At 55.4% G+C, this 55,772-nt stretch carries 57 protein-coding genes and 1 pseudogene (2 of these 58 cut by a window edge); 33 read left to right on the forward strand and 25 right to left on the reverse strand.

What is annotated here, in order from left to right; genetic code table 11:
- From lolC to pepT, 5 genes are all read left to right on the forward strand, one after another.
- Positions 1-916: the 3' portion of a lipoprotein-releasing ABC transporter permease subunit LolC gene (gene lolC, locus Q7C21_RS15765; protein WP_033743171.1), read on the forward strand. 284 nt of this gene lie to the left of the window's left edge; the window shows 916 of its 1,200 coding nt (coding positions 285-1,200); its start codon lies off the left edge, out of view; the stop codon is at positions 914-916.
- A complete protein-coding gene (gene lolD / locus Q7C21_RS15770; RefSeq protein WP_078804282.1) occupies positions 909-1,613 on the forward strand; it encodes a lipoprotein-releasing ABC transporter ATP-binding protein LolD in 705 nt (234 codons plus the stop codon). Before lolC ends, lolD begins: the two co-directional genes overlap by 8 nt.
- Positions 1,613-2,857, forward strand: a complete 1,245-nt coding sequence (gene lolE / locus Q7C21_RS15775) for a lipoprotein-releasing ABC transporter permease subunit LolE (RefSeq protein ID WP_375150870.1) — start codon at positions 1,613-1,615, stop codon at positions 2,855-2,857. The genes lolD and lolE overlap by 1 nt, the downstream gene beginning before the upstream one ends.
- Positions 2,858-3,003: 146 nt before the next feature.
- On the forward strand, positions 3,004-3,837 hold the full coding sequence (cobB, locus tag Q7C21_RS15780) for a Sir2 family NAD+-dependent deacetylase (protein WP_078804283.1): 834 nt from the start codon (positions 3,004-3,006) through the stop codon (positions 3,835-3,837).
- A 479-nt stretch (positions 3,838-4,316) separates the two neighbouring features.
- Positions 4,317-5,546, forward strand: coding sequence for a peptidase T (gene pepT / locus Q7C21_RS15785; RefSeq protein WP_003849839.1), 1,230 nt, complete (start codon positions 4,317-4,319; stop codon positions 5,544-5,546).
- 70 nt (positions 5,547-5,616) lie between these two features.
- Here the strand turns inward: pepT and Q7C21_RS15790 are convergent, their stop codons facing one another.
- The 8 genes from Q7C21_RS15790 to rluE form a co-directional block, all read right to left on the reverse strand.
- The gene (locus Q7C21_RS15790; RefSeq protein WP_003849838.1) at positions 5,617-6,744 is read right to left on the reverse strand and encodes a cupin domain-containing protein; all 1,128 of its coding nucleotides are present in this window, start codon (positions 6,742-6,744) and stop codon (positions 5,617-5,619) included.
- Between the two features lie 57 nt (positions 6,745-6,801).
- Entirely contained in the window at positions 6,802-8,262 is a 1,461-nt protein-coding gene (gene phoQ, locus Q7C21_RS15795; protein WP_003849837.1) for a two-component system sensor histidine kinase PhoQ, read from the reverse strand.
- Between the two features lie 2 nt (positions 8,263-8,264).
- Positions 8,265-8,933 carry a two-component system response regulator PhoP gene (gene phoP, locus Q7C21_RS15800; protein WP_003849836.1) on the reverse strand — a complete coding sequence of 223 codons (669 nt, stop codon included), beginning with the start codon at positions 8,931-8,933 and terminating at the stop codon, positions 8,265-8,267.
- Between the two features lie 104 nt (positions 8,934-9,037).
- A complete protein-coding gene (gene purB / locus Q7C21_RS15805) occupies positions 9,038-10,408 on the reverse strand; it encodes an adenylosuccinate lyase (protein WP_003849835.1) in 1,371 nt (456 codons plus the stop codon).
- Between the two features lie 43 nt (positions 10,409-10,451).
- Positions 10,452-11,093 carry a high frequency lysogenization protein HflD gene (gene hflD / locus Q7C21_RS15810; RefSeq protein WP_008925946.1) on the reverse strand — a complete coding sequence of 214 codons (642 nt, stop codon included), beginning with the start codon at positions 11,091-11,093 and terminating at the stop codon, positions 10,452-10,454.
- Positions 11,094-11,135: 42 nt separating this feature from the next.
- Positions 11,136-12,248, reverse strand: coding sequence for a tRNA 2-thiouridine(34) synthase MnmA (gene mnmA / locus Q7C21_RS15815; RefSeq protein ID WP_003849832.1), 1,113 nt, complete (start codon positions 12,246-12,248; stop codon positions 11,136-11,138).
- Positions 12,249-12,290: 42 nt separating this feature from the next.
- Positions 12,291-12,764, reverse strand: coding sequence for an NUDIX domain-containing protein (locus tag Q7C21_RS15820; RefSeq protein WP_003849831.1), 474 nt, complete (start codon positions 12,762-12,764; stop codon positions 12,291-12,293).
- Between the two features lie 44 nt (positions 12,765-12,808).
- Complete coding sequence (gene rluE, locus Q7C21_RS15825) at positions 12,809-13,471, reverse strand: 23S rRNA pseudouridine(2457) synthase RluE (protein WP_219848843.1); 663 nt, start codon at positions 13,469-13,471, stop codon at positions 12,809-12,811.
- Positions 13,472-13,575: 104 nt separating this feature from the next.
- Between rluE and icd the strand changes: the two genes are divergently transcribed.
- Together icd and Q7C21_RS15835 are read left to right on the forward strand one after the other, a co-directional pair.
- Positions 13,576-14,826 carry an NADP-dependent isocitrate dehydrogenase gene (gene icd / locus Q7C21_RS15830; RefSeq protein ID WP_008925947.1) on the forward strand — a complete coding sequence of 417 codons (1,251 nt, stop codon included), beginning with the start codon at positions 13,576-13,578 and terminating at the stop codon, positions 14,824-14,826.
- 720 nt (positions 14,827-15,546) lie between these two features.
- Positions 15,547-16,557: a glycosyltransferase family 9 protein gene (locus Q7C21_RS15835; RefSeq protein ID WP_008925948.1), complete on the forward strand. Its 1,011-nt coding sequence runs from the start codon at positions 15,547-15,549 to the stop codon at positions 16,555-16,557.
- Here Q7C21_RS15835 and Q7C21_RS15840 read toward each other — a convergent pair.
- The 4 genes from Q7C21_RS15840 to Q7C21_RS15855 form a co-directional block, all read right to left on the reverse strand.
- Positions 16,554-16,880 (reverse strand): DUF1493 family protein, encoded by a 327-nt coding sequence (locus Q7C21_RS15840; protein ID WP_003851424.1) that lies wholly within the window; start codon positions 16,878-16,880, stop codon positions 16,554-16,556. The genes Q7C21_RS15835 and Q7C21_RS15840 overlap by 4 nt on opposite strands.
- Positions 16,880-17,941 (reverse strand): glycosyltransferase family 9 protein, encoded by a 1,062-nt coding sequence (locus tag Q7C21_RS15845; RefSeq protein ID WP_003851422.1) that lies wholly within the window; start codon positions 17,939-17,941, stop codon positions 16,880-16,882. The genes Q7C21_RS15840 and Q7C21_RS15845 overlap by 1 nt, the downstream gene beginning before the upstream one ends.
- Positions 17,942-18,276: 335 nt before the next feature.
- Complete coding sequence (locus Q7C21_RS15850) at positions 18,277-18,447, reverse strand: hypothetical protein (RefSeq protein ID WP_003851420.1); 171 nt, start codon at positions 18,445-18,447, stop codon at positions 18,277-18,279.
- Positions 18,448-18,611: 164 nt separating this feature from the next.
- Entirely contained in the window at positions 18,612-18,860 is a 249-nt protein-coding gene (locus Q7C21_RS15855; protein ID WP_003851418.1) for a YqjD family protein, read from the reverse strand.
- Positions 18,861-19,047: 187 nt separating this feature from the next.
- On the opposite strand from Q7C21_RS15855, the gene Q7C21_RS15860 reads away from it, so the two are divergent.
- Entirely contained in the window at positions 19,048-19,260 is a 213-nt protein-coding gene (locus Q7C21_RS15860) for a DUF2767 family protein (protein ID WP_008925950.1), read from the forward strand.
- Positions 19,261-19,275: 15 nt separating this feature from the next.
- Here the strand turns inward: Q7C21_RS15860 and Q7C21_RS15865 are convergent, their stop codons facing one another.
- The 3 genes from Q7C21_RS15865 to Q7C21_RS15875 form a co-directional block, all read right to left on the reverse strand.
- Positions 19,276-20,286, reverse strand: a complete 1,011-nt coding sequence (locus tag Q7C21_RS15865) for a Ppx/GppA phosphatase family protein (protein WP_003851414.1) — start codon at positions 20,284-20,286, stop codon at positions 19,276-19,278.
- Positions 20,287-20,309: 23 nt separating this feature from the next.
- Positions 20,310-20,867, reverse strand: a complete 558-nt coding sequence (locus Q7C21_RS15870) for a hypothetical protein (RefSeq protein WP_003851412.1) — start codon at positions 20,865-20,867, stop codon at positions 20,310-20,312.
- A 61-nt stretch (positions 20,868-20,928) separates the two neighbouring features.
- Positions 20,929-21,258 carry a hypothetical protein gene (locus tag Q7C21_RS15875; RefSeq protein ID WP_033762441.1) on the reverse strand — a complete coding sequence of 110 codons (330 nt, stop codon included), beginning with the start codon at positions 21,256-21,258 and terminating at the stop codon, positions 20,929-20,931.
- Between the two features lie 214 nt (positions 21,259-21,472).
- On the opposite strand from Q7C21_RS15875, the gene Q7C21_RS15880 reads away from it, so the two are divergent.
- The 3 genes from Q7C21_RS15880 to Q7C21_RS15890 all read left to right on the forward strand — a co-directional run bounded on the left by Q7C21_RS15880 (position 21,473) and on the right by Q7C21_RS15890 (position 22,650).
- A complete protein-coding gene (locus Q7C21_RS15880) occupies positions 21,473-21,652 on the forward strand; it encodes a hypothetical protein (protein ID WP_003851407.1) in 180 nt (59 codons plus the stop codon).
- Positions 21,653-21,836: 184 nt separating this feature from the next.
- Positions 21,837-22,220, forward strand: a complete 384-nt coding sequence (locus tag Q7C21_RS15885) for a hypothetical protein (RefSeq protein WP_003851405.1) — start codon at positions 21,837-21,839, stop codon at positions 22,218-22,220.
- A gap of 16 nt (positions 22,221-22,236) precedes the next feature.
- Positions 22,237-22,650: an N-acetyltransferase gene (locus Q7C21_RS15890; RefSeq protein ID WP_003851403.1), complete on the forward strand. Its 414-nt coding sequence runs from the start codon at positions 22,237-22,239 to the stop codon at positions 22,648-22,650.
- Here the strand turns inward: Q7C21_RS15890 and Q7C21_RS15895 are convergent, their stop codons facing one another.
- Together Q7C21_RS15895 and ldcA are read right to left on the reverse strand one after the other, a co-directional pair.
- The gene (locus Q7C21_RS15895; RefSeq protein WP_003851401.1) at positions 22,651-23,313 is read right to left on the reverse strand and encodes an MBL fold metallo-hydrolase; all 663 of its coding nucleotides are present in this window, start codon (positions 23,311-23,313) and stop codon (positions 22,651-22,653) included.
- Positions 23,314-23,335: 22 nt separating this feature from the next.
- Positions 23,336-24,259, reverse strand: coding sequence for a muramoyltetrapeptide carboxypeptidase (gene ldcA / locus Q7C21_RS15900; RefSeq protein ID WP_375150891.1), 924 nt, complete (start codon positions 24,257-24,259; stop codon positions 23,336-23,338).
- Positions 24,260-24,423: 164 nt separating this feature from the next.
- Between ldcA and emtA the strand changes: the two genes are divergently transcribed.
- Positions 24,424-25,053 (forward strand): membrane-bound lytic murein transglycosylase EmtA, encoded by a 630-nt coding sequence (gene emtA / locus Q7C21_RS15905; RefSeq protein ID WP_003851398.1) that lies wholly within the window; start codon positions 24,424-24,426, stop codon positions 25,051-25,053.
- 10 nt (positions 25,054-25,063) lie between these two features.
- On the opposite strand, the gene Q7C21_RS15910 is transcribed toward emtA, so the two are convergent.
- Positions 25,064-26,020 (reverse strand): sugar-binding transcriptional regulator, encoded by a 957-nt coding sequence (locus Q7C21_RS15910; RefSeq protein ID WP_375150871.1) that lies wholly within the window; start codon positions 26,018-26,020, stop codon positions 25,064-25,066.
- A gap of 182 nt (positions 26,021-26,202) precedes the next feature.
- Here Q7C21_RS15910 and Q7C21_RS15915 point away from each other — a divergent pair, with 182 nt between their 5' ends.
- The 8 genes from Q7C21_RS15915 to Q7C21_RS15950 all read left to right on the forward strand — a co-directional run bounded on the left by Q7C21_RS15915 (position 26,203) and on the right by Q7C21_RS15950 (position 35,258).
- Positions 26,203-27,144, forward strand: coding sequence for a D-ribose ABC transporter substrate-binding protein (locus Q7C21_RS15915; RefSeq protein WP_003851394.1), 942 nt, complete (start codon positions 26,203-26,205; stop codon positions 27,142-27,144).
- 2 nt (positions 27,145-27,146) lie between these two features.
- Positions 27,147-27,746, forward strand: coding sequence for a DUF2291 family protein (locus Q7C21_RS15920; protein WP_375150872.1), 600 nt, complete (start codon positions 27,147-27,149; stop codon positions 27,744-27,746).
- On the forward strand, positions 27,746-29,260 hold the full coding sequence (locus tag Q7C21_RS15925; protein ID WP_140033522.1) for a sugar ABC transporter ATP-binding protein: 1,515 nt from the start codon (positions 27,746-27,748) through the stop codon (positions 29,258-29,260). The genes Q7C21_RS15920 and Q7C21_RS15925 overlap by 1 nt, the downstream gene beginning before the upstream one ends.
- 2 nt (positions 29,261-29,262) lie before the next feature.
- A complete protein-coding gene (locus Q7C21_RS15930) occupies positions 29,263-30,369 on the forward strand; it encodes an ABC transporter permease (protein ID WP_375150873.1) in 1,107 nt (368 codons plus the stop codon).
- A gap of 192 nt (positions 30,370-30,561) precedes the next feature.
- Positions 30,562-31,392, forward strand: coding sequence for a transketolase (locus Q7C21_RS15935; RefSeq protein WP_033762432.1), 831 nt, complete (start codon positions 30,562-30,564; stop codon positions 31,390-31,392).
- On the forward strand, positions 31,385-32,329 hold the full coding sequence (locus tag Q7C21_RS15940; protein WP_033762428.1) for a transketolase family protein: 945 nt from the start codon (positions 31,385-31,387) through the stop codon (positions 32,327-32,329). Before Q7C21_RS15935 ends, Q7C21_RS15940 begins: the two co-directional genes overlap by 8 nt.
- A 2-nt stretch (positions 32,330-32,331) precedes the next feature.
- A complete protein-coding gene (locus Q7C21_RS15945; RefSeq protein WP_003851386.1) occupies positions 32,332-33,819 on the forward strand; it encodes an FGGY family carbohydrate kinase in 1,488 nt (495 codons plus the stop codon).
- Positions 33,820-33,839: 20 nt separating this feature from the next.
- Complete coding sequence (locus Q7C21_RS15950; protein WP_375150874.1) at positions 33,840-35,258, forward strand: L-fucose/L-arabinose isomerase family protein; 1,419 nt, start codon at positions 33,840-33,842, stop codon at positions 35,256-35,258.
- Between the two features lie 117 nt (positions 35,259-35,375).
- Here Q7C21_RS15950 and Q7C21_RS15955 read toward each other — a convergent pair whose 3' ends face one another.
- Positions 35,376-36,506 (reverse strand): mechanosensitive ion channel family protein, encoded by a 1,131-nt coding sequence (locus Q7C21_RS15955; RefSeq protein ID WP_375150875.1) that lies wholly within the window; start codon positions 36,504-36,506, stop codon positions 35,376-35,378.
- Positions 36,507-36,602: 96 nt separating this feature from the next.
- The gene (locus Q7C21_RS15960) at positions 36,603-37,337 is read right to left on the reverse strand and encodes a flagellar brake protein (RefSeq protein ID WP_008925965.1); all 735 of its coding nucleotides are present in this window, start codon (positions 37,335-37,337) and stop codon (positions 36,603-36,605) included.
- 209 nt (positions 37,338-37,546) lie between these two features.
- On the opposite strand from Q7C21_RS15960, the gene Q7C21_RS15965 reads away from it, so the two are divergent.
- Positions 37,547-37,795, forward strand: coding sequence for a GlsB/YeaQ/YmgE family stress response membrane protein (locus tag Q7C21_RS15965; RefSeq protein ID WP_003851381.1), 249 nt, complete (start codon positions 37,547-37,549; stop codon positions 37,793-37,795).
- Positions 37,796-37,862: 67 nt separating this feature from the next.
- Here the strand turns inward: Q7C21_RS15965 and Q7C21_RS15970 are convergent, their stop codons facing one another.
- Entirely contained in the window at positions 37,863-39,962 is a 2,100-nt protein-coding gene (locus Q7C21_RS15970; RefSeq protein WP_039661054.1) for a TonB-dependent siderophore receptor, read from the reverse strand.
- A gap of 191 nt (positions 39,963-40,153) precedes the next feature.
- On the reverse strand, positions 40,154-41,839 hold the full coding sequence (treA, locus tag Q7C21_RS15975) for an alpha,alpha-trehalase TreA (RefSeq protein WP_375150876.1): 1,686 nt from the start codon (positions 41,837-41,839) through the stop codon (positions 40,154-40,156).
- 209 nt (positions 41,840-42,048) lie between these two features.
- Here treA and ghrA point away from each other — a divergent pair, with 209 nt between their 5' ends.
- The 6 genes and pseudogenes from ghrA (at position 42,049) to Q7C21_RS16005 (ending at position 45,680) form a co-directional block, all read left to right on the forward strand.
- Complete coding sequence (ghrA, locus tag Q7C21_RS15980) at positions 42,049-42,990, forward strand: glyoxylate/hydroxypyruvate reductase GhrA (RefSeq protein ID WP_375150877.1); 942 nt, start codon at positions 42,049-42,051, stop codon at positions 42,988-42,990.
- Between the two features lie 39 nt (positions 42,991-43,029).
- Positions 43,030-43,767 carry a phosphatase gene (locus Q7C21_RS15985; protein ID WP_140033520.1) on the forward strand — a complete coding sequence of 246 codons (738 nt, stop codon included), beginning with the start codon at positions 43,030-43,032 and terminating at the stop codon, positions 43,765-43,767.
- Positions 43,745-44,179 carry a hypothetical protein gene (locus tag Q7C21_RS15990; RefSeq protein WP_375150878.1) on the forward strand — a complete coding sequence of 145 codons (435 nt, stop codon included), beginning with the start codon at positions 43,745-43,747 and terminating at the stop codon, positions 44,177-44,179. The genes Q7C21_RS15985 and Q7C21_RS15990 overlap by 23 nt, the downstream gene beginning before the upstream one ends.
- A 335-nt stretch (positions 44,180-44,514) precedes the next feature.
- A complete protein-coding gene (locus tag Q7C21_RS15995; protein ID WP_003851370.1) occupies positions 44,515-44,757 on the forward strand; it encodes a hypothetical protein in 243 nt (80 codons plus the stop codon).
- Between the two features lie 141 nt (positions 44,758-44,898).
- Positions 44,899-45,085: pseudogene (locus Q7C21_RS16000) on the forward strand (phosphatase); the annotation flags it as partial.
- 28 nt (positions 45,086-45,113) lie between these two features.
- A complete protein-coding gene (locus Q7C21_RS16005) occupies positions 45,114-45,680 on the forward strand; it encodes a molecular chaperone (RefSeq protein ID WP_003853337.1) in 567 nt (188 codons plus the stop codon).
- Position 45,681: 1 nt separating this feature from the next.
- Here Q7C21_RS16005 and Q7C21_RS16010 read toward each other — a convergent pair whose 3' ends face one another.
- A complete protein-coding gene (locus Q7C21_RS16010) occupies positions 45,682-47,061 on the reverse strand; it encodes a CoA transferase (RefSeq protein ID WP_008925974.1) in 1,380 nt (459 codons plus the stop codon).
- A 45-nt stretch (positions 47,062-47,106) separates the two neighbouring features.
- Positions 47,107-47,991, reverse strand: coding sequence for a DMT family transporter (locus tag Q7C21_RS16015; protein ID WP_140033519.1), 885 nt, complete (start codon positions 47,989-47,991; stop codon positions 47,107-47,109).
- A gap of 170 nt (positions 47,992-48,161) precedes the next feature.
- Here Q7C21_RS16015 and Q7C21_RS16020 point away from each other — a divergent pair, with 170 nt between their 5' ends.
- On the forward strand, positions 48,162-48,887 hold the full coding sequence (locus Q7C21_RS16020; protein WP_110411546.1) for a glutamine amidotransferase: 726 nt from the start codon (positions 48,162-48,164) through the stop codon (positions 48,885-48,887).
- Here Q7C21_RS16020 and Q7C21_RS16025 read toward each other — a convergent pair.
- Positions 48,875-49,438 carry a class I SAM-dependent methyltransferase gene (locus Q7C21_RS16025; protein WP_003853330.1) on the reverse strand — a complete coding sequence of 188 codons (564 nt, stop codon included), beginning with the start codon at positions 49,436-49,438 and terminating at the stop codon, positions 48,875-48,877. The genes Q7C21_RS16020 and Q7C21_RS16025 overlap by 13 nt on opposite strands.
- A 233-nt stretch (positions 49,439-49,671) precedes the next feature.
- On the opposite strand from Q7C21_RS16025, the gene Q7C21_RS16030 reads away from it, so the two are divergent.
- From Q7C21_RS16030 to Q7C21_RS16050, 5 genes are all read left to right on the forward strand, one after another.
- Complete coding sequence (locus Q7C21_RS16030) at positions 49,672-51,192, forward strand: aldehyde dehydrogenase family protein (protein ID WP_375150879.1); 1,521 nt, start codon at positions 49,672-49,674, stop codon at positions 51,190-51,192.
- 1,057 nt (positions 51,193-52,249) lie between these two features.
- Entirely contained in the window at positions 52,250-52,846 is a 597-nt protein-coding gene (locus Q7C21_RS16035; protein WP_003853326.1) for a hypothetical protein, read from the forward strand.
- A gap of 23 nt (positions 52,847-52,869) precedes the next feature.
- Positions 52,870-53,364, forward strand: a complete 495-nt coding sequence (gene tssJ, locus Q7C21_RS16040) for a type VI secretion system lipoprotein TssJ (protein WP_003853323.1) — start codon at positions 52,870-52,872, stop codon at positions 53,362-53,364.
- A 5-nt stretch (positions 53,365-53,369) separates the two neighbouring features.
- A complete protein-coding gene (tssK, locus tag Q7C21_RS16045) occupies positions 53,370-54,710 on the forward strand; it encodes a type VI secretion system baseplate subunit TssK (RefSeq protein WP_140033690.1) in 1,341 nt (446 codons plus the stop codon).
- A 17-nt stretch (positions 54,711-54,727) separates the two neighbouring features.
- Positions 54,728-55,772, forward strand: the 5' portion of a protein-coding gene (locus Q7C21_RS16050) for a DotU family type VI secretion system protein (protein WP_003853319.1). Its footprint extends 194 nt past the window's final position; the window shows 1,045 of its 1,239 coding nt (coding positions 1-1,045); its start codon is at positions 54,728-54,730; the stop codon falls past the right edge of the window.

Raw genomic sequence — 55,772 nt, forward strand, 5'->3', positions numbered from 1 at the left:
GCTGACCACCGCCAATGTGGTGCTGCAAAGCCCGCGCAGCGTCTCCGTTGGCGTAATGCTGGGCATTAATCCGGATGAAAAAGATCCGCTGACGCCGTTCCTGGTGAATACCCAGCAGAGCGTGCTGCAGCCCGGACAGTACAATGTCATTCTCGGCGAACAGCTGGCATCACAACTTGGCGTAAAACGTGGCGATCAGCTGCGTCTGATGGTGCCGTCTGTCAGCCAGTTCACGCCAATGGGGCGGGTGCCGAGTCAGCGTCTGTTTACGGTAGCGGGCACCTATGCTGCCAATAGCGAAGTCGACGGGTATCAGATTCTGGTCAATCTGCAGGATGCGTCGCGCGTCATGCGTTATCCGGCCGGGAATATTACTGGCTGGCGACTGTGGCTGGATAAACCGCTATCAGTCGACAGTCTGAGTCAGCAGACATTGCCTGCGGGCCTTATCTGGAAAGACTGGCGTGAGCGCAAAGGCGATCTTTTCCAGGCCGTGCGCATGGAGAAAAACATGATGGGCCTGCTGCTGAGCCTGATCATCGCCGTGGCCGCCTTTAACATCATCACGTCATTAGGCCTGCTGATCATGGAGAAGCAGGGCGAAGTGGCGATCCTCCAGACCCAGGGCCTGACACGCCGGCAAATCGTGGCGGTGTTTATGGTTCAGGGTGCCAGCGCCGGGATTATCGGCACGCTGCTCGGCACGCTGCTCGGCGTCCTGCTCGCCAGCCAGCTCAACAACTTAATGCCGGTAATTGGCCTGTTCCTTGATGGGGCCGCGTTGCCGGTTGATATTAATGTGTGGCAGGTGGTCACTATCGCCCTCAGCGCGATGATTGTGGCGCTGTTGTCTACGCTCTATCCTTCGTGGCGCGCTGCCGCCGTTCAACCTGCTGAGGCTTTACGTTATGAGTAACACTCCTTTGTTGCAGTGCCGCGACCTGTGCAAACGCTATCAGGAAGGCAGCGTGCAGACCGATGTGCTGCGCAATGTGGCTTTCAGCCTCCAGCCCGGTGAACTGACGGCTATTGTCGGCAGCTCCGGCTCGGGTAAAAGTACGCTGCTGCATCTGCTGGGCGGACTGGATGCGCCGACCTCGGGTGACGTGGTGTTTGATGGTCAGTCACTGAATGCCATGTCCTCATCGGCCAAAGCCGAACTGCGTAATCGCGAGCTGGGCTTTATTTATCAGTTTCACCATCTGTTGCCGGACTTCAGTGCGCTGGAGAACGTGGCGATGCCGCTGCTCATAGGCAAAACTGCGAAAGCGGAAGCGCAGGATCGCGCCCGTGAGATGCTGGCGGCAGTCGGTCTGGACCATCGCGCCGCGCACCGGCCTTCTGAATTGTCAGGCGGCGAACGCCAGCGCGTGGCGATTGCCCGTGCGCTGGTCAACCGTCCTCGTCTGGTGATGGCGGATGAGCCAACCGGCAACCTGGATGCGCGCAACGCTGACGCTATTTTTGAACTGCTGGGCGAACTGAACGTGCGTCAGGGCACCGCGTTTCTGGTGGTCACGCACGATCTGATGCTGGCAAAACGCATGACGCGAAAGATGGAGATGCGTGACGGTCAGTTAAGCGAGCAGCTTACTATGGCAGGAGCGCTGTAATGGGCTCGTCGTTATCCCTGTTGCTGGGCCTGCGCTTTAGCCGCGGCCGCCGTCGTGGCGGCATGGTCTCGCTGATTTCGGTGATCTCTACTATCGGGATTGCGCTGGGCGTGGCGGTGCTGATTATCGGTCTGAGCGCCATGAACGGTTTTGAGCGTGAGCTGAACAATCGCATTCTGGCGGTGGTGCCGCACGGTGAGATCGAGGCGGTCAATCAGCCGTTTCAGCACTGGCAGTCGATGATTGCCCCGATTGAAAAGGTGCCCGGCATTGCAGCGGCAGCGCCCTATGTGAACTTCACTGGCCTGATTGAGAGCGGTGCCCGGCTGGAAGCGCTGCAGGTTAAAGGCGTTGATCCCGCACAAGAGCCGCGTCTCAGCGCACTGCCACAGTTTGTCGCCAATAACGCCTGGTCCACTTTTGCCGCCGGTAAGCAGCAAATCATTCTGGGCGGCGGCATCGCGAAATCGCTGAATGTGAAGCAGGGCGACTGGATCACCATTATGATCCCCAATAACGATGGTGATAACAAACTGCTGCAGCCAAAACGTATCCGGCTTCAGGTCAGCGGTATCCTGCAATTGAGCGGCATGCTCGATCACAGTCTGGCGCTGATGCCGCTGGCCGATGCGCAGCACTATCTGGAGATGGGTGACAGCGTGTCGGGCATCGCCCTGAAGATGACCGACCCCTTCCAGGCGGTCAAACTGGTGCGCGATGCGGGTGAGGCGACCCGCTCTTACGTCTACATCAAGAGCTGGATTGGCACTTACGGCTATATGTATCGCGACATTCAGATGATCCGCGCGATCATGTATCTGGCGATGGTGCTGGTGATTGGCGTTGCCTGTTTTAACATCGTTTCCACGCTGGTAATGGCGGTAAAAGACAAAAGCAGTGACATTGCAGTGCTGCGCACACTCGGCGCTAAAGATCGGCTGATCCGCGCCATCTTTATCTGGTACGGTTTGCTGGCGGGTCTGCTGGGCAGCGTCAGCGGCGTGGTCGTGGGCGTGCTGGTGGCGCTTAACCTGACCTCGCTGGTGCGCGGACTGGAGTCGATTACCGGCCATCATCTGCTGGCGGGGGATATTTACTTCATTGATTTCCTGCCGTCGGAACTGCACTGGATTGATGTGTTCTCAGTACTGATTACGGCGATTCTGCTGAGCCTGCTGGCGAGCTGGTATCCCGCCAGACGTGCCAGCCGCATTGACCCGGCTCGGGTATTAAGCGGTCAGTGAAAAAATGCGGCGCGAGAGGTTTTCGCGCCGCATCTGTTTAAGACCTTTGCTGTTGGGTTGTGCCCTCAGCAACCGTTACTATCGGGTGATGTTGACCCGGAATCTGTTTAGAGCGGCTCACCGCAGCCGCTACGCCAGGAGATTTTATGCGTACACCACGTCGCCGCATACGACTTGCCCGCCTGAAGAAAACCCGGAGAAAAGTGCATCAGCGCTTTCGCCAGCGCATTTTTGAGCGCGATCGTCAGGCCGAACTTGCCGCCCATCCTCAGCCGCATGTTGTGGTGCTGACCGGCGCAGGCATTTCAGCGGAGTCCGGCATCCGGACCTTCCGCGCGGCTGACGGCCTGTGGGAAGAGCACCACGTGGAAGATGTTGCAACGCCTGAAGGCTTCAGGCGCGATCCCGCGCTGGTGCAGCGCTTCTATAATGCGCGCCGCCAGCAGTTACAGGAGGCGGAGATTCAGCCCAATGCCGCTCATCTGGCGCTGGCAGAACTGGAGCAGGTATTAGGCGAAAATTTCCTGCTGGTTACGCAAAACATCGACAATCTGCATGAGCGAGCCGGAAACAGTCGGGTGCTGCACATGCACGGTGAGCTGTTAAAAGTGCGCTGTGTCACCAGCGGTCAGGTGATTGAGTGGACCGGTGATATCACGCCGGACGATCGCTGCACCTGTTGCCAGTTCCCCTCTGCACTGCGGCCGCATGTGGTGTGGTTTGGCGAAATGCCGCTGGGCATGGAGCAGATTTATCAGGCGCTGGAACAGGCGGACTACTTTATTGCTATCGGCACTTCAGGCCACGTTTATCCGGCCGCAGGCTTTGTCCATGAAGCCAAAATTCAGGGCGCGCATACCGTTGAGCTGAATCTGGAACCGAGCCAGGTAGGCAATGAATTTGCTGAGCGTCACTATGGTCTGGCGAGCGAAGTGGTGCCGGAGTTTGTGCATAAGCTGCTGCGCGGGCTTTATAAGTAAGTGGGGCGGCTATGACCGGTCCCGAGGTTACAGACAAAATCTGGCCCGATTAGCGGTGAGATCCAGCCTGCATCGGGAACACGGTCAGATCGGAACGCTGTAAAACCGTCATCCATGACTGCCTGGCCCGCACGATGACGCACCTCATCCCTGAGGTGCGCCTGTAAACAGGCCAACGCTTACGTTATTCAAAACGCGCCCGGCTTTTTGGCTCAGCCACGGGACGCTTTTCTCCTCTGACCCTGTAACTGTTGTATTGAGTCTGCACGCTGCGGTGATTTTCTCGCCGGGTCAAACCGCCTCTTTGTTATTAACATTGCGAGGTTTGCTGCAACAATCTTGTAATAAGGCGTTTATTTCGGGCTTATTGCTTTCCCAAAGGTTATCGACAGCGCTAACCTGTCTCCAGATGATTTTACGCAACGTTATAACCGCCGGGTCTGTGAATAATATCGGACGGCACTTTTAAAGGATGGGCTATGGAACAGTTACTTGAGCGCTTTTTAAGTTATGTGGCAGTTGAGACGCAGGCTAAGCCGCAGGCTCGTCAGGTCCCCAGCAGTGAAGGGCAGTGGACGCTGGCGCGTCAGCTTCAGGAAGAGCTGCTGGCGCTGGGTTTTGTCGATGTCACCCTAAGCGATCACTGCTGCGTCATGGGCACACTGCCCGCCAATGTCGACTGGCCGACGCCGGTCATCGGTTTTATCTCACACATGGATACATCGCCTGACTTTACGGCAAAACATGTGAACCCCCAGATTATCGAAAATTATCGCGGCGGAGACATTGCCCTGGGTAATGGCAACGAGATTCTCTCGCCGGTGATGTTCCCGGTGCTGCACAAGCTGATTGGACACACGCTCGTTACCACCGATGGCAAAACCCTGCTGGGTGCGGACGATAAAGCGGGTATTGCCGAGATCATGACGGCGATGGCGCACCTGGCAAAAAGCGACACGCCGCACGGTGCGATCCGCGTCGCCTTTACGCCCGATGAAGAGATTGGTCGTGGCACCTCACATTTTGATGTGGACGCGTTCGCGGCTGACTGGGCCTACACCATTGATGGCAGCGATCTGGGCGAGTTCGAGTATGAGAACTTCAATGCCGCCTCCGCCACCGTCAAAATTGTCGGTAATAACGTGCACCCGGGCTCCGCAAAAGGCGTGATGGTCAATGCGCTGGAGCTGGCAAATCAGTTCCATGCTGCCGTTCCGGCCAGTGAAAAACCGCAATATACCGACGGCTATGAGGGCTTCTATCATCTGCATCAGATCAAAGGCAGTGTAGAACACGCTGAGATGCTCTATATCATTCGTGACTTCGAAACAGAGAGTTTTGAACAGCGTAAACAGACGCTGCTGCAGATTGCAGCGGAGATTAACAAAACGTTGCACCCGGACTGCTCCGTCACGGTTGAGATCACTAACAGCTATCGCAACATGCGTGAAAAGGTCGAGCCGTTCCCGCACATTATCGACCTGGCTTTACAGGCGATGCGTGACTGTGACATTGAACCGGTGGTGAAACCGATTCGCGGTGGTACAGATGGCTCGTCACTGTCGTGGAAAGGGTTGCCTTGCCCGAATATTTTTACCGGCGGCTATAACTATCACGGCAAGCATGAATTCGCCTCGCTGAATATCATGGCGAAGTCGGTGGAAGTGATTGTGCGTCTGTCAGAGCTGGCAGCGCAGAAGAAGAGTTAAATAAAAAGGCTCTCTGCCACAAGGGTCAGAGAGCCTGATTCAGCAGCAGCGCCCGATAGCGCTGTGTTGATTATTCGTCGTCGCCAAAGAACCAGTAACCGGCATTCACCAGACCGGCGATCTGCGCCAGTACGGCGGGATCATCCAGCGCATCACCCAGATCGTCGAGTGTGATGCGATAGTGATTCGCCAGCACTGCCATCACATCGGGGCGTGAACACTCAACCCGCTCGCCGTTGATATAAACCGAGTCGCCAAGGGTCAGAACACGCAGGCCACCTAACCGACTCAGGGTATCACCCTGTTGCAGCGCATCATAAATTTCGTCAGGCTGATAAGGCGGTTCCGGCGGCGCGACGTCGAGTTCGTGACGCGACTGCGAAATAAATTCGCCAAACCACTGCTCAAAATGCTCTGGCTGATTGACCACATCCAGCATCAGCTGACGAACGCCTTCAATCTCCTGCGGCAGGATCTGTGATGGACAGTCGCGAGAAGGCACATCCGGATCGCTAAAGCGCAGGCTGCCCAGCTCATTGGCCAGCGCGTAATCAGCAAAGCCGCTAATTAACTCCCGGCCGCTTGGAGCGCGGAAACCCACGGAGTAGTTCAGGGCGTTTTCCAGTGAGTAACCTTCGTGCGGGAATCCTGGCGGGATGTAGAGAATATCGCCCGGCTCCATTTCTTCATCAATGATGGCATCGAACGGTTCAACCTGCAGCAGATCCGGGTGCGGGCAGTGCTGCTTCATCGGCACTTTCTCACCAACGCGCCAGCGACGGCGACCGGTACCCTGAATGATAAATACATCATACTGATCGAAATGCGGGCCGACACCGCCGCCAGGCACGGCAAATGACACCATCAGGTCATCAACGCGCCAGTCAGGCAGGAAACGGAAAGGGCGCATCAGCGCGGCAGAAGGCTCATGCCAGTGATTGACCGCCTGGACCAGCAGCGACCAGTTATTCTCTCCCAGATGATCGTAGCTCTCGAACGGGCCGTGGCTGACCTGCCATTTGCCATCCTGATGACTGACGAGGCGGCTGTCCACCTCGTTTTCCATCGCCAGACCAGCAAGTTCATCCGGTGAAAGAGGATCGACAAAGTTTTTAAAACCACGCTTCAGCACTACCGGGCGTTTCTGCCAGTAGCGCTGAATAAAATCGGGCCAGTTAATATCGAGCTGATAGTCCATAAAAGGGTTCCGCTTAGGGCTGTAAATGCCAGCAAGTATAACAGCCCTGAGGGTTTTCTACTCGCGGCGATGTTCGACTTCCTGGCGCTGAAAGACTACTTCCATGCGTGTTCCGCCAAGTGCGCTGCTGGAGGCAATCACGTTGCCTTCATACTGCTCCAGAATGTCGCGCACCACCGCCAGACCCAGCCCCTGACCGGGACGCAGGGTATCGGCGCGCTGACCCCGGACGAAGACTAAATCACGCTTGCTTTCAGGAATGCCCGGACCATCATCGTCGATATAGAGATGCAGTGCATTTTCGCTCTGATAAGCGCTGACTTCGATAAACTCCAGGCAGTACTTGCAGGCGTTATCCAGCACGTTGCCCAGCACTTCCATAAAATCATTCTGGTCGCCCACAAAGGTCAGCTCCGGGGATATATCCAGCGAAATCGCCACACCCTTGCGCTGATAGACTTTATTCAGTGCCGAACAGAGGCTGTCGAGCAAACCGGACACGGAATGGATGTCGCGCTGCAAGGGGTTGTGGTCGGCCTGCATACTGGCGCGATGCAGATAATATCCGACCTGCTGCGAGATACGGCTGATCTGCTCCAGCATGACCGGCTCAGCCTGCTCTATTGTCAGCTCTTTGCCGTTTCGCAGCGACCGCAGGGTGCTCTGTAAGACGGCCAGCGGGGTTTTCAGGCTGTGGGTCAGATCCGAAAGCGTTGTGCGATAGCGGGTATAACGCTGCCGCTCATTCGTCAGTAACAGATTGAGGTTGCGCACCAGACTGCGCAGCTCCTGCGGTGGATTATCTGCCAGGTTCTCGCGCTGACTGGTCTCCAGTTCACGCACCTGCTGTGTCAGCGCGCCAATCGGTCGCAGACTCCAGTGCGCCGCCAGCCATAACAGCGGAATAATCAGTATCAGGTTGGCCGCCAGCACATAGCTGAACCATGACCAGACCACATCAGAATGCTGCAGCTCCTGCGGGATCGAATCGACGACCACGATGGTGAGCGCAGGGAGATTGGTGGTGGCATCGTAACGGTTAACGGCAACTGAGTGGGTAAAGGTGTCGTTGCTGTCCGTGTCCCAGTCGTTGAGCCGCTGCTTAGCATTCACGTTATTGCCCATCGCCACCATGCTGGTGCGGTTGCTGGTATCAATCTCGTAAAAGTCGGGCTTCAGCAGCCATTCACGACGGATTTTTTTGCGGATCTCAGGCACATCGCGTTGCTGCCACAGCAGCTTACCGTGCTCATCGTAAATGAACACCAGTGTCGGGAAATTGAGTGTCATCCGTTCCGGCTGGGCGATGGTGAGCGTGTTGTCATGCCATTGCGCCAGCGTAAAGAACAGATTGCTCTCGCCGCGCATGACGCGGTAGGTGTTTTTATCGAAACTCACCACATAGCCAATCACGGCGACCATGCCGTAAGAGAGCGAGAGGAAGAGAACTATTGCTGCAGACGCCAGCAGAAAGCGGGCGCGCAGCGAGATAGGGCGATAACGGTTAAACCAGGACATGGTCAGAGATCAAAGCGGTAACCCTGGCCACGGACAGTGGCGATGACGTCGGTTGGGTGCAACGCCAGAATTTTTTTGCGCAGACGCCCCATCAGAACATCGATGGTGTGGCTTTCACGCAGTTCAGCGTCAGGATAAAGCTGCAGCATCAGCGAGTCTTTACTGACCACTTTGCCCGCGTTACGGATCAGCGTCTCGACAATGGTGTATTCAAAGGCGGTAAGCTTCACCGGCTCTTCATTGACCGTGAGTTCACGGCGCGAGAGATCCACCTGAAACGGTGCCATATCGATGATCTGCGACGCATGCCCACTGTTACGGCGCATCAGCGCCTGCAGACGTGCCGCGACCTCTTCAATGTGAAACGGCTTGGTGACGTAGTCATCCGCTCCGGCTTCCAGCGCTTCCACTTTCGCCTGCCAGCCTTCGCGGGCGGTTAGCACCAGAATCGGCTGACGCACGGCATCACTGCGCCAGCGGCGAATCAGCGACATGCCATCTTCATCCGGCAGGCCGAGATCGACCAGGGCGATATCGGGCAGATGTTCGCGAAGAAAATAGTCGGCTTCTTTGGCGTCTTCGGCGGCATCGACCTGATGGCCCATGTCACGTAACTGGACGGCGAGATGATGGCGCAGCAGGGCATTGTCTTCAACAACCAGAACACGCATAGAAATTCCTTACACTCTGTTTGAGTCAACCTGCAGAAAGTATACGCGAAATGTATTAAACAAGATGTTAACGCAGACCGGACGGGGCCGGTCTGCGGCGGGTATTATTTCAGATCGTCAACCATCTGAATAGCGCGGCCAATATAGTTTGCTGGCGTCATCTGCTTAAGACGGACTTTTTCTTCTTCTGGCAACGCCAGACTGTCGATAAACGCCTGCATACCAGCGGCATCCACGCGTTTACCACGCGTCAGCTCTTTCAACTTCTCATAAGGTTTTTCAATACCGTAACGGCGCATCACCGTCTGAATCGGTTCTGCCAGCACTTCCCAGTTGTGGTCCAGCTCATCCAGCAGGCGGTCACGGTTCACTTCCAGCTTCGAGATGCCTTTCAGGGTGGCCTGATAGGCGATCAGCGCATAACCGACGCCCACACCGAGGTTACGCAGCACGGTGGAGTCGGTCAGATCGCGCTGCCAGCGTGAAACCGGCAGCTTGCTGGCCAGATGCTGCATTACGGCATTCGCCAGACCCAGATTGCCTTCCGAGTTTTCGAAGTCGATAGGGTTCACTTTATGCGGCATGGTGGATGAACCAATCTCGCCCGCAATGGTTTTCTGTTTAAAATGGTTCAGTGCCACATAGCCCCAGATATCGCGATCGAAATCGATCAGGATGGTGTTAAAGCGGGCGATACAGTCGAACATCTCAGCGATATAGTCGTGCGGCTCAATCTGCGTGGTGTAGGGGTTCCACGTGATCCCCAGCGAGGTGACAAAGTTCTCGCTCAGTTCATGCCAGTCCACTTCCGGATAGGCGGCAATGTGGGCATTGTAGTTACCGACCGCGCCGTTGATTTTGCCCAGCACCTCGATCTGCTTCAGCTGACGTAACTGACGCTCCAGACGGTAAGCCACGTTAGCCATCTCTTTACCCATGGTCGACGGCGTGGCTGGCTGGCCGTGGGTGCGGGAGAGCAGCGGGATATCACGGTATTCGCTGGCAAGGCCTTTGACAGCGCTGATCAGCTGCTGCCAGTAGGGCAGGATGACGTCACGACGGGCGGTTTCCAGCATCAGCGCGTGCGACAGATTGTTAATATCTTCTGAAGTGCAGGCGAAGTGGATAAATTCAGAAACGGCGTGCAGGGCAGGCAGATCGGCGACTTTCTCTTTCAGGAAATACTCTACCGCTTTCACATCGTGGTTAGTGGTGCGCTCGATAGCTTTAATGCGTGCCGCATCATCTTCAGAAAAACCGGCGACAATCGCATCAAGGAAAGCGTTTGCGTCGGCATCAAATGCAGGAACTTCCTTGATCTCTGCGGTCCCGGCCAGTTTTTGTAACCAGCGAACTTCAACCTCAACGCGGAATTTCAGCAAACCGTATTCGCTGAAAATCGCACGCAGCGGGCTGACTTTATCGCCGTAACGACCATCGACAGGTGAAACGGCGGTCAGAGAGGATAATTCCATCAGTGCAACTCCTGAATCATTTAGCGTGTTTTGCCGCACCGACTTAGTAAGTCAGTGGCAGCCGGGATAAGAGGGTTTTTGCTTCACGCAGCAAACGCTGACGCGAGAACATCAGTTGCAGTCGGCCACCACCGACCTGCTGCCACAAGACAGCCGCACGGATACCGGCTAACAGCGTGGCGCGCACTTTACTCTGCACCTGCGTATTCTGCAGCACCGCAGGCGAACCGGTAACCTGAATACGTGGGCCAAGCGGGCTGATCACATCTACATAGATGGCCGCCATCGCGCTCAGTATGGTGTCGGACTCAAGTTCATAATGCGCCAGCTGGCGATCCAGCTGAGTAATGCGCTGTGCCAGTGTGGCCATGGCGGATTTACTGGCGCTAAGCTTGCGCTCCAGCACCATCATGCTCAGGGTATAACGCGTCAGTTCTGCGCCTGCACCCTGGCGACTGCTGCTGTTCAGCACCGCCATCAGGGTTTCGAGCCCGAGGCGCAGGTTGGCTTCATTGTTGCCAAACACCGCCAGCGTGGAGCCAGGATTAAGGTCCAGCACGCTGCGCAGCGACACGGTCAGCGCCTCTGGCTGGCAGTGACCCTGCTGAGCCAGCTGCTGCACCAGATGGGCGGACTGACAGATGCCCGCCAGCGCCAGCGTAATTTCCTGATAATTTTTCGCCACGGTTACTCCTGTTTACGCGTCATCAACGCGGGCTGTTCCCGCTTACTCCGCCACTAACGGCAGGCGCTGTTCGATAATACCGCCACCGAGGCAAACGTCACCAAGGTAAAACACCGCAGACTGACCCGGCGTGACCGCAGCGACGGGTTCATCGAAACGCACTTCAATGCGATCGTCGCCGTGTGGAATAATCTCACAGGGAATATCGGTCTGACGATAGCGGGTTTTCACGGTGCAGCGAAGCGGGGCGGTAATCGGCTGGCGATCAACCCAGTGCAACTGCTGTGCAATCAGGCCTACGGACATCAGCCGCGGATGATCGCCGCCCTGGGCGACAATCAGGCGGTTACGTGCCACATCTTTGTCGACAACATACCAGGGATCATCTTTGCTCTCTTTCAGGCCGCCAATCCCCAGGCCTTTACGCTGTCCCAGAGTATGGTACATCAGCCCCTGATGTTCACCGACAATCTGGCCTTCCGTGGTTTCAATCTCGCCAGGCTGAGCGGGGAGATAGCGCGCCAGGAAGTCGCGGAATTTGCGTTCGCCGATAAAGCAGATGCCGGTAGAATCTTTCTTCTTCGCGGTGATCAGGTCCAGCTGTTCGGCAATGCGGCGCACTTCCGGTTTTTCCAGCTCGCCGACCGGGAACAGACTCTGGGCGATCTGCTGGTGGCTCAGCGTATAGAGGAAATAGCTCTGGTCTTTGTTGCCATCCAGACCGCGTAACAGCTGGCTCTGGCCGTCCACGTCATGGCGGCGCACGTAGTGACCTGTGGCGATGAAATCTGCGCCCAGGTCCTCTGCGGCGAACTCCAGGAACGCTTTGAATTTGATCTCTTTGTTGCAGAGAATATCGGGGTTAGGCGTGCGGCCCGCTTTGTACTCTTCGAGGAAATGCTCAAAGACGTTATCCCAGTATTCAGCCGCAAAGTTAACTTTGTGCAGCTTCATACCCAGCTTGTCGCAGACCGCTTGCGCATCCGCCAGATCGTCCGCGGCGGTACAATACTCCTCGCCATCGTCCTCCTCCCAGTTCTTCATGAACAGGCCTTCAACCTGGTAACCCTGCTGCTGCAGTAACCAGGCGGAAACGGAAGAATCGACGCCGCCGGACATACCGACGATCACTTTTTTCTGGCTGTTGTCAGACATGACACGCTCGCATTACGATAAAAAAACAGGCGGCGCATTCTATCATGCAGAAGGCAGGCGCGCACCCTCGTGAAACGGCCACTGGAACGGGCTGACCAGATGTAGCGGGTATCGCGTGCCCTGTTGCCACAGCCGTACGCTTTCCGCAACCAGCGGCGAACGCAGGTTGGAGGCAGTGAGAATCTGCGCTGGCGGCAGCCACCAGCAACAATCGATGTCGCTGTCCTGCGGCTGGGTTGGTGCTTTCTCCGCCAGATCGACGCCAAATAAAAAACGCACAAAAGGCGTACTGTCGGGCGCGATCCACTGGTTTATTCCGATGAAATAGTGCATCGAAGCGGCGATGCCGGTCTCTTCATAGAGTTCACGTTCGGCAGCTTCCAGCAGCGTTTCATCCGCTTCGAGATGTCCGGCTGGCTGGTTCCAGGTGGCACGACCGTTAATCGTCTCTTCTACCACCAGCAGTTCACCTTCAGCCTGAACCAGACAGGCGACAGTAACATGAGGTTTAAACATCTCTTCTCCGCAATTGTTAACCTGAGGTTATAAAAGATAGAAGCTCAAGGTGCAATATTGCTGAGTTCGCGCCATGCACCGGGAGCCAGATCGTCGAGTGAATACTGTCCCATCGCGTAGCGAATTAACCGTAAGGTGGGGAAACCAATATGGGCTGTCATCCGGCGTACCTGACGATTACGGCCTTCATACAGTGTGACTTTCAGCCACTGCGTCGGGATATTTTTACGTTCGCGGATCGGCGGCTGACGTGGCCAAAGCCACTGAGGCTCAGGCACTTTCTCTATGCCAGCGGGCAGGGTCATGCCATCTTTAAGATTAACCCCATCCCGCAGCGGCTGCAGATCCGCCTCCTGTGGCTCGCCTTCTACCTGCACATAATAGACCTTGCCGGTCCGTTTACCAGGCTGCGTCAGCGCGGCCTGCAGCGCGCCGTCGTTGGTCAGCACCATCAAACCTTCACTGTCGCGATCGAGGCGGCCTGCGGCATAGACTTCTGCGACGCTGACAAAATCTTTCAGGGTGCGGCGACCTGCTTCATCGGTGAATTGTGGCAGCACGTCGAACGGTTTGTTAAACAAAATCACACGGCGCGGCATCGCAGGGCGAGCAGGGGGGCGTCGCGCATCACGCGTCGGGCGGCTGAATCGTTTATCCTGGTGAATTCGTTGAGTTGTTTTTCGCATGGGCTTTGCAGTCAGAGACAATCGGCGCATTATAACGTGAAATTGCGGTGATTGGCGTGGCCGAAATATTCAAGTAGTATTGACGCGCATCTTACAAATCATTAACAAACGCCCAGGAGAGGTTAATGGAAAGCAAAGTAGTTGTTCCGGCGGAAGGTCAGAAAATCACCCTGAATCAGGGCAAGCTTACCGTGCCAAACAATCCAGTCATTCCTTACATTGAGGGTGACGGTATCGGTGTTGATGTTTCCCCGGTCATGCTGAAAGTCGTCGACGCGGCGGTGAAGAAAGCCTACAACGGCGAGCGTAAAATCTCCTGGATGGAGATTTACACCGGTGAGAAGTCAGTTGAACTCTACGGCCAGGACGTCTGGCTGCCACAGGAAACGCTCGACTTAATCAAAGAATATCGCGTGGCCATCAAAGGCCCACTGACCACCCCGGTCGGCGGCGGTATTCGTTCACTGAACGTGGCACTGCGTCAGGAGCTTGACCTCTACGTCTGCCTGCGTCCTGTACGTTACTACAAAGGCACGCCAAGCCCGGTTAAACGCCCTGAAGAGACCGACATGGTGATCTTCCGTGAAAACTCCGAAGATATCTATGCGGGTATCGAGTGGAAAGCGGGCTCTGCCGAAGCGGACAAAGTGATCAAGTTCCTGCGCGAAGAGATGGGCGTGAAGAAAATTCGCTTCCCTGAGCAGTGCGGTATCGGCGTTAAGCCGTGTTCAGAAGCGGGTACCAAACGTCTGGTACGCGCGGCAGTAGAATACACCATCACCAACGATCGTGATTCACTGACCCTGGTTCACAAAGGCAACATCATGAAGTTCACCGAAGGCTCTTTCAAAGACTGGGGATACCAGTTAGTGAAAGAAGAGTTCGGCGGCGAACTGATCGACGGCGGCCCGTGGATGAAGTTTAAGAACCCGAACACCGGCAAAGAGATCATCGTTAAAGATGTGATTGCTGATGCGTTCCTGCAACAGATCCTGCTGCGTCCGGCAGAATATGATGTTATCGCCTGTATGAACCTGAACGGTGACTACATCTCTGACGCCCTGGCGGCGCAGGTTGGCGGTATCGGTATCGCCCCAGGCGCGAACATCGGTGACGAATGTGCACTGTTCGAAGCAACCCACGGTACAGCACCTAAGTATGCTGGTCAGGATAAAGTGAACCCAGGTTCAGTCATTCTGTCAGCGGAAATGATGCTGCGTCACATGGAGTGGTTCGAAGCGGCTGACCTGATTGTTAAAGGTGTTGAAGGCGCTATCGCTAACAAGACCGTGACTTACGATTTCGAACGCCTGATGGATGGCGCTAAGCTGCTGAAATGTTCAGAGTTTGGTGACGCGATCATCGAAAATATGTAATGTCTGCCTGAGCCAGCATAGCGTTCAACGCTGTGCTGGTTTTTTTGTTTCTGCTTTCACCCCTCGCGCTTTCTTCCGCATCATTTTTAGTCATAACAGATTCAGCAGACGCACGCTTTAAAGACGCAGAAAACCCACCGGCATTTATTGCTTTCGCACCGCATGCTGCAGGTGTCTTTTCAGGTAAGTGTGTGGATGAATCATTTATCGCTGCGTATCACGGTAATATTTCTATACGTTCCTCTGCCTGATTACACGGTAAAAGAAACACCGCGATCGTCAATCTTCCCTCCAGCATCATCTGAATAATGATTAATGAAATAGCGTACTCAGAGAAAAGTTTTCAGAACGTTAAATAGTTAATGACGCTGAATATCTTTCGCCTTTTTTCTGCTCAGGTTTTGCCGGCGTTATAAGTGGGTAATTAATTCATAGTCATGAAGTCATGTCTGAAAAAATTCATTGCGTGTTTGTTGGCATTGAGTTTTGAAGTGTTATTTACTTTTTCAATCAACAGTCCGGCTAATGAATCAGTCAGAGAACGGGATTTTAAAATGGCCAATGTCTTTCCAGAATATCGTGACTATTGAACCAACCTCAATCTGCGCTGACTAATTTGCTGACTTGTGCCGTTACGTTAACGCGTTCAGAACGTTGAATGGGCAAGTCTTACTTTAATTCAGCCAGTACGGCGTAGCCTGTGCGCAGAGGATGTCAGATATGCGGGTTTTAATTATTTGTCGGGATAATATTGGCGACACGTTACTGACCACGCCGCTCATTAGTGCGCTGGCGCAATCTGGCCAGCATCAGGTCGATGTGCTGACCAACAATTACGCTGCGCCCGTGTTGCAGCATAATCCCGATATCCGGCAGCTCTTCTTTTACACCAAGCTGCATCACCGCGAGGCAGGGCAGAGCCGGCTGGCTTGTGTTTTACAGCGACTGAAGCTGATGCTGACCCTGAAAAAGCAACGTTATGACGCTGTGATTCTGGCAAAAAGCCGCTGGGATCAGCACGGTATGAAGTGGGTTAAAACGGTGCGGCCCACCAGAGTGATTGCTTTAGGTGAACAGTCGCATCCGCTAATTACCGATCTGTTGCCCCCGCCGGGCAAGTCTCCGTGTCATATCAGCGAAACCCTGTTCAGTCTGGGGCGGCCCTTCAGTCTCAGCGCCATAGCGCCGGGCAAACTGACGCTGTTGCCGGATACGGCAATTGCCGCCAGCCTGCGTGATACCTGTGCGATTGATTCCACTGTGCCGGTCTATGCCTTACAGATCAGCGCCCGTAAGCCGAGCCAGCAGTGGGAAGCCACCCGATTTGCCGAACTGGCTGAAAAGATTGCAACGCGGCATGCCTGTCAGATTATGCTGCTGTGGTCACCCGGCAGTCGCGATAATCCGCGTCATCCAGGTGATGACGAAAAAGCGCATGAAATTATGGCGCTCTGCCCGCACCTGCCGATCAAGGCGGTGTCAACCACCAGCCTGCCGCAGCTGATTGCAGCCATGTCGTTGTGTCAGGGGCTGGTGAGCAGTGATGGTGGGGCAATGCACATTGGTGCCGCGCTGGGATTACCGGTGGTGGCGCTGTTTGGCGACAGCGATCCGGCGTGCTGGCATCCGTGGCAGGTTAACTATCAGGTTCTGCAACCAGCGTCACGTGAGGTCAACGCGCTGAGCAGTCGCGAAGTTTATGACGCCTTCGTCCAGACCATTATTCCCTAATCATTTTCAGGCCAGTGTCCCTGTCTGGCCGCTTCACACAGCATGGCAACGGTTAATGGACAATATGTGCCTGCGCTGAACCACCGGTCAGGCAGGAAGCGCCGCGGGGCAGAGGCCGGAAAATAGCGCGCTTCATTGTAGTGCTCTGCGCTGACGCCAAAAGTGCTAAAGAAATCGCTCATCAGAAGGGCAAACTCTACCTCATTCAGCGGTAATTGCTGCAGATGAAAATTTCTCCGATCCACTTTCCGGAACCAGCCCAGCGCGGTTGGCTGATTGTGATACTCAATCAGCGCAACAATGGCTTGAGAAAAATCGTTCATTAACCCACCAGCTTAGCCACGGCCTGCCCGACCTCTTCGACCCTGATATTTGCCATCGGATGCTGTGACGCCGTTTTATCCGGGCGATGAATGATAATGTGGCGATCGCTGTCCTGGCATGGGCCGGTATAGCGAGGATTGGCGGTTGAGAACAGGCTAACCGTTGGCGTCTGCGCTGCTACGGCGATGTGCAGTGGACCGGTATCACCGGTGACCAGCAGGTCCAGTGTGCGAATCAGGTTAATCAACCCACTGAGATTAGTTTTCCCAGCCATGGATGTAACATTCTTACGGTAGTCCAGCGGCAGGCTTTCGATAAATTTCCGCTCCAGCGGCTGTTCAGCGGCGGTACCCGTAATGATAATCTCAGTGTCGGGCCAGCGTTCCAGCAGGGTCATTGCCAGCTGCTGGAAAGAGGCCAGCGGCCAGCGGCGAATATCTTTCGATGCGCCCAACTGAAAACCAATACGGCGATGGTTAGCTTTAGGGGGCAGGCTGCTATTCGTCTCGGGCAGATGCATCCGGGTCTGCTCGGTCTCTGCACCCAGGGCTTCAATCAGTTTCAGCTTACGCTTGATGGTATGGTCGTCAAAATAGCCTGAATAGTGATTCAGATATTTATTTAACACAGGCGACTCGCTGCCATAATGGTCGCGCACAATGACCTTACTGCCCGTCAGTACTGAACTCATAATATCGTAGGGGAAATGGGCGTGTAATATGACTGAGAGGTCAGGTTTGTGGCGACGCAGTTTGAAAAACAGCGGCAGGAAATTCGCAATTTTGTTATCCCATATATAGATCCTGTCAAACCAATCATAACGGCTGACAAGGTCTTTATTTTTCTTGCTGGAGACCAGAACAAATTTGCTCTCAGGATAGTGCTTTTTCAGGCTACAGATAGCCGGGGTGTTCATCAGGAAATCCCCCAGCGCTGTCGTGGAGTAGATCACCACCGTATCGGGCGTCAGCGTCTTAAGGTCCTGAGGTTTTTTTCTGGTGGAAAATCGAGAATAAAGCGTTAAAAGTCGGTCTATCAGATAAATCTTTTTTTTCTTCACGTCAGAATTCTCTTGAACTTAATAATGTTATTAAAATGAAAATATTATGGAGTGTTAGAGATTGACGCTACAGATAAAGTTCATTAATACGGAATGTTTTTCTGAGTCGTTGAATTTTCGTTTGAACTTTGGCCGATTTTTTTACTTAAATAAAAATGCAATTTAATTATTTGTGATCAAATTGAAATTTTCTGGGAAGTTTTATTAATGAATTAGGCAGGTTTTAATTTCAGGCAGGACTACTAGCAGATTAATCATTAGCGAAGATATTTTATGTGACTGAGGAATAATACAACGCCATGAATGAACCCCGGCATAGGTGCCGGGGCTGGGAATTATGACTGAGGCTGCCCCACGGGTCCGGCGCCCAGCGTACCGCCCGGTGAAGACTGACCGCTTGGCGCATGAGGACGGCCATCCGCTTTAATCGCGTCGCTCCTCTGTGAGCAGCCTGCCAGAGAGGTAAACGTCGCTGCAACCAGCAGCAGAGCAGAAAGTGTTTTCATAAGGTCACCTTGATGTTGTCAGAAACAGAACGTAACTCAACGCTGAGTCTCCCGGTACGCTGACCTGAAAAGGCTTATCTTTCAGATATATCTCAGCTGGCGAGACGCGTCGGAGCAAAAAAAACGGAAGCGCGCGGCTTCCGTTCTGTTGGCGTTCAGCGGGTTTACTTGCGGCCCAGCAGGAAGCCGATAAATACGCCAACGCCTGCAGCAACGGCCAGACCGGCGACAGGATTAGACTGAACCTGATCGCGGATAGTTTCAGCAGCGTCGCGGGCAGCATAGGTTGCCTGGTTGGTGTAACGGCGTGCTGCGCCTTTAGCCTGATGCTCAGATGAACCGGTTGCTGCACCCCATTGTTCCTGAACTGCGCCAGCGGCTTCTTTTACTTTATCTTCGATTTTTCCTGACATTTATTGCTCCTTGGTTATGAGTGAGACCCTCAAAGCGTAGCAAAGATAGTGAATTCTGCTCTTCCGGCGGGAGATTTAGGGCTAAGAAATCATTTCTGGCTGTTAATGGCGTGGTGTTTGCGGGCCAGCCATTTCCTGTCTGGCCTTTGAAAAGGCGGCACAGGAAGCCACAGTCGGAGGAGAAGCGATGAAACGTGATACACTGAATGATGATGACTATGAAGAAGTCTGCCGGGTGATTGGTGATGCGGTGATTGTGCTGATGGAGCGCGGTCATGACACCCGCCGTGGCGAAATCTATGACCTGCTAAAACGTACGCGCCAGCAGCGCGCCCATAGTGAACGGGATGAACAGCGGAGGCTGGATCATGCCATCCGGCTGGTCAAACCCGACGTATAGCGGGGGAGCGCCGCGCTACTGCAGCAGCACGCCCTGAATCAGGCTGGCCTCAACAAGGGTGACCTGATCTATTTTCAGCGCCTGCATAAACCCTTCCACCAGTAACAGATTGCTGACGTCGGTGGCGCGGTAGTCACCCGACAGTTCACTGTCGCCTTTCCAGACCTGTTGCTGCGAAAGCTGCTGTAATTCCGTCAGCGTATAGCGATGGGGTTTTCCCGGTAACTGATTGCGGATCGAAAAACCGTGTACGCCTCCAATGCCAATGACCCGACGACCCGTCACATCCTGTTTAATCTGCGGGCTGACCTCATTCGTCGCGTAAAACTGCACAAAGCGCAGCACCGACGGCCGCCATGAGCCAATCGGGTTAGGGGAGCTGACCTGCGGGCTATTCTTCAGCACCGTCAGAATAAAGTTCTTTAACGTTACCGAGGCCAGCTTACCCTGATAGATATCGGCTACCAGCTTGCCGGACTGCTGTCGCCAGGCGGTCATCTGCATCGACCCGCCGCCAATATCCCAGACCAGTAACTGCTCATCACGGATTGCCGGATCGTTAAGCGCGGCTTTAGCGGAAAGGAAACCGAGTTTCGCTTCCTGCTCTTGCGAGATGATGTTGATTTCCGCACCGGTCTGACGCTGCAACTGTTCAATGACTGCCTGACCGTTACTGGCGTTGCGGAACACCGCCGTGGCGACGCCGCTGATTCGCTGTGGATGAAAGCGCTTTGCGTGCGCAACAAGCTGCTGCAGTGCGGCTACGCCTTCCTGTGTTATCGCCGGATTGAGCTGGTTATCTGCTGAATGCGCTAATGCATCGTTCCAGGCCACGGCGCGCTGATCCTGATACAGCACTTTTTCAATGCGTAGCTGGCAGACGTTGACGCGTGCAACCGCAACTTTCGTGGTGCCAGAACCGATATCCAGGCCGGCGCGAATTTGCTGGCAACGATCGGCCTGGGCAGCGGCGGCAAAAAACAGCGAGCAGACGAGTGTAAAAGCAGACAGCGCAGCAGAACGCATAGCGACTCCGGAAGCAAAGGGGATCAGCGTGAACGAGCGGCAACGCAGGCCGGATAGACGCTCACCAGAAAATGACGAAGATGATCAAAACACCATTCGGCGTCATCCGCCTGAGGACAATAGAACTGAATAGTGATTTTTTCGTAATCGCGCTGACGCTGGCGCAGCGGTGACCAGCTCCAGTCGAGTACAGAACGGGCATAATTGACCAGGCTCTCTGCGGGCATCTGATGCTGCTTCTCCTGCCCGGCCAGATAACGGTAGAAGCTCGCCTCCAGCTGCAATGCCTCCTCGTGCCCGTGTTGCGGAAGATCGGGTCGAAAGGCCACATCGATAAAACCGCAGATAGCATCAGCCTGCTGCTGCCAGTCACAAGCCAGCGTCATAAACAGCCCTTCCTGCAGATTGATCTCTTCGACCAGCCGCCGAAGATTTACTGAGCGGTTCAGCACCGCGATCTCCTCAAGCCGACCGGTTTCCAGCGTCAGATCAAAACCACACGGATTCACTGAGCCATCTGCATTGCGGGTGGCGGGGAAGGGGAAGTCAATATAACCGTTGTTATCCAGACGCTTTTCCATCAGAGGGACCTGCTGCTTGACGTTTCCTGACAATAAACGATCTGGCAGCAGGATTCATCCCCTATGGACAGGTCCAGGTGATTTGGGTGTCCTGATAAGGATTAATCAGGCGGAACTGCTTATCTGACAAGCGTTGCGCATAGTAGCCTTCAGGCGTAATGGCGGAGGGAACATATTTAAATCGATCCAGCGACTGCAGCGGACCACTCTTCACGCTGACATTCTCACGGGTCACCGTGAAGCTGTTAACCAGGTCAAAAATCACGCCCTGAGTTTCCCCCATCGACTGACCATAAATTGTCGAGACCTCACCTGGGCACTCCACCCCTTTCGGGCCAGATGAACATCCAGTCATCATCGTGATGAGGATAAACATGCTTAGTCGCATCATGATTTTCTACCTGCTTCAATCCCTGGGCGTTTTATGACACCGCGTCTTTCCTGCGGCGCCACTAATGACTTAATCATAGCAGTTTCCACTACGCTTTCTGTTTGAGATTTGTTTAATCGTTAAGCAACAGGAATGTAAAGGGGTGACTTTGCTTATCAATAAACGTTATTCTTGGCTCCTTTGCGCACCACTTAGGCAAATCCAGGGATAAATGATGAAAGAAGAAGAAGCAAGTCTAATGATTATTCGCCATGCAGTTGACCAGCTTGAAGCCGATAAGAAGCAACAAGTGATCGCCTGCTCAGCGGATATTCGTGCAGCAATGCAGGCTTACGATAGCGAGAATGCGGGGCTGGCGCTGATGTTAGTGGCGGCCGAGGTGGCGGCTGAATAATCCTTATCCGGCCAGTATGGCTGCCTGTCTGACTAGCCGGATTACTTTATCTTTTCTCAACTTTCAGCTTTTTTCGCACACCGATTCCATTTTTTAATGGTCTTAGTGTCAATGCCTCACTACCCACCTGCGATCGTTAATATGTTAAGCTAAAAATTCTTAGTAAAATCAGCGGAGACACAGCATGAAGGCAGCGTTAATTGCCCTGGGCCTGCTGGCCTGTCACATTGCACCCGCCTGGAGCGAAACCGAATTTCAGCTTAACTGCCCTGGCAGGGCGACCATGACCGTTTCACGTGCTGAATATGGTTTAACCACCCTGATGTGGCCAGAAAATCATTTCCAGATTGCGGCCGGTCAGCAGCGTACCCGTCTGGAAGCGGGCGATAAGGTGGCGATTACCCGATTTCGCAACGGCGATCAGCTGATTGTAAACCAGCGCACTCAAGCCAGTTTCTTTGTCTATCACGACAGCGATAAACTGCTGCCCTGCAGCCGCACCGAAAAACGCGATGTGGATGCGCTGAGCCTGGAGCGCTATGACGATCGTCAGCGTTCCGACAGTTAACCGCCCTGGAGCCACTATGCAACCTGAGATTACCGATAACGTCACCGCGCAGGACCTGGATGAAGTCAGACTGGGTCTGACTGCGTTCAACAGCAAATATATTAATACTGATGAGATCAGGTCGATCGGCGTGTTTATTCGTGATGACCAGGGCAGAAAGCTGGCCGGGCTGACCGGATCAACCGCCGGAAACTGGCTGCGGATTGATATGCTGTGGGTGAGTGAGGCGCTACGCGGGCAGGGGGCGGGCAGCAAGCTGATGCAGGCGGCAGAGCAGGAGGCGCGGGATCGCGGCTGTCGTTTTGCGCAGGTGGATACCGCCAGTTTTCAGGCGCGACCGTTTTATGAAAAGCTCGGCTATACGCTGCGCTTCAGTCTGGATAACTATCCACGGCATCACCAGCGCCACTATCTGACGAAAGCCCTGTAATCAAAACAAGGGTTGCTGACGCAAATCCAGCGGATTCTGTTCAGCCTCATCAATCGCCGCCAGCCAGCTCTGCAGCGTGACCTTTTTCCAGGAGAGATGTCCACGCGTAGTGCTCATCAGCACCACGTCAGGACGCAGCGATCGATAAAACTCCAGCGTTTGACTCAGCTCAGCCAGATTACTGTCCGGCACCAGCACCGTGACCCACTGATCATGAGAACGTGTCACAGTGTCGCCGACAAACAGATAGGTCAGCCCCAGCGGCGAGGTATAGAGATAACTGCAACTGCCTGGTGTGTGTCCTGGCGTTGACAGTAATTGAACATCCCCGAAGTGCGTCTCGTGCTGTGAAAAGGTGTCGTCAGGTTCAGCAAAACGGCTTATCGCTCCCAGCGACCGGCTATGGCAGTAAAGCGCGCTACTAAAGCGTTGCTGAATCACCGCCGCGCCGGGCGCAGATTCGTGCCAGTGGGTCAGATAGTGGCGGATGACGCCGCCGCTATCGGCGATGACTTCATGATCAAGCGGGTTTTCTACACGGCCAATCAGCAGATTGCCGCGCGGGTGACGCAGCATAAAGCCATGCATCATCAGGTCGTTAACGGCATCTTCCACCGGAAATTCCGGGGTCGAGATCCACAAATCGTCATACAACGGCTTCAATGTCGATCTCCTGAAACGTACTTTATTCCCGCAGGACGGGGTGGCCGGTTGCCTGTAAATGGGCGTGGCCCTGACTGACCGCTAATCGTGCGCGGGTACCCAGCGGCAGTGTGACGGTGTCAGCAGCATGACCAAAATCTAATCCACTGATCACTGGCAAACCACTGATGTCACGCACGTGTTGCCAGACGGTCTCGAAATTAAACCCATTGTCATACTCTGACAGAGCCGTGCTGGTGAAGCTGCCTGTGACGATCGCCCGCTGGCGCGCCAGAATGCCGCTCTGCTGCAACTGAATGAGCATGCGCTCAATGCGGAACGGATGTTCATTCACATCTTCGATCACCAGAATGCCGTTCTCAATCTGTGGCATCCACGGCGTGCCAATCAGTGAGCAGAGCATCGCCAGATTTCCGCCCCACAGCGTACCCTGCCATTCGCCCTGATCTGGCGTTTCACTCTGCCATTTCACCTCTACTGTAGGCGATGTTAGTGCCTGCCAGAAGTGGTGGAGGGTAAATTCAGATAAGGTCGCGGCGCCGAAATTACCCGCCAGCATGGGGGCGCTGAAGGTAATCAGGCCGACCTGCGCCAGTAACGCCAGCTGAATCACGGTGAAGTCGCTGTGGCCACACAGCGCTACTGGCTGATTCATCAGACGGCGCTGCAGGCCGATGTAGTCGATGGATTCCAGTAACCGGCTGGCCCCATAACCGCCTCGCACTGCCAGCACGATATCGGGCAGGGTGCTCAGGCTGGCAAGCTGATTGATATCCGCCAGGCGTTCTGCATCTGTTCCCGCAAAGCGCTGAAAACGGCGGGTGATCACCTGTTCGTTCTCTATCTGATGGCCCGCCGCACGCAGGCGCGTAATAGCCTGCTGCGCCGCAGGTTGGTTGTGACAGTAACCGGAGGGGGAGATAAGACGAACTGAACGTGAAATCATCATACTTTCCTGCTGTTGGCGGCTGACTAACGGCGATGATGGCGAAAAGCCTCGCTGAAGTCACGGTACGCGCCGCATTTTAGTGCATTTAGGATAAACGGTAATTTTGCTCTCAGGCTGCCTGGGTATGATAGCATTCGCCACAACAGCTAAGAGACGAAAAATTGCTGAAAATCCGACACCTTATACTCCCGGCGTTACTCCTGACCGGCTGTGCCAGCGAGCCACCGCATCAGGTCGTTAAGCAACGCAACACGCCATTAACTCAGGCACCCCCGTCCAGCGTCAATGGGACCTGGGCAATGTTTACCGAAGATGCCGCCAGTCATTATGGCGTTGATGAGAAGTTGATCAGCGCCATTATCAGTGTCGAGTCGGGAGGAAATCCGGGCGTGGTGAGCCGTTCTAATGCGGTGGGTCTCATGCAGATTAAAGCGTCAACTGCCGGGCGCGAGGTCTATCGCACACTGGGCCGTCGTGGTCAGCCATCGAATGCTGAGTTGCGCGATCCGGCCAAAAATATTGATATCGGCACCGCCTACATCCGTATTCTGCAGAATTCAGCACTGTCAGGCATTCGTGATCCGCTGACACTGCGTTATGCCACCATCGTCTCTTATGCCAACGGTGCAGGGGCGTTGCTGAGGACGTTTTCCAGCGATCGCGATCGGGCCATTGCGATGATTAATTCCATGTCCCCGGATGAGTTTTATCAGCACGTACAGAAAAAGCATCCGGCGGCGCAGGCACCGCGCTATCTCTGGAAAGTGACCACAGCCTACCGCACAATCTGATGGGGTGTGATTACTCCTGCGGCGTGAGCAGTAGTCGCGCCGTGGGATAATCGATAATCAGCACCTTAATGTAACCTCCCAGCAACGCGCCCCGAATCGCCTGCGCTTTTTCCCGTCCGCCTGCCAGCCCCACGACCTGCGGGCACTGTTTAACCTGCACCAGTTCCATCCCAATCACCGGATCTTCCTCGGCTTTCAGCACCGGCTGACCACAGGCATCAAAGTAGTGCAGGCAGATATCGCCTACTGCGCCGCGCGCTGCCAGCGTCTGCAGCATGTTGCCATCGTAGTAGTTGCCGGAGTTGCGCAGCAGTGCTGACGGCTCCAGGTCGCCAATACCGACAATCGCCAGGTCTACCTGATCAAATTTACTCAGGACTTCGGCGACCTCTGCGTTGGCTGATAGTCGCTGACGATCGGTGACCGAATGCTCAATTGACTGCGACGGCAACAGCCAGGCGGGACAGTTCAGCAGCGCCGCCAGATTCTGCGTCAGAATAGTGGCCTGCACGTTGCCGTTAGCCCCAACGCCGCCCAGCAGCTGAATCACCCCTTTACAGGCGCTGTTAAGCGGATGCAGCGCATCTACCATCGCCCGGATAGTGCCGCTCCATGACGAAATGCCAATCAGTTCATCATTACGCAGCCGGGTCTCCAGATAGTGAGCAGCCGCCGATCCAATCGCCTGTTTAATCTGTAGCGACGACGCCTGCTCGGGCACATCCACCACAATCGCCTGCGGCAGGTTATAGGTCTGTTCAATGGCCTTTTCCAGCTCCGGATAGACGTTGGCCGGTGGCACCACACTGATCTTGACCACACCTTCTTTCACGCTGCGATTAAGTATGCGTGAGACAAACGACTGCGATAAGGTCAGTGACTGCGCAATGTCGGACTGCTTCATCCCTTCGACATAGTAAAGCGTGGCAATCTTCACCATCAGTCGTTGTTCATCCTGTTTTGCCATCGGTTTTCCCTCTCTGAATCTGCCCGGTATTGTTAACCAGGATGATCAAAATCACAACGCAGGCTAATTTGTGATCGTTTTCGCTTTTTAAAGATCGCGCATTGGACGGCGTGTCCGCGCAGGCGCATAGTCATTATGCATATAAAATCGCATGTGAATATATATTCAAGCGGAGAATAATAATGACTCGTCCTCTGATTAAACTGACCCTGCTGGCTTCGATGATCGCTTTTTCTGCAACGGCGCTGGCGGCGGAGCAAGGCCTGCTGGCGATTATCACCCCATCCCATGACAACCCTTTCTTTAAAGCCGAGGCGGAAGGCGCTCTGGCCAAAGCCAAAGAGCTGGGTTACGCCACGCTGGTGGCGTCGCATGACGATGATGTTAATAAGCAAAACCAGCTGATTGAGACCGCAATTGCACGAAAAGCCAAAGCGATCATTCTGGACAACGCCGGTGCGGACGCCACCGTCGGACCGGTGCAGAAAGCCAAAGATGCCGGCATCCCGGTTTTCCTGATTGACCGTGAAATTAATAAAACCGGCATCGCCGTGGCGCAGATCGTCTCCAATAACTATCAGGGCGCGCAGCTGGGTGCAGAGAAATTTGCCAAATTGCTGGGCGGCAAAGGGGACTACATTGAACTGCTCGGCAAGGAGTCTGATACCAATGCGGGCGTGCGGTCGCAGGGTTATCACGATGTACTGGATGATTATACCGACATGAAAATGGTGGCGCAGCAGAGCGCCAACTGGAGTCAGACCGAAGCCTTCAGCCGCATGGAAACCCTGCTGCAAAAACACCCCAACATCGTGGGCGTGATTTCCGGCAACGACACCATGGCACTGGGCGCAGAAGCGGCGCTGAAAGCCGCGGGAAAAACATCGGTGATCGTGGTGGGCTTCGACGGCAGTGACTACACCCGCGATTCTATCCTCAACAAAGGCAATATCAAAGCGACGGTGCTGCAGCCGGGCTGGGATCAGGCGCAGATGGCGGTCTCGCAGGCGGATTACTACCTGAAGAACGGCAAAGCGCAGAAGCAGGAGAAGCAGCTGATGGATTGCGTGCTGATTGACGAAAGCAACGCCGCGAAGCTGAAAAACTTCAACCTGGCCAAATAATCATGAAACGGATACTGGCGGTATTGATCGGTATGGCGTTGCTCAGCGCCTGCACCGTGGTGGATCTGGATGCGGACGGTAACCCGATCATGCCGAAAGATCCGTACGCGAAGCCCAGCTATACCACCCAGATGCCGCAGCAGATTGCGGAGGAAACCTGGCAGCCGCGTGTTATGGCCACTGCGAACAGCCACGCGCTGAGCTGGGCCGACATGGAAGCGAAAAGTCAGACGGTGAAATCTGGCGGCCGCGAAAGTGTCTTTGTGCGGGCCAGCGGGACGGCCAGCGCTTTTGATGAGAGTAACCCGCGTGAACGCACGCTGACGCTGATGATTAATGGTAAGCCGGTGGCGATCAGCGTTGGCCCGGTACTGCGCAGCAACGCTATCCGGGATGCCGCCGGTTTCCGTTTCGAAGAATTTACTAATCAGGTGCAGTACGCCCAGCTCACCCGGGCACTCAACCGTCATGCAGTGAAGCAGTTGCCGCCACTGGATGCCAGTTGGGTCAACCAGCCAGTGCAGGCGCTGCTGGCCGTAAGCATCGGGCAGAACAGCGTTGAAGAGGTGGTGGCGATTGAGCTGAAGCGGGGGACGCCCTGATGGAAGATGAAATTATTCTGCGGGCCGAACAGATCTCCATGCTGTTTCCCGGCACGCTGGCGCTGGATCGCGTCGATTACCGGGTCTGGCGCGGCAAAGTGAATGTGATTATCGGTGAAAACGGCGCGGGCAAATCGACGCTGATGAAGATTCTGGCGGGCGTGCAGCAGCCTACCGCCGGGTCGCTGTTTCTGAATGGTGAGCCGCTGACGCTGAGCAGCACCCGCGATGCCGCCCGGCACGGCATCGGCATGGTGCATCAGGAGCTGAATCTGTTTGAAAACCTTACCGTGGCGGAGAACCTGTTTCTGGGCCGGGAGATCCAGCGTGGCCTGGCGCCGATCAATGAGGCGGAGCAGGCACGACGCACCGCCGCACTGATGGCGCGTCTTGACCAGCCTATCCCGCCCGGTGAGCGGGTCGGCAATCTCAAAGTGGGTCAGCAGCAGCTAGTGGAGATCGCTAAAGCGCTGGCGGAAGATGCAGACATTCTGATTCTTGACGAGCCCACCTCGGCGCTGAGTAAAACCGAAGTTGAGATCCTCTTCCGGGTCATCCGCGACCTGACGCAGCAGGGCGTTACCCTCATTTATATTTCGCATCGGCTGGAAGAGCTGATGGCAATTGGCGACGTGATTACGATTCTGCGCGACGGACGCTTTCAGGCAGAAGCGCCGGTCAGCACCATCGATGTGCCGTGGATCGTTCGCGAGATGCTCGGCAGTGAGCCGGTTACCACCTTCCTGCCGGACGAGCGTGAGTTTGGCGCGCCGGTTCTTGAGGCGCAGCACATCACCTGCGTCAGCCCCAACGGCAATACCCTGGTTGATGACGTCAGTTTTCAGGTGCGGGCCGGGGAGATTGTCGGTATCTACGGCCTGATGGGGGCGGGTCGCACGGAGCTGTTTGAGTGTCTGCTCGGCAGCCAGCGTCACTATCTGGGCAAGCTGTGGCTCGACAGTAAACCGCTGCCTACGCGCCTGCCCACTGCCGATCGCATCCGCATGGGGATGAGTCTGGTGCCGGAGGATCGCAAACGCGCCGGGATTTTCCCGGTCTCGTCAGTTGCCAGTAATCTCACCATCGCCAGCCTGTGGCGGCGATTGTCGCACCGCTTTGCCATTGCGCACCGGGCGGAGCAGCAGGCAGTGACTCAGACGGTCGGTAATCTGGCAATCAAAATCTCCTCGCCGGACATCGCGATCAGCGCACTGAGTGGTGGCAACCAGCAGAAAGTGGTGATTGGCCGCGCGCTGCTGACGAATCCGCGTCTGCTGCTGCTGGATGAGCCGAGTCGCGGCATTGATGTCGGGGCTAAAGCGGAGGTGTTTCGCATGATGGTGGCGCTGTCGCAGCAGGGTATTGCGGTGCTGTTCTCCACCTCAGACCTGAAAGAGATTATGGCGGTAGCCGATCGCATCCTGGTGATGTCGGGCGGCAAACTTACGGCTGACCTTCCGCGAGACCAGGCGGAAGAGGCAGCGCTGGTGAAAGCAAGTGCGCAGGGGTTCTGAGCATGAAAAGCAATAACAGCGTCGCGCTGAACACACTTCCGGCGAAAGCGTTTAGTTCACGCGAAAGCATTCTGCTGCTGCTTCTGAAGCTGCGTACTTTTATTGCGCTGATTCTGATTGTCGGCTTCTTCGCCATCACCGTGCCGGACTTTCTTGCCACCGGCAGTCTGGTGATCATGGTGAAACACATCGCCATCAACGCCTTTCTGGCGCTGGGTATCACCTTTGTCATTATCACCGCCGGCATTGACCTGTCGATTGGGGCGACGCTGGGGCTGTGCGGCATGATCGCGGGCTGGCTGATCACCAAAGGGATTGTGCTGCCGATGTTTGGCATCGCCATCTTCCCCAGCGTCTGGGTAATCGTGCCGGTCGTGCTGTTGATCGGTGCGCTTATTGGCGCAGGCAACGGCTGGATCATTACCCGCTACAACGTCGCACCTTTTATCTGCACCCTTGGCACCATGTACATCCTGCGCGGTGCGGCGATGCTGACCTCCGGTGGCGAAACCTTTCCCGGTTTGCAGGGTAATCCGCTATTGGGTAATACCGGCTTCGATCGAATCGGGGCCGGCACCTTTCTCGGGCTGCCTTATGCCATCTGGATGATGGTGGTGCTGGCGCTGGTGATCGCCTATATCGCTCGTCGCCTGCCGTTTGGCCGTCAGGTTTATGCCATCGGCGACAACGAGCGCGCCGCTGAACTCTCAGGCGTGAAAACCCGTCAGGTGAAGATTCTGGTTTATACCCTGTCGGGATTCTGCGCAGCGATTGCCGGCATTGTGGTCTCATCACAACTGGTCGCCAGCCATCCGGCAAACGGCACAGCGTTTGAGATGAACGCCATTGCGGCTGTGGTACTGGGCGGCACCTCACTGGCGGGCGGACGTGGCACGATTGTCGGGACGCTGATCGGTGCGTTCGTCATCGGCTTTCTGGCGGATGGTCTGATCATGATGGGCGTCAGCGAATTCTGGCAGATGGTGATCAAAGGCATCGTCATCATCATCGCGGTCATCATCGACCAGACTCAGAGCCGGATGCAGCAGAAGGCGGCGGTCGCGGCGCAGAAAGCATTAATTGAGGAGGGGGCACCGGCTAAATCCTGACTGGTTTATCGCCGTCCGGGCAGGGTGCACCGCTAAGCGATTCTGCATAAGCGGCAGCAGTCAGCCCGGAGTGACGGGCAGTGTGGTGAACAGAGGACAAGACCTTTATCAGCCACACACTTTTTTAGGCACAAAATTTTTTAACTGGCGTGAATATATATTCATAACCGATTTAAAATTCAGAGGTAGTGTATGAATCCTTTCAATCTTCCGGTCGAAGACCTTGAGCGCCGGGCGCGGGCTATCCGTCGGCGCATCATCCAGCTTAACGCAGGCAGCCCGGCAGGCGGTCATACCGGCGCTGACCTGTCGCAGGTGGAGATCCTCACTGCGCTCTACTTTCGCATTCTGAACTGCGCACCGGATCGCACGGATGATAATCAGCGTGACATCTACATCCAGTCGAAAGGGCACGCGGTGGGCGGCTACTACTGCGTGCTGGCGGAAGCGGGCTACTTCCCGACCGACTGGCTGGCGACCTATCAGCACGCGGACTCGCATCTGCCCGGCCATCCGGTCCGGCAGAAAACGCCGGGCGTCGAACTCAATACCGGCGCGCTGGGCCATGGCCTGCCTGTGGCGGTCGGTATCGCTATCGCGGCGAAAAAAGATAACAGTTCGCGCCGCATCTTTGTGGTCACCGGCGATGGTGAGCTGGCGGAAGGCAGTAACTGGGAAGCGGCACTGGTGGCGGCGCATTACGGCCTCGATAACCTGATCATCATCAATGACAAGAACAAGCTGCAACTGGCAGGTGCGACCCGCGACATCATGAACACCGATCCGCTGCCGGAAAAATGGCGCGCCTTTGGGCTGGAGGTCACCGAGTGCAACGGCAATGCGATGGCATCAGTGGTCGACACCATTGAAAACCTGCCGAAGAACGGCAAACCGCAGGTGATTGTGGCGCATACCGAAAAAGGCTTTGGCGTCTCCTTTATCCAGAGCAAGGCGGAATGGCATCACCGGGTGCCGAAAGGCGAAGAGATCGCACTGGCACTGGAGGAGCTGAAAGATGAGTAATGCACAACATTTAGCAAGCGTCATGGTGACGGCCTTTATCGACGCGGTGAATCGCGGCGTGGATCTGGTTCCTGTGGTGGCCGACTCAACCTCAACCGCCAAAATTGCCCCCTTTATTAAGGCATTTCCCGACCGGCTGATTAATGTCGGCATCGCCGAGCAGACGCTGGTGGGAACAGCGGCAGGTCTGGCACTGGGCGGCAAAGTCGCGGTGACCTGTAACGCCGCGCCGTTTCTGGTGTCACGTGCCAATGAGCAGGTGAAAGTCGATGTCTGCTACAACAACACCAACGTCAAACTGTTCGGGCTGAATGCCGGGGCCAGTTATGGCCCGTTAGCCAGCACCCATCACAGCATTGATGACATCGCGGTGATGCGCGGATTCGGCAATATTGAGATCTATGCGCCTTCCTGCCCGCTGGAGTGCCGCCAGATCATCGACTACGCCCTTGAGCATGTCGGGCCGGTCTATATCCGTCTGGATGGCAAAGATCTGCCGCAGCTGCACGATGAAAATTATCAGTTCAGACCAGGCGCGATCGATGTGCTGCGGGAAGGCAGTGACATCGCGCTGGTGGCGATGGGCTCAACGGTTCACGAGGTGGTTCACGCCGCCGAGCAACTGACTGAACAGGGCATTTCAGCCGGTGTGATCGCGGTTCCATCGATTCGACCCTGTGATACCCAACAGCTGCGCAACCTGCTAAATCACTATCCAGCGGTGATTACCGTGGAAGAGCACAACGTCAATGGCGGCGTCGGCAGCCTTGTGGCTGAGGTGCTGGCGGAAGGCGGTTGTGGCATCCCGCTGTTGCGGCTTGGCATTGCGGATGGGGAATATGCGATTGCAGGCGATCGCGCCTCCACCCGCGCCCATCACGGCATTGATGCCCGCAGCGTGGTCAACAGTGCAGCGCGCATCTGCGCAGGAGCATAAACATGGTGGGACCTCTGATTCTGGCGATTGACGAAGGCACCACCAATGCCAAGGCGATTGCGGTTGATCGCGACGGCCGTGTGGTGGCACGCGGTAGCCAGAGTTTAACCCTGCAACACCCGCAGCCCGGTCTGGCTGAGCAGGATCCTGTGGCAATCTGGCAGGCGGTAAAACAGGCCATCGCCCATTGTCTGGCGTCGTGTGCAGGTGCGCCTGTCGCGGCGGTGGCGATCAGTAATCAGCGTGAGTCGGTGATGATCTGGCAGCGGCGTGATGGTCAGCCGCTGACACCGCTGGTGAGCTGGCAGGATCGACGCTCCGAGTCATTCTGTCGCGACCTTCGGCAGGCGGGTAAAGCGCCTCGCATCACCGGCCTGACCGGGCTGGCTGTTGATCCGATGTTTCCGGCCGCCAAGCTGACCGGGATGCTGGCCACCATTCCCGAGGGCGCGGCGCGGGCGGCTGCCGGCGAGCTTTGCATCGGCACGGTCGACAGCTGGCTCACCTGGCAGCTCAGCGCGGGCGAAGTCTTTATCACCGATCACGCCAACGCCTCCCGCACGCAGCTCTACAGTCTGCACCTCAACGACTGGGACGACGAGCTGCTGACGCTGTTTCACTTGCCGCGCGCCGCACTGCCGCGCATCACCTCTTCAGCCAGTGAACAGGGCGTGGTGGCGGTAAATGACATTCCCGGTCTGGCGGCAGGCACGCCGATTCTGGCGCGTATTGGTGATTCCCATGCCGCGCTGCAGGCGCAACGCCGCGGCGAGTCTGAAGTGGTGAAAGCCACATACGGCACCGGCTCTTCATTGATGATGTCCATGGCAACGCCGCTGCTGACGGAAAATGGCCTCAGCACCACGGTGGCCTGGCATGACGGCACGCTGCGTTATGCGTTTGAAGGCAACATCACGCACACCGGTTCCGGTGCCGCCTGGCTGGGTAAACTGCTCGGCGTACAGGATCCACGTGAGCTGACCGCGATGGCGCAACGCTGCGACGACAATCAGGGCATCTATTTTGTCCCTGCGCTCTCAGGTCTGGGCGCGCCCTGGTGGGATCTTCAGGCACGCGGCATGGTGTGCGGACTGACGGATGCCGCAACACCCGACGAGCTGGCGCGGGTGGCACTGGAGTCGATCGTCTGGCAAATCGCCGATGTCTTTTTCGCGATGGAGCAGGCCAGCGGACAGCAGCTTCCGGCGCTCTGTGTCGATGGCAGCGCCACTGAAAATAGCTGGCTGATGCAGTTACAGGCCGATGTGTTGCAGCGGCCGTTGCAGCGGGTCCCGACCGCTGAGGTCTCCGCGCTGGGCGCGGCACTGCTGGCAGGCAAAGTGCTGGGGTGGTGGCAGCAGGGCAGTGATATGCAGGCTTTACAGGGCGGCAGCGTCATCCTGCCGCGTGAAGAGAACGCGCAGCGTATGCAGGAAAATTATAAAGGCTGGATCGATGCCGTTGCACGCTGTCGTTATCAGCCACATTAATCCTTATCCGGAGCAGAGCCATGTCAACACTTCCTCAGCAGTTAACCTTCGGTGTCATTATTGGCAACCGGGGGTTTTTTCCCAGCTATCTGGTGGGCGAGGCGCGCCAGCAGGCGGTCGCGCTGTTTGAAAAAATGAACATCAATACCGTCATGCTGGACGAAACCCAGACCAACCTGGGCGGCGTAGAGACGCGGCAGGAGGCAAAAATCTGCGCTGCACTGTTTCGCGAACACCGCGAAAAAATTCACGGCATTGTGGTGCTGCTGCCTAACTTTGGTGATGAAAAAGCGATTGCAGAAGCACTGCGTCTGGCCGGCCTGAATGTGCCAGTGCTGGTGCAGGCGGAAGAGGATAATCTCGATAAAATGGGGCTGGCGACCCGTCGCGACAGCTTCTGCGGCAAAATTTCGCTCTGCAATAACCTGCGGCAATATGGTATTCCGTTTACCCTGACCCGCCAGCACGTCTGCGCCCTGAGCGGTGAGGTCTTCAGGCAGGATCTGCAGCGGTTTAGCCAGCTCTGTCGTGTCGTGAATGCTATGCGTCGGGTGCGCGTCGGCGCCATTGGTGCGCGGCCCGCCGGATTTAACACCGTGCGTTATAGCGAAAAGCTGCTGGAGAAGATGGGCATCGCGGTGGAAACCCTGGATTTATCGGAGATTTTTACGCGTACCAACCGGCTGCGCGATGATGATATCCGCGTAGCAGAGAAGCGTGAAATCCTGGAGGCTAACGCTGATGCGCGCGGCATTCCGGGTGACAAACTGGTGACCATGGCCAAACTGTTTGTGGTGATCAGCGAATGGATCAGTGACAACGATATTGATACCACCGCTATTCAGTGCTGGACCTCACTGCAGGAGAATCTGGGGATTAACGTCTGCTCAATCATGAGCGTGATGTCGGGCCAGCTGATGCCCAGCGCCTGCGAAGTAGACGTGATGGGCGCGCTGTCGATGTACGCGCTCGCCAGCTGTTCGCTGAGTCCTGCCTTACTGGCGGACTGGAACAACAACTTTGGCGATGAACGGGACAAATGCGTGCTGTTTCACTGTGGTAACTTCGCCAGTGCCAGCCTGGAGTCACCGACGATGGGCACGGCCGATATCATCGGCACCACGGTGGGCAAAGAGAACACCTGCGGTGCAGTGCATGGCCGGATGAAGCAGGGTGATCTGACCTACTTCCGTCTTTCAACCGACGATTTTAGCGGCGAAATCAAAGCCTATGTCGGTGAGGGAATGTCGGTCACCGATCCGCTGGACACGGTGGGCTGTCGTGCGGTGATTCAGGTGCCGCAGCTGGAAACATTGCTGGCGTGGATCTGCCGTAATGGCTTTGAGCATCACGTGGCGATGAATCACTCAGCGACGGCAGATGTGCTGCAGGAAGCGTTTAGTGAGTATCTCGGTGTAAGTTGTTACCGGCATGAGTAAACGGTGAGACTGAATTGCAGAACGCCATAGGGGAAGGTGGGACAGCCGATGCGCTTACGGTTCTGGCCGCACCGGTATCCCTGCCCGCCATCCCAATACAGGAGGGCGGGCCTGGGTTTAGCGCGCCATCCTGCGCACCTCGCCATCTTCATTTTCCACCGCAACCAGATCCACCGGAGGCAGATTGCCGCCGCTGAACTCCACCTGACGAATCGGGAAGGCGAAGCGGATGTTACGCTCTTCAAGAGCCGCCATCAGCTGCAGGTTAATTTCCTGCTGAATATCCATGTATTTGTTGTAATCCGCATCGAGCACAAAATAGACCACTTCAAAGGTCAGCTTTGAGTCTTCAAAGGCCAGGAAGTGGGCGCGGTCAAAACGGGTCGTCTCAATGTCCTGGATAATCTCTTTAACCAGCGGGCTGATCGCCCGAACCTGATCAGAGGGCGTGGCATAGCTGATACCAAACTTAAAGACGATGCGGCGCTGCTGCATGCGTTTGTAGTTATGGATGGTCTGCTGCAACAGAATAGTGTTTGAGCAAACAATCTGCTCACCGCTCAGGCTGCGCAGACGCGTGGTTTTCAGGCCAATATGTTCAATAGTGCCCGCAATATCACCAAACACAATAAAGTCGCCGTGCTCAAACGGCTTGTCAAAGCCTATCGCCAGCGACGCAAACACATCACTCAGCACGGTCTGAATTGCCAGCGCAATCGCGATACCGCCAACGCCAAGGCTGGCAACCAGTGCCGTAATGTTAATGCCGATGTTCGACAGAATGGCCAGGAACATCATGATCCAGACCACCACCCGCAGCAGAATGCCCAGGATCACCGTCGTCACCGGATTACGCACATGAATCGGATCGCGCAGCAGGCTTTTCAGCCATAGCCGGATGCCGCAGTCTATCCATAGCGCGAGCTGCACAATCAGCGCCAGGAACCAGCCGTGCGCAATAGTCACGCTCCATGAAGCAGGCAGGTCGACAAACTTCAGGGCAATCAGCAGCGAAAAGATCAGCAGCAGTGTCTGGCTGGTGCTGCGCAATATCTCCACCAGAATCGCAGTGGCGCGGACGTGACGATGTTCGCTATAGAGGGCAATCCGGTTGGAGATAAAGCGAATCAGGGTACGTAATACCCAGTAAATCAGCAGGGTAGAGACGATAACGATAGCGCTGTTGAGCCAGAGTTCCTGATTAAAAAAGAGGGCGTGAAAACGACGTGAAGAGAGCCAGTTTTCCATTGGGGAGGGTCTCCTTGCTGGGTTCCGGTTTAAAAGAAAACAAGCAAGAAGCATAGCCTGGATGCGGCCCACCTGTGTGGCGCATCCATAAAGCGGTTACTGGAATCGGGTCGATTTATCGCGCGCCAGGCGCTCAAGAGCAAAGATAATCTGCTGAAGCTGTCGCTCCTGTGCCGGATTCAGCGTGGCAAAACGAAAGCTCAGGCGGGGTGTAATCAGGGTTTCATTTTTGCGGTTCACGACACAGCGTTCGCCAATACTCAACAGCTTCACCGGCACTTCAAAAATGCCATATTCGCCCAGCTCAACCCGGAACTGATTGAAGCTGTCGCCATTCTGCAAGCCTTCCGGCAGCGGTTCATCCACCAGCACACCGATACCGCCCAGAGAGAGATCCTGTAATCGCAGACGCGTTTTACTGCCATCCGGCCACAGGGTGTGGCACCAGAACTGCGGCTCCATCGGTGCGCAGACCCGAAAAAATTCCCGTCGCTGAATCTGCCACAGCAGGTCCGGCAGCGGTGAGCTGAAAGCGGGTAAGCCTTCAAACTCAATTTTTTCCAGTGAGGTGAGGCTGAACTCCACTTTTGCACCAAAGGTTTCAGCGGTGATACTGAGATCATCGCTGGTTAGTGCGTACTCGTTATCCAGGTTATTACTGCCGAGGTCAAACACCACGCGATCTTTATCGGCAGTCAGCATCCGGCTGATAAACTGCCCGCGCGGGAAGCGCACCAGTAAGGGCGTCTGCAATCGCAGCAAATCTTTCATAACGCCCAGAACCGCCAGCGTGCCACGTTTTAAATATTGTTCCTGGTCGGCTTCTTTCACGTCCTGCTCCACAAGGGGTTACTGTATTTACACTCTTTTTTTGCCTCGTCACGGTTATCGGCGCGGCTGGAAAAAGCTTTAATTTGCTCGTCATCAATAATAACTGTGAGCGGACGAGCAATTTTCAAAATGCTGGCTATACTTATCGCGGTAAACCGCTTGATAAATCAGGCGTTCACGATTTAATCATAAAAAGGAAGGAGCAACAGATGGGTATTATTTCCTGGATCGTCTTTGGCTTGATCGCGGGTATTCTGGCGAAGTGGATTATGCCAGGTAAAGACGGTGGCGGTTTCATTCTGACTGTTGTACTGGGTATTATCGGTGCAGTAGTGGGTGGCTGGATCAGTACGCTGTTTGGCTTCGGCCGCGTCGATGGGTTTAACTTCGGCAGTTTTGTGGTCGCAGTGATCGGTGCCATCGTGGTGCTGTTCGTGTACCGCAAAGTACGCAGTTAACCGTAACAGTTTTAACAGAAAAGGGGACGAAGCGATTCGTCCCCTTTTTTTATCTTTTACTCTGCTATCAGAAGTCGTAACCGACAGTCGCCATCACGCTGCGCTCCGCGCCCCAGTAGCAATAGCCGGTGCCGTAACAGCCCGCTACATAGGTGCGGTCGGTCAGGTTATTGGCATTGACCTGAACCCATGCGCCTTTCAGGCTGCTGTTCCAGACACCCAGATCGGCCCGCACTGATGCATCAAACAGCGTCACCGACGGCACGCGCGTGGTATTTTCATTGTCCGCCCACTGTTTGCCGATGTAACGCACGCCCGCGCCCGCACTCAGACCGTAATCAAACTGATAGTGACCCCAGAGTGCAGCCATGCTGTTAGGGGTGACATACGGCGTATGGCCGCTGTTGCCATCCACCGAATCTTTGAAGCGCAGATGGTTCAGCGTATAGCTCGCCACGGTGCTCAGACGCGGGGTTAACTGATTACGTGCTTCCAGCTCAATACCCTGTGAATGGACTTTGCCCGATGGCGTAAAGGTGCCGTCTTTAACATTACGGTTTGCCACATCCTTCTGCGTCAGGTCATAAACCGCCATGCTGTAAAGATCGCGGGTGCCCACCGGCTGATATTTCACCCCGGCTTCATACTGCTCTGAGGTGGTCGGCTTCAGCAGGTTATTGTTGGGATCGGTAAGCGCAGTCGGGGTAATCGCCTGGCTCCAGCTGACATAAGGCGAAATGCCGTTGTCGAAGGCATAGAGCAGCGCCGCGCGTCCGCTAATGTGATCATCCTGACGACGATCGCTGCCGCTGTTTTGTGCGACGATGCGATCGTAACGGCCGGAGAGATCGAGATGCCAGCGATCCAGCTTCATCTCATCCTGCAGATAGAGGCCGGTCTGGTAGTAACGGCGGGTGCTATCTGCCCAGGTCTGCTCAGGCATATCGCCCACCTGATCGCCGGTCACGGCATTCAGCTGGTTAGCCGGACCGCCAGCCTCACTAATCTCATTTTTGTAACGATGATACTCGGCACCCAGCGTGACGCGGTGCTCCAGTTCGCCGGTGTTGAACTCCGCCTGTAAGCGGTTATCCGTGGACCAGGCGGAGAGTGACGAGCGCTCGCCAGAGTAGTAGCGATTCAGCAGATCGGGATTATTTTCATCCCAGCCAATCTGATAAACCTGATCGAGATCGACATTCGAGTGGCTGTAACTGCCGGTTGATGAGAACGACCAGACGTCGTTAAAGCGATGGGCGAAATCGAAGCTGTAGATCTGCTCGTGGCGTTTGAACTGATCAAGATCGCTGTTGCCCTCATAGAAGCCGTTGCTCAACTTATAGCCGTTGTGTTCGGTAAGGCTGCCGTCACCCGGCACTGAACCGTGATAACCGCCTGACGGATCTTTTTGCAGGTAGGCTTTCAGAATCAGATGGGTATCTTCATCAGGTTGCCACATCAGCTGCGGCATCAGCGCATATTTCTCTTCACGGGTATGATCGTACTGGGTATCGCTATTGCGGGTTACGCCGGTCAGGCGAAACGCCCACTGGTCATTAATGGCATTGGTGTAGTCAAACATCGTGCCGGTGGTCGCGTTGCTGCCCGCCTGCACTTGAATGTGACCCTCTTCCGCGAACTGAGGACGTTTAGTCACCATGTTCACCAGTCCGCCCGGCACTGTCTGGCCATAGAGCGCGGAAGAGGGGCCTTTGATCACGTCGATGCGTTCCAGGAAAGCATTATCCACCTGCAAGATGTTGAAACTGCCGCCGTCACTCATCAGCCGCATCCCGTCGAGGAAGGTGTTATCGACATCGCCACCGTGGAAGCCGCGCAGGGCAATGGTGTCGTAACGGGTAGCGGCCCCGCCGAAGTTAGTAAAGACGCCTGAGCTGTAACCCAGCGCCTGATTCAGGGTCAGTGCGCCCTGATCCTGCATCTGCTGGCGGGTGACTACGGATATCGATTGCGGCGTGGTGATCAACGGACGATCGCTCTTGGTTGCGCCCTGGCTGGTGGTCGCCAGATAGCCCTGGGTGGGCGTGGTCGAATCCTCCAGCGGTTGGGCAGTCACGACCATATCAGCAGCAAAACTCAGAGCAGGCGCAGTCAGCGCCAGGGTGCAGAGGTGAACATAACCTTTCAGCGACAATGACAGTTTCATCAAAATTCCTTTCTTGGCAAAGGGTCAGGCGGGGGAATAAAATTATTGATAGGCAATCTCATTATCATAATGAGAACTATTACCTTTTGTAAATTGGCTGCAATTTTGCCTGTAGATGAAAGAAGGTCAAGTAAAATTCGCTGAAAGGGAGTGCGGATACCTCCGGCGGGGCCAGAGGTATCCAGAGTGACTTAGTTTTGTGAGGCAGACGCCTGAGGAATATCGTGGGCGCTGTTACAGGTTTTATCTTTCGGGCAATACTTATCGAGCAGTTTCAGCGTGACGCCGTTTGTCCAGCCGAAGCCGTCCTGCAGCGGATATTCACCGCCACCGCCGCCGCCAAGATTTTTGCCGTCAACGACATATTTCTCTACCAGTTTATGCTCACGGTCATAGGTGTTCTGGACGTTTTGCAGGAAGCGTAAGCCGACCTCTTTTGCGAGTTTCGGCTGGTTATAGTGCTCAAGACCTTCCACGGCAACCCACTGCAGCGGGGCCCAGCCATTCGGTGCGTCCCACTGCTGACCGTTGTTTACGGTGGTTGTTACCAGACCACCCGGCTTCAGCAGCTGTTTTTCTACCGCGCTGGCGGTGCTTTCAGCCTGCCTGTCACTGGCTACCTGAAGATAGAGCGGGAACAGCGCAGCAGCCGTTAACTGCGGATGGACCTGTTTTTTCTGCCAGTCATAGTCGGCGTACCAGTTCTGTTTGCTGTCCCACAGATAGCGGTTGATTGCCGCCTGACGCTTCTCTGCGCGATCGACAAACTGCTTTGCCAGATCGCTCTGCTTATTCATCTGGTAGCCTTTTGACAGCGTCTGCTCCAGGTGGAACATCAGGCTGTTAAGGTCAACGGGCGCCAGCTGTGTGGTGCGGATTGTCGACAGATTATGCGCATCGGTGAACCAGCGGGAACTGAAATCCCAGCCCGACGCGGCACCGGAACGCAGCTCGCGGTAGAGCTCGGCTTTATTGCGCTGCGGCGCTTTCTGCGCGGTGGCAATATCATCCATCCAGGATTCAGTACGTGGCACGTCGCGCGCATCCCAGTAGCGATTGAGCAACGTACCATCCGCCAGTTTAATCACCCGCTTGCTGGCGGCACCGGCCGCGACTTTATCGCTGTCGGCCATCCAGTAGTCATACTCTTTCTGCAATTGCGGCAGGTAGCGGGTATAGGCTTTGCCGTCATCATGCGTGGCCAGCAACTCGACCATCATGCTGAAGAACGGTGGCTGTGAACGGCTCAGGTAGTAGCTGCGGTTGCCGTTGGGAATGTGGCCATAGCGGTCAAGCAGCGAGGCGAAGTTATCCGTCATATCCTGGACTTTATCCCAGTGTCCGCTCTCGGCCAGCCCCAGCATGGTGAAGTAGCTGTCCCAGTAATAAACTTCGCGGAAACGCCCGCCAGGCACCACGTAGGGTTTTGGCAATGGCAGCAGCGAGTCGTACTGACCCACGCTGCTGGTGGTGCGGGTCAGTACTGGCCACAGGCCATCAATGTGCTCACGCAGGTTTTGTCCCGCGGGCGGGACATATTTGTCGCCCGCAGCGGGCAACGTAAAGTTGGTATCCACAAAACGTTTCAGGTCGAAATTGCGCTGTTTCTTCTGCATCTGCCAGTCGGCAAGAATCGAGGCGGGATCGAATTTCGGCACGGCATCAGCAAAGGTCTTTTGATCGGGATAGAACTTCGCCTGTTGCACGGCGTTAAACAGCGGCCCTAAACGAACGTCCGGCGGCTGCGGCTGATTGTTCAGCATGCGGCTGTTATCGTCGGCATGGGTGGTGAAAGCGGGAACGCTCAGCAGCAACGTGAGCAGAAAGGGCGCATAACGCTGACGCCGTGGGTTGGCGTTTACCTCAATTTTTGTCATCGGTTTTTCTCCTTGTCCGAAATGCGGCCGCGCGTAACGCATTGACCACAGGACCAACTTTAGACCTTATCTGTCTATTTAACCCTGACGCGAGCCGGAAATGTGAAGCCACGGGAATTATTTTTATGGAAAAAACCGCTTTTTCACGCCGGTTTTTTCTTGCTCTCACCCCACTTTTCCCCGACGCTGAAAGAAAAAAGGAGAGCAGGATGGAGATCATCTGGTATCACCCGTCGCAGTCTGCAGCGGCCTGGATTAACGGTTTACAACAACGCCTGCCTCAGGCGCGGGTTCGCGCCTGGCAGCCAGGCGACAACGGTCCGGCTGATTATGCGCTGGTCCGCTCCCCGCCCGCAGAGATGCTGCAGGGACGCGCCACACTGCGCGGCGTTTTTGCACTGGGCGCAGGTGTTGACGAAATTCTTAAGCAGCTGCAGCAGCATCCTGAGATGCTGCCCGACAGCGTGCCGCTGTACCGGCTGGAAGATACCGGGATGGCGCGTCAGATGCAGGAGTACGCGGTGCATAGCGTGCTGAGCTGGTTCCGTCGTTTTGACGACTACCGTCTTCAGCAGCAGCAACAGTGCTGGCAGCCGCTGCCCGCTTACACGCGTGAAGCGTTTACCATCGGCATCCTGGGCGTCGGCGTACTGGGACAAAGCGTGGCGGAGAGCCTGAAACCCTGGGGATTTCCGCTGCGTGTCTGGAGCCGCTCACCGAAAAAAATTGATGGCGTAACCAGCTTTGCCGGACGCGATGCTTTGCCTGCGTTTCTGCAGGAGACGCGGGTGATCATCAACCTGCTGCCGAGCACACACGAGACAATCAATCTCATCGATCAGCACTTTTTACAGCAGCTGCCGCACGGCGCGTTCTTCCTTAACATCGCACGCGGCGCGCAGGTGGTGGAAGAGGATCTGCTGGCTGCGCTCAACAGCGGTCAGCTGAAAGCGGCAGCACTGGATGTCTTTCAGGTGGAACCGCTGCCCGAAGCACATCCGCTATGGTCCCATCCGCGTGTCACGATCACACCCCATAATGCGGCGGTAACCTTAATCGACGAAGCTATCGACTACATCGCCCGTGCCATCATTCAGGATCAGGCAGGCGAGCCGCCGCAGGGCAGGGTGGATCGTCAGCGCGGCTATTAATGAAACGGCCCCGTCAGGGGCATTCAGCAGGAGAAGAGGATGTATCCGGTAGATCTGCATATGCACACCATCGCCAGCACGCATGCTTACAGCACGCTGCATGACTACGTGACTCAGGCGAAGCAAACCGGCCTGAAACTGTTTGCCATCACCGATCACGGCCCTGACATGGCCGACGCGCCGCACTACTGGCACTTTATTAATATGCGCGTCTGGCCGCGCGTGATCGATGGCGTAGGGATTCTTCGCGGTATCGAAGCCAATATTAAAAATCAGCAGGGCGAGATCGACTGTTCTGGCCCGATGCTTGATGCGCTGGATTTAATCGTCGCCGGTTTTCACGAGCCGGTTTATGCGCCGCGGGACAGAAAGCATCACACTGACGCGATGATTGCCGCCATGGCAGGTGGTCTGGTCCATATCATCAGCCATCCGGGCAACCCGAAATTCCCTGTCGATATCCCGGCGATTGCCGAGGCCGCAGCGCATTACAATGTGGCGCTGGAGCTGAATAACTCCTCCTTTACCCACTCGCGTCCGGGCAGTGAACCCAACTGCCGGGCTATCGCCGCCGCCGTGCGCGATGCAGGTGGACGACTGGCATTTGGCTCCGACTCCCATACGGCTTTCACGCTCGGCCATTTCGAGCATTGCCTGCGCATTGCCCGCGAGGTGGATTTTCCTGAGGATCGGGTGTTAAATGTCACGCCGCGTCGCCTGCTCGACTTTCTGGAAATGCGTAGCGGCAAACATATTGCTGAACTGGCTGACTTTTAATTTATTACTTCGGGGACTACATGCCGCCAGACTTTCTGCACCAGGTGTAAGCGGTGGGTCTGAAATATCTTATTTGCGGTTGAGTTCCCGAGTTGAACCGACTGTAAAAGGTACATATATAGCTAATGGTACAGTCGGGGATGACCTTAAGTTGCGAAACGAACGTGAAAACGAATGGTTTTATCAGGTGGTCAAATCATTAATCAGCAATGCAGAACCATTACGCAGATTAGTCACTACCGTAATTACCGAGTTTTACTGGAAACTTGATGCTCAAGGTAAGGAGGCTGTTCGCAATCAATTGGCCTATGGAGCCGGAAAGATAGGAGGCGATCAGGATCTGGATTATATCAGTAGCCACCCTCAGACCTTTCAAAGGATCAGTAATGAAATTTGTAAAAAGGCTGGGTAAACTTTCGGCACATGTAATTGAAGGGACGATTACAGTCGTGATGAGCTTCGTTGCTCTCGCTTCAATCTTTGTGTTCGATAGCCTGGCGTTGAAACTATGCTGTTTCTTCGGGGCTGTATTACTGGGATATGGGGCCGCTTACTTTCTGGGTAAAGTCAGAGGTGAGCATAAGGTATGAAAGTTACAGTAAATTCTCTCATCGACTCTTTTATATTACGGACAGCAAAGATTGAGACTATGTGCTTTACCAACGCGGCAGGAACATGTAATCGATACGCTGAACATGATGAAGTTTCTGAATTTATGCAGGAATATCATTATTGAAATTGAGGGGTATGCCTGTTCATGAAGATCAGGTTTTAAAATTTAATGGAAGATATTTTGATAAAATGAAAAAAATTATTCGCTGGTTTTACGCCTGGGTGAGTCAATCTTTCTTTGGGCTGATACCACCAGTTGTGGGTGTGGTTGGCGCTATTTTATTTATAAACGCTTTTCCTGACTATGGTTTGCTGTTCGCTTTACTGTGGTTTGTCTTAATCATCTATATTAGCGTAAAATATTTTCGTTTTTATTAGTAAGAAATTTTCTCTGCTGAACTGGCCGTTTTTTAAGATATTTTAGACATTTTGACTTTTTGCCTGGCTGAGATTGTTGAGTTTAAGATTGGGTTTCTGAAACAATAGACCAGCGACGTTGTTAAGACCATTGAAGTCGATGGACGGCTGGCATTTGGCTCTGGTTTCCCTACTGTTTCCAGGGCTCGGTCCTCTCTACAAGCACCTGCGCATTGCCCGCGAGGTGGATTTTCCTGAGGATCGGGTGTTAAATGTCACGCCGCGTCGCCTGCTCGACTTTCTGGAAATGCGTAGCGGCAAATCTATTGCTGAACTGGCTGACTTTTAATTTATTTTGCCTCAAGGAAATCTGACTCATGAATGAGTTTTCCATTCTGTGCCGTGTGATTGGCTCACTGTTTAATCGTCAGCCGCAGGACCCGCTGCTGGTGCCGCTGTTCACACTGCTGCGTGAAGGCAAACTGCAGTCGCAGTGGCCGCTGGAGCAGGATGAGCTGCTGACGCGTCTGCAACAGAACAGCGATCCGCAGGCGCTGGCTGCTGATTACAACGCGCTGTTCGTTGGCAGCGACTGTAATGTCCCGCCTTACGCGTCACAGTGGCCGGAAGGCAAAGCTGAAGCGGACGTGCGTGCATTTCTGACCTCACGTGGAATGCCGCTGAGCGATGCGCCTGCTGACCATTTTGGTGTGCTGCTGCTGGCCGCGTCATGGCTGGAAGATCAGTCCGCGGAAGATGAGAGCGCAGCGCAACTGGCGCTGTTTGAAGAGTATCTGCTGCCGTGGTGCGGTACGTTCCTGGGTAAAGTGGAAGCGCACGCGACCACTGCGTTCTACCGCACCCTCGCGATGCTGAGCCGCGAAGCGATTCAGGCGATGTACAACGAATTGCTGGATAGCAGCGAAGAAACGCCCGACGCCTGATTCACCAGGTCGCCGGGTGCGTACCCGGCGCGGAGCCAGATGTCGCGAACATCTGCGGGGTGCCGGGGAGCCAGGCTGCTGCCCGCAGCCTTACCCCCAATCCCCACGGCGTTAATTCGTAACAGGGCAGGTTATCTTTAACCTGTGGCTCAATGCCAGCGCCTGCGCACTGCCCGAGTGGGTGCTGCTGCAATAGCCATGCGGTGCGCGCCAGTGACAGCCGAACCTGGCTGCCGTGACCATCTGTAACGCGTCGCCTCAATCCCTCCAGCACCGCCGCCGCCAGCAGATAGCCAGTGGCATGATCCAGTGCCTGAACTGGCAGCGGAACCGGTTTGTCGCTCTGCTGCCACTGCATACCCCGTTCAGCAATGCCACATCCCATCTGCACCAGACTGTCAAACCCCCGGCGGTTGCGCCACGGTCCCTGCCAGCCCCACGCATTAAGCCCGGCAAGGACAAGGCCAGGTGAGAGCGCCTGAAGGGTCTCTGCGTCAAACCCAAGCCGTTCCAGCGCATCCGCCCGATAGCCATGCACCAGCACGTCTGCCTCGCGCAGCAGGCGGATAAACTGCTCGCGATCGGCAGTCTGAGTCAGGTCGAGCACCGCACGGCGCTTGCCGCAGCTCAGCTCCTCATCCAGTGTCGGCTCCTGCCAGCCCGGCGGATCGATGCGCAGCACGCGGGCCCCCAGGCTGGCAAGAATCCGGGTAGCGACCGGCCCGGCAATAATCCGCGTCAGATCCAGAACTTTTATACCCATTAACGGACGCGCCTCGGCCAGCGGCCAGTCGGGCAGAGGAGCTGGCTGGGTGATCTGCCAGCTAAACAGCGGTTCGCGCTGCACTGCCTGACCCTGCGGATGCTGCTGCCAGGCAGCGGCGCTTCGCATCTCTGCGGCACAGCCACCGGCATCAATAATCGCCTGCTCCAGTTCGCTGGCCTGCCACTGCTGGACCTGCATCGCCAGCGCCGCGCGATCGGCGTGCGCGCCCAGCACCTGCTCCATCGCCAGCCGGTGATGTGCGGCATTGGTATGCAGGCGGATCCAGCCATCGCGGCTGCGATAGTCACCGGCAAACGCATCCCACATCGCGGGTGCAGCACGGTTCAGCGGATAAAAACTCTGCTGAAACCAGCGCGATGCCAGGCGCACATTAACGGCGACGGGCGGAGAGCAATAGTCAGGGCGGGAGGCGGCGATGAGCGCGGCGGTGGCCTGAGTTGCCAGACCAATGCTGGTGGCCGCCAGTTCACTGACGGCAAAAGCAGAAGAGAAGGTGGCGCGATCAACGAAAGCGGGAAGAGGCAAGGCGTCGGCGTCGCCCCGCAATCCCTGCTGCATCTGCTGCCACAAAGAAGCGGCAAGCTTTAAGTCCATGTTGTGCTCCCTGAGAAAGGTCATTTCTCAAGCATAGCACGCGGATTAACGCCGCCGCAGGCGCGGGAAGCGGGCATGCATCCGCAGGTTACGCAGGTTAATCACCGCGATGGCCGTGCCGAGGATCACCAGTGAAGCACCGATAATCTTAAAGCTGTTCAGGCTGTCACCGAGTACCACAATCCCCATCAGCACGGATAAAACCGGCGTCAGCAGCGAGTAGGGCATGATCAGATTGACGTTATATTTCTTTAGCAGCATATACCACAGCGTATACGCCACAATTGATGAGGCGATGGCGCTGTAGAGAATCGCGAACCAGCCGTGCCAGCCTGCATGCTGCAGGGCATAGAGCTGGTTCGACTCCATCACAAAGCTGGACGCGCCTGTGATTGGAATCGCCAGGAACGCAATCCATCCGGTCATGGTTAAGGGCTTTATCGGCGGTGACTTCTTCACAATCAGATTACTGACGGCCCAGCCGGTGGCGCTGCACAGCAGCAGACAAAGCACCCACCAGGACGGAATCGTCGGGCTGCCGGAGAGCACGACCACGCCGCTCAGCGAGATCATAATGCCCATCAACTGCACCAGCTTCAGCTTCTCTTTCAACACCACCATTGCCAGCAGCATCGCAATGGGCGTTCCCAGCTGCACCACAATCGCACCGGTGCCGGCATCGGTGTAGCGCAGGCCCACAAACAGCAGCGAGAAGTGCATAAAGCCGAACGTAAACGCCAGCAGCAGCAGCCAGCGTAACTGTTGACGATTAATCCGGCAAAACGGCACCAGCACGATGGCCACGACCACAAATCTCATAAACGTCAGAAACAGAGGCGGCAGCTCCAGCAGGCCCCATTTCACTGCAACGTTGTTGAAGGCCCAGATTGAAACCACCATCAGAATCAGAAAAAAATGCCGCACAGCCACGATAATATCCTTTTGATGATTTTTGCTTAGCCCGCTAATGATGGCACGAACTGCGGCATTCCAGCCAATCGCAGCAACAAATTTTCTGCAATTGCCGCGCAGCCGCTGAGACTTTTGCGTGCGATGCTGGCAGACTGATTTGAAACGACTTCTTAAGGAACCGATTCGGTATGACACCTGTGTCCGCGTTACCCCTTGCGTTAATTCAGCTTGAAGTCCCACCCGCAAACGTCGTCTCAGAGATTGGTGAACAGCCACGCTGGTTTATTGATGCGCTGGATTTGCAACCTGATGCGTACCTGATTGTCCGGCCCCATCTGGGCGAGGCATTACCCGATTTCGATCAGATATCCGGGGCGATCCTCAGCGGTTCCTGGGCGATGGTCACCGATCACGCTGAGTGGAGCGAACGCAGTGCCGCGTGGATTCGGGCGGCTATTGATCATGATCTGCCGCTGCTGGGCGTCTGCTATGGTCATCAGCTGATGGCCTATGCGCTGGGCGGCGAAGTGGCAGATAACCCCAATGGATGGGAGCGTGGTCTGTTACCGATTCGCTGCTCAGCTCAGGCGCAGCGCGATCCGCTGCTGCAAAACCTGCCACAGGATTTCAGCGTCTGGCTATCGCATCGTCAGTCGGTTATCAGCGCGCCGCCTCAGGCGCAGGTGCTGGCCGCGTCTGCACGCGATGGCTGCCAGATTGTGCGCTATACACCGCAGGCGCTCTCAGTGCAGTTTCATCCCGAATTTTCACGGCACATCATGAATGTCTGTACGCCGCAGGGCTGCGCAGAGGATGGGGCAAACGAGATTGAAGGGAAAGACTGGGCGCGCGAGTTGCTGGTGACGTTCTGGCAACAGACGCGCCCGGCAATGGGGCGTGCTCAGGGCGCGTAGTGACGCGTACAGCGATAGACCCAGGCGGGTGGCACGTTTTTCAGCACCCGCTGGCGCTCCCAGGTGAAGTAGCGCGACAAGTCAGGCTGGGTCAGCGAGGTGTACTGGAACTGTACAAACACGCCCTTGGGGCCGAGGGCGTTATAAACCGCGCGCAGAATGGCTTCACGCAGCTCAGGCGGAAGTGACAACAGCGGCAGGCCAGAGAAAATCACGTCATATTCCCCGCTCAGGTACTCCGCAGAACAGGTCCGTACTGTCATGCGTGGATCATCCATCGCAACAAGTTTGTCTGCCAGCGTGTTACTGATCTCAAAAGCATCCAGCGTGGCGTCAGGTGACATCTGATCCAGTATCCAGCGCGTCAGCACCCCATCACCCGCGCCGAGTTCGGCAACACGTAATGTTTCAGGCCATTCGACTGATGCGATCATGGCGCGGCACAACGCCTCGGATGAGGGCGTAATGCTGCCCATCTTGCGTGGGTTGCGGATAAACTGATGCACGAAATTGGCTTTAGCGCGCATCAGGGTAATAGCTGAAGCCAGCATGTTCATCTCCAGAATGAATTTATCCTCAGGTTGACCCTCTTTGTGCCGCAGAAGTTTCTCTTTGAACAGCCGTTTGGGTAAAAGTCGGAATTATCTAAAGACGAAGCGGAAACGCCTATTCCTTCGGGGCGGTCACAGTTTCCGGATAACAGACCTGACAGGCTCTCAATGATGCTTCATGTTAATAATAAGTTTAATCATTGTTACATCAGTCACCTGTCAGGAGAATGACCATGCGTTACGCCGCCCCCGGAGAACAGGGTTCTCTGATCACATTACAAAAGAATTATTGCAACTTCATTAATGGTGAATTCGTCGCGCCGGTGAACGGCAACTACTTCACCAATACTTCGCCAGTGAACGGCTCTGCGGCCGGTGAATTTCCCCGCTCAGATGCCGCCGATGTAGATAACGCCGTCGCCGCTGCGGCTGCGGCGGCTGACGCCTGGGGAAAGACATCGCCACAACAACGTTCTCTGCTGTTACTGAAGATCGCCGATCGGCTGGAACAGCATCTGGAGACCATGGCGGTCTATGAAACCTGGGACAATGGGAAACCGGTACGCGAAACGCTGGCGGCGGATATGCCGCTGGCGGTCGATCACTTCCGCTACTTTGCCGGTTGTGTGCGGGCGCAGGAAGGCAGTGCGGCAGAGATTGATGAGTTCACCGCTGCCTACCATTTCCACGAGCCGCTGGGCGTGGTGGCGCAAATTATCCCCTGGAACTTCCCGTTGTTAATGGCGGCCTGGAAACTGGCGCCGGCGCTGGGCGCAGGTAACTGCGTTGTACTCAAACCGGCAGAACAGACGCCGCTGTCGATCACCGTTTTTGTCGATCTGATTAAAGACCTGCTGCCGCCAGGCGTGCTGAACGTGGTGCACGGCTTTGGTAAAGAGGCAGGCGAAGCGCTGGCTTCTCACTCCGGCATTGCTAAGGTGGCCTTTACCGGCTCTACCGCGACCGGGGGTCACATTCTGGAACTGGCAGCGAAAAGCCTGATTCCCTCAACGGTCGAACTGGGGGGCAAATCACCCAACATCTTCTTTGAAGACATCATGCAGGCGGAAGAGAGCTTTATTGAGAAAGCCGCTGAAGGCGTGGTGCTGGGCTTCCTGAATCAGGGCGAAATCTGTACCTGTCCGTCACGTGCACTGGTGCAGGAGTCCATCTACGAACCGTTTATGGCCGCCGTAATGAAGCGGGTAAAAACCATTAAACGGGGCGATCCGCTGGACACCGAGACCATGGTCGGCGCGCAGGCGTCACAGCAGCAGTTTGATAAAATTCTCTCTTACCTTGAGGTTGCCCGTCAGGAGGGAGCTGAAGTGCTGGTGGGTGGGGGTGTTGAGAAGCTGGATGATGAACTTAACAGCGGTTACTACATTCAGTCCACCCTGCTGAAAGGCAACAACAGCATGCGGGTTTTCCAGGAGGAGATCTTTGGACCGGTGATTGGCATTACCACTTTTAAGGATGAGGCGGAAGCGGTCAGCATCGCTAACGACTCTATTTATGGGCTGGGTGCGGGCGTCTGGACGCGAGATATCAACCGTGCTTATCGGGTGGGCAGGGCGATTAAAGCCGGTCGCGTCTGGACTAACTGCTACCATCTCTATCCGGCACACGCCGCGTTTGGTGGGTATAAAAAATCGGGTATTGGTCGCGAGACGCACAAAATGATGCTGGACCACTATCAGCAGACCAAAAACCTGCTGGTCAGTTACAGCATCGAGCCGCTGGGCTTCTTCTGATCGACCTCACCAAATAATTTTTCCGTTTGTTACCGTTAAACCACGCTGAGGCGTGGTTTTTTTATGTCCCGATTTTGTAACCTGCTGACACACTTAAACTTATCAGCGGTCAGATTTTTGTAAAGAACACTTAATCAGTCCTGGCTGCGCACAGAGTGTGGCCGTGTAGCGTTTCGCTTATCTGCCTTAATTCCTTTCCCTTCTTCACTCACGGCAACGCTGTCATTCAATCAATTAACTCATTGATAAATTGTCTCTTTACAGATAAATCCTGCCGCTTTAACGGCACTTCAGTGAAGGATGCCTTTTCTCACCACGCTTCCGTCACCCGCAATCAGCGCCACTTTTTACATGAGTTACTTTAATGATGCTTCAGGGGTGAAAACACTAATTTGTAAAAATACTTTATATTTTTGCATGTTGTTAAGATTTGTCCTAAGTGGGTGCTTAAAAGCTCGACATATTTGGCTTAACTTATTTAGTTAATTATTTCTTAAGTAAATTCTAATGAAATAGGCCCGTTGAAATTTTGTCAATCTTCTGTAAACTCGCAGCTTATATTTACACATGGATCGTAATTTCGGACCCACGGGCAGGGACTACCTGGCTCGTGCGGTAGCTATGAAATTTTATAATGATAATAAATACATGAAAGTTAAGCATTTAATTCATGTGTTAACAGGTGTGTTAAGTCATTTTATTTCGTAAGCGAATAGCGTTATGTATGTAAATCGTATTCAGTTTGTCGGTTTTACGACCAGGGATGGCATTAGTAAAACTTGGGTTTTGCCTGCCTGCTAAAATTTGCCGGGAAAAAATTGATCATGTTTCTGATCGTTTATTGCCAGGTCAGATTCTTCTCCATTCCCGCTCATACCTTCGCTGATGGTTTTTCATACTTAACTTTAACTGATCGTTTTTTGTAAGGTTACGCAACAGTTTTGCGCCGTTCGTTTAAGAATGATCATTCTGAATGGCCCTGATTGCGCTTCTTTCAAGCCCTGTTTCTAAATTTTCAACACTCACAACCGGCCTTTGGCCTCTCTCCAGGATATGAATGGAACACAACATGAAAAAAATGGCGAAGCTCCACATTGCACTAGGCCTGATGTTTGTTTTCTCTCTCGCGGGTTGTAAAACACCGCCGAAAATGACCGATGACACACTGGTCACCAGCACGGTGGACGGCGTAGCACTCAGCCACCGTTATGCCGTAAAACCCCCCGCGCAGTTCAGCCCGATTAACGAGACTTACCGCGCGCTCTATCCTGGCTCGGTGATGAGCCAGCCAGGCTACGGTGGCAAGGTGGTGGAGACGCTGAAAACCGGTGAAAGCTATACCGTGATTGGTCAGGTGGAGAACAACTGGCTGGCGCTGGGTGAACCGGCCCAGGCTGCAGAAGCGAAACCGGATAGCGGCACGGCTACCGTGAAAGATGCACCGCAATCTGCCACGCCGCAGGCGACAGTTACGTTGACGGGCTATGTGCCGTTTCGCGCCGTGGTGAAAAGCGATCTCTACGATCAGACAGTTAAAGCCGATCAGCCTAAACGTCGTGCGCGCAGTAGCAGCAAGAAGAAAACCTGTGTCGCGGTGAATGGTGACAGCACTGCCTGTCAGAACAGCACCAACGGAACCTGGATCATTAACTAATCGCAAAAAGCAGGGAGGGCTTGATGATGAGAACAACTCAACTGCGTGGTGGGCTGATAGTGCTGCTGGCGTTGCTGCTGGCGGCCTGTAGCAGCAGTAAGCAGCCTGTGGCTTATTACAACCTGGACGTGCAAGGACAGAATCAGCTCAATGGCGGTGCGCCGCTGAAAGTCCGGGTGTTGTTACTGAGCTCCGATGCGGAGTTCATGTCAGCAGACTTCTTCTCCCTGCAAAACCAGTCCGCCACCGTACTGGGCAGCGCACAACTCAATACCCAGCAGTTCTTCCTGACACCCGAGCAGCGCAGTAAAACGCTGCGCATCAAGAGCCTGCCGGAGACACGCTTCATCGGCATCATGGCGGAATATCAGGCGCTGGACGGCAAAGTCTGGCGCCTGTCGCTGCCGGTGCCTGAAGATGCGTCGCCCTCATTCTGGGCGTTCTGGAAACGTAACGATGGCGAGCTGAATGCGCGCATTGTGGCGGGGATTAATGGCCTTCGCGTGGAAAAACAGTGATGCCTATGAACAGAGCCGAAAAAGTGGTCTGGACCGAGGGGATGTTCCTGCGTCCCCATCATTTCCAGCAGTCAGAAAATTATCTTCTCAGCACCCTGCGTGAGTGGGGCCAGTCACAGCGCGCTTATACCTGGGGCTTTTACGATCTGGAGTTTGATGAAGCGTTGCTGCGTCAGGGAAAACTGGCGCTGAGCGCCGCCAGCGGCTGCCTGCCGGATGGCACATTTTTCTCCTTCAGCCAGCCACAGCATGGCCCGGCACCGCTGGACCTTCCGGCCTCTGTTGACCGCAGCAAGGTCGTGCTGGCGATACCGGCCCGACGCAATGGCCGCGAAGCCGTCGCTTTTCAGGAGTCGCAGGACTCTCTGGCGCGCTACCTTGCCTGGGAAGCGGACGTGGAAGATGACAACGCACAGGCCGTGGGCAGCGCCACAGTGCAATTCGGCAAGCTGCGCCTGCGTCTGATGCTGGAGCAGGATCTCACCGCCGAGTGGACTGCGATGGGCGTGGCGCAGGTGATTGAAAAACGCAGCGACAATCACATCCGGCTCGACAGCGACTACATCCCGCCGATGCTGGGCCTGAACAGCAGTCGTCCACTGCAAAACATGTTTAACGACCTGTACGGGCTGATCCAGCAGCGCAGTCAGCAACTGAGTCAGCGAGCGCCGGGCACCGGCCGCTTCAACAGCGCTGATATGGTCGATTTTATGCTGCTGGCGCTGCTCAATCGTCAGCTTGGCCTGCACAGCCATCTGCAACATCTGCCGTTACTGCATCCTGAAACGCTCTATAGCCACTGGCTGCAACTGGCGGCGGAACTCAGCACCTGGACGCCCGCCCGCGCACCTGAAGCGCTGCCGCTTTATGACCATGACGATCTCCACAGCTGCTTTAGCCGTCTGTCGCTGCTGTTGCGCCAGGGACTGTCGCAGGTCATGGAAGAGAGCGCGATTCAGCTGCCGCTGACCCAGCGCTCGCACGGCCTGAACGTCGCCACTGTACCGGAAAGCAGCATGGTGCATGAGTTTGGCTTTGTGCTGGCAGTAAAAGCCAGCGTGCCGGCTGATACCCTAAAAACCCATTTCCCGGCGCAGATGAAAGTCGCGCCGGTCAGTAAAATCCGCGATCTGGTGCAGCTGCAACTACCGGGCCTGGCACTTCGGGCGATGCCTGGCGCGCCGCCGCAGATCCCGTGGCATGCCGGATACAGCTATTTCGAACTGGATAAGAACAGCGAGCTATGGAAAGAGATGGAGCGCTCGGGCGCTTTTGCGCTGCATCTTGCCGGTGAGTTTCCGGGCCTGAACATGGAGTTCTGGGCCATCCGCAGTCAGTCAGAATAATAAACTGAGCACGCAGCATGATGCAGGAACAACAAAAATCACACAGCGATCTTGCGCCCGATGCCAGCCACCAGAATGTGCTGGTCGCGGCGGCTAACCCCCTGATTAACGCGATTCCACAGATCCGCCATTCGGTATCGCATGACGATCCGGCGCAACTGCGCCAGCAACTGATTGACCAGATTCGCCGCTTCGAGCTGAGCTGCCAGCAGTCCGGTCTCGGCTACGAAGTGATCATCGGCGCGCGTTACTGCCTTTGTACCGCGCTGGATGAGGCGGCGGCGCTGACCCCGTGGGGCAGCCGCGGCGTCTGGACCAGCAACGGCTTACTGGTGACGTTTCACAACGAAACCTGGGGTGGCGAGAAGTTTTTCCAGCTACTGGCCAAGCTGTCGCAGAACCCAAGACGCCACATTCTGATGCTGGAGCTGATCTACTTCTGCCTGCTGCTGGGGTTCGAAGGCCGCTACCGGGTGCTGGACAATGGCCGTTCGCAGCTGGAGACCATCAAACAGCGTCTGCTGCAGATGATCAGAAGCGTGCGCGGCAATTACGCGACGGCGCTGTCACCGCATCCCACCGATCAACCGGTGCTGCGCAAGCTGTGGCGACCGATGATCCCGCTCTGGGCCTGCGCCGCAGTCGCCGGACTGGCGGCTTGCCTGTTCTATATCGTGCTCAACTGGCGTCTGGGCGATTACACCTCGCCGGTGCTGGCCCGCATCTATCAGACGGCGCTACCGGAAGTGAAGATCGGCAACCCTGCGCCGCCACCGCCCGCCACGCTCGACCTGCGCGGTTTCCTGAAACCGGAAATTGATGCCGGGCTGGTGGCGGTTCGTGATGAAGCGGATCGCAGCGTAGTGACTCTGAAAGGGGATGGGTTGTTTGCTTCGGCGGCCACCGACGTGCGCGGACGCTATGTCGACGTGATCCAGCGCATTGCCGCCGCCATGAACAACGTCAGTGGCCAGATTCAGGTGATTGGTTACAGCGATAACGTACCGATCCGCAGTGCGCGCTTCGGCTCCAACTTTGAGCTTTCGCTGGCACGCGCGCGGT

Source organism: Pantoea sp. ANP04 (assembly GCF_041982285.1).
Lineage (GTDB): Bacteria > Pseudomonadota > Gammaproteobacteria > Enterobacterales > Enterobacteriaceae > Pantoea > Pantoea eucalypti.

What these genes read in the sequence shown, in the direction of transcription:
- Q7C21_RS16025 (WP_003853330.1), bottom strand. Translation starts at nt 49,438, where the DNA reads ATGCTGGCTTCAGCTATTACCCTGATGCGCGCTAAAGCCAATTTCGTG.
- Q7C21_RS15790 (WP_003849838.1), bottom strand. Translation starts at nt 6,744, where the DNA reads ATGGACTATCAGCTCGATATTAACTGGCCCGATTTTATTCAGCGCTAC.
- Q7C21_RS15835 (WP_008925948.1), top strand. Translation starts at nt 15,547, where the DNA reads ATGCGGGTTTTAATTATTTGTCGGGATAATATTGGCGACACGTTACTG.
- lolE (WP_375150870.1), top strand. Translation starts at nt 1,613, where the DNA reads ATGGGCTCGTCGTTATCCCTGTTGCTGGGCCTGCGCTTTAGCCGCGGC.
- lolD (WP_078804282.1), top strand. Translation starts at nt 909, where the DNA reads ATGAGTAACACTCCTTTGTTGCAGTGCCGCGACCTGTGCAAACGCTAT.
- Q7C21_RS16035 (WP_003853326.1), top strand. Translation starts at nt 52,250, where the DNA reads ATGGAACACAACATGAAAAAAATGGCGAAGCTCCACATTGCACTAGGC.
- Q7C21_RS16030 (WP_375150879.1), top strand. Translation starts at nt 49,672, where the DNA reads ATGCGTTACGCCGCCCCCGGAGAACAGGGTTCTCTGATCACATTACAA.
- tssK (WP_140033690.1), top strand. Translation starts at nt 53,370, where the DNA reads ATGAACAGAGCCGAAAAAGTGGTCTGGACCGAGGGGATGTTCCTGCGT.
- Q7C21_RS16005 (WP_003853337.1), top strand. Translation starts at nt 45,114, where the DNA reads ATGAATGAGTTTTCCATTCTGTGCCGTGTGATTGGCTCACTGTTTAAT.
- pepT (WP_003849839.1), top strand. Translation starts at nt 4,317, where the DNA reads ATGGAACAGTTACTTGAGCGCTTTTTAAGTTATGTGGCAGTTGAGACG.
- Q7C21_RS15930 (WP_375150873.1), top strand. Translation starts at nt 29,263, where the DNA reads ATGAAAAGCAATAACAGCGTCGCGCTGAACACACTTCCGGCGAAAGCG.
- Q7C21_RS15985 (WP_140033520.1), top strand. Translation starts at nt 43,030, where the DNA reads ATGTATCCGGTAGATCTGCATATGCACACCATCGCCAGCACGCATGCT.
- Q7C21_RS15955 (WP_375150875.1), bottom strand. Translation starts at nt 36,506, where the DNA reads ATGGAAAACTGGCTCTCTTCACGTCGTTTTCACGCCCTCTTTTTTAAT.
- Q7C21_RS15840 (WP_003851424.1), bottom strand. Translation starts at nt 16,880, where the DNA reads ATGAACGATTTTTCTCAAGCCATTGTTGCGCTGATTGAGTATCACAAT.
- Q7C21_RS15940 (WP_033762428.1), top strand. Translation starts at nt 31,385, where the DNA reads ATGAGTAATGCACAACATTTAGCAAGCGTCATGGTGACGGCCTTTATC.
- Q7C21_RS15850 (WP_003851420.1), bottom strand. Translation starts at nt 18,447, where the DNA reads ATGAAAACACTTTCTGCTCTGCTGCTGGTTGCAGCGACGTTTACCTCT.
- Q7C21_RS15820 (WP_003849831.1), bottom strand. Translation starts at nt 12,764, where the DNA reads ATGTTTAAACCTCATGTTACTGTCGCCTGTCTGGTTCAGGCTGAAGGT.
- Q7C21_RS15950 (WP_375150874.1), top strand. Translation starts at nt 33,840, where the DNA reads ATGTCAACACTTCCTCAGCAGTTAACCTTCGGTGTCATTATTGGCAAC.
- ghrA (WP_375150877.1), top strand. Translation starts at nt 42,049, where the DNA reads ATGGAGATCATCTGGTATCACCCGTCGCAGTCTGCAGCGGCCTGGATT.
- Q7C21_RS15880 (WP_003851407.1), top strand. Translation starts at nt 21,473, where the DNA reads ATGAAAGAAGAAGAAGCAAGTCTAATGATTATTCGCCATGCAGTTGAC.
- icd (WP_008925947.1), top strand. Translation starts at nt 13,576, where the DNA reads ATGGAAAGCAAAGTAGTTGTTCCGGCGGAAGGTCAGAAAATCACCCTG.
- treA (WP_375150876.1), bottom strand. Translation starts at nt 41,839, where the DNA reads ATGACAAAAATTGAGGTAAACGCCAACCCACGGCGTCAGCGTTATGCG.
- Q7C21_RS15935 (WP_033762432.1), top strand. Translation starts at nt 30,562, where the DNA reads ATGAATCCTTTCAATCTTCCGGTCGAAGACCTTGAGCGCCGGGCGCGG.
- phoQ (WP_003849837.1), bottom strand. Translation starts at nt 8,262, where the DNA reads ATGTCCTGGTTTAACCGTTATCGCCCTATCTCGCTGCGCGCCCGCTTT.
- Q7C21_RS15885 (WP_003851405.1), top strand. Translation starts at nt 21,837, where the DNA reads ATGAAGGCAGCGTTAATTGCCCTGGGCCTGCTGGCCTGTCACATTGCA.
- Q7C21_RS15915 (WP_003851394.1), top strand. Translation starts at nt 26,203, where the DNA reads ATGACTCGTCCTCTGATTAAACTGACCCTGCTGGCTTCGATGATCGCT.
- Q7C21_RS15860 (WP_008925950.1), top strand. Translation starts at nt 19,048, where the DNA reads ATGAAACGTGATACACTGAATGATGATGACTATGAAGAAGTCTGCCGG.
- Q7C21_RS15965 (WP_003851381.1), top strand. Translation starts at nt 37,547, where the DNA reads ATGGGTATTATTTCCTGGATCGTCTTTGGCTTGATCGCGGGTATTCTG.
- mnmA (WP_003849832.1), bottom strand. Translation starts at nt 12,248, where the DNA reads ATGTCTGACAACAGCCAGAAAAAAGTGATCGTCGGTATGTCCGGCGGC.
- Q7C21_RS15910 (WP_375150871.1), bottom strand. Translation starts at nt 26,020, where the DNA reads ATGGCAAAACAGGATGAACAACGACTGATGGTGAAGATTGCCACGCTT.
- Q7C21_RS15970 (WP_039661054.1), bottom strand. Translation starts at nt 39,962, where the DNA reads ATGAAACTGTCATTGTCGCTGAAAGGTTATGTTCACCTCTGCACCCTG.
- Q7C21_RS16010 (WP_008925974.1), bottom strand. Translation starts at nt 47,061, where the DNA reads ATGGACTTAAAGCTTGCCGCTTCTTTGTGGCAGCAGATGCAGCAGGGA.
- Q7C21_RS15920 (WP_375150872.1), top strand. Translation starts at nt 27,147, where the DNA reads ATGAAACGGATACTGGCGGTATTGATCGGTATGGCGTTGCTCAGCGCC.
- Q7C21_RS15865 (WP_003851414.1), bottom strand. Translation starts at nt 20,286, where the DNA reads ATGCGTTCTGCTGCGCTGTCTGCTTTTACACTCGTCTGCTCGCTGTTT.
- Q7C21_RS15875 (WP_033762441.1), bottom strand. Translation starts at nt 21,258, where the DNA reads ATGATGCGACTAAGCATGTTTATCCTCATCACGATGATGACTGGATGT.
- Q7C21_RS15855 (WP_003851418.1), bottom strand. Translation starts at nt 18,860, where the DNA reads ATGTCAGGAAAAATCGAAGATAAAGTAAAAGAAGCCGCTGGCGCAGTT.
- purB (WP_003849835.1), bottom strand. Translation starts at nt 10,408, where the DNA reads ATGGAATTATCCTCTCTGACCGCCGTTTCACCTGTCGATGGTCGTTAC.
- Q7C21_RS15890 (WP_003851403.1), top strand. Translation starts at nt 22,237, where the DNA reads ATGCAACCTGAGATTACCGATAACGTCACCGCGCAGGACCTGGATGAA.
- tssJ (WP_003853323.1), top strand. Translation starts at nt 52,870, where the DNA reads ATGATGAGAACAACTCAACTGCGTGGTGGGCTGATAGTGCTGCTGGCG.
- phoP (WP_003849836.1), bottom strand. Translation starts at nt 8,933, where the DNA reads ATGCGTGTTCTGGTTGTTGAAGACAATGCCCTGCTGCGCCATCATCTC.
- cobB (WP_078804283.1), top strand. Translation starts at nt 3,004, where the DNA reads ATGCGTACACCACGTCGCCGCATACGACTTGCCCGCCTGAAGAAAACC.
- Q7C21_RS15995 (WP_003851370.1), top strand. Translation starts at nt 44,515, where the DNA reads ATGCCTGTTCATGAAGATCAGGTTTTAAAATTTAATGGAAGATATTTT.
- Q7C21_RS15945 (WP_003851386.1), top strand. Translation starts at nt 32,332, where the DNA reads ATGGTGGGACCTCTGATTCTGGCGATTGACGAAGGCACCACCAATGCC.
- Q7C21_RS16020 (WP_110411546.1), top strand. Translation starts at nt 48,162, where the DNA reads ATGACACCTGTGTCCGCGTTACCCCTTGCGTTAATTCAGCTTGAAGTC.
- Q7C21_RS15870 (WP_003851412.1), bottom strand. Translation starts at nt 20,867, where the DNA reads ATGGAAAAGCGTCTGGATAACAACGGTTATATTGACTTCCCCTTCCCC.
- ldcA (WP_375150891.1), bottom strand. Translation starts at nt 24,259, where the DNA reads ATGATTTCACGTTCAGTTCGTCTTATCTCCCCCTCCGGTTACTGTCAC.
- Q7C21_RS15925 (WP_140033522.1), top strand. Translation starts at nt 27,746, where the DNA reads ATGGAAGATGAAATTATTCTGCGGGCCGAACAGATCTCCATGCTGTTT.